Below are 56,204 nucleotides of genomic sequence, written 5' to 3' on the forward strand. Positions count from 1 at the left end.
AAGCGGTCCTGGCCGGGGGTGCCGAACAGGTACAGGATCAGGTCCTGGTCCAGCGTGATGCGGCCGAAGTCCATGGCCACCGTGGTGGTGGTCTTCCCGCCGGTGTGCGTGAGGTCGTCGATCCCGGCGGAGGCCGCGGTCATCACGGCCTCGGTGCGCAGCGGGTTGATCTCCGAGACGGCACCCACGAACGTGGTCTTGCCCACGCCGAAGCCACCGGCCACCACGATCTTCGCGCTGGTGGTCGATCTGGCCGCGCCGCCGTTAGAGCTTGCGAAGTCCACTGAGCACCCTTTCGAGCAGTGTCACGTCCGGCGTGCCGCCGGCTTCTCCGTTGCCCGGCTGGTGGATGGCCACCATGCCCGCCTCGGCCAGGTCGGCCACGAGGATCCGGGCGACACCGAGCGGCATCGACAGCAGGGCGGACACCTCGGCCACCGACTTGACCTCACGGCACAGGTGGCAGATGCGCTGGTGCTCGGGCAGGAGCGTGGCGAGGTGCGCCGGGTCGGCCGTGGTGCTGACCAGCGCCTCGATGGCGAGCTGGTAGCGCGGCCGGGTCCGGCCGCCGGTCATCGCGTACGGACGGACCAGCGGCTGGTCGCCCTCATGACCGTACGGGTCGTCCAGCGACGAGCCACCGTACGGATCGTGAGAGGCGGGGGGCGGGGTCATGAATCCTCCGGGCGTGACAGCAAGCCTTCTGCCGTCTGATGGGGCCGGTGGGGGGCCGGATGGGGCGGCCGGACGATGAACGGTGCCGGGGGCGGTACGTGTGGGGGGCGTACCGCCCCGTCGAGGGTGGGGGCGGGTGCCGCGGCGCGGGTGGGGACCGCTAGTGCAGCAGGCTGCCCTGGAGCTCCGCGCGGAGATCCGGGGTGAGGACGCTGCCGGCCCGGTCGACCAGCAGCGCCATCTCGTAGCCCACGAGGCCGATGTCGCACTCCGGGTGCGCGAGCACGGCCAGCGAGGAGCCGTCCGAGACCGACATGAGGAAGAGGAAGCCGCGCTCCATCTCCACCACGGTCTGTGCCACGGGACCGCCCTCGAAGATCCGGGAGGCGCCCGCGGTCAGCGAGGTGAGCCCGGACGCGACCGCCGCCAGCTGGTCGGCTCGGTCGCGGGGGAATCCTTCGGACATGGCCAGCAGAAGGCCGTCGGCGGAGACCACCACTGTGTGGGACACCCCGGGGGTGTTGTCCACGAAGTTGGTGATCAACCAGTTCAGGTTCTGCGCCGCCTGGCTCATCGCGCTCAACTATCGCTCCTGCTGGTGGTTCGGACCGAGGTGGAAGCTACCCGTGGTCGAGTTGCCCGCCTGACGGCCCTGCTGGATACCGCGGCGCAGGTTGGTGAGCCGGCCGCGGACGTCGTCGGGTGCACGCGAGACCTGGGGGCCGGCCGTGTGGGCCTGCTCCTGGGCGGTCCCGGGTACGAGGTTGGCCTTCGGCACACGGCGCGGAAGACCGGAGGTGGTGACCCCGCCGGCGGAGGGCTTGCGCGCCCGCTCGGCCTGGCGCACCAGATCGTCGTTGGGCGAGGGCCGCCAGGTGGCCGGCCGTCCGCCGTCGGGAGCCTGGCCGGGGGCCGGGCGCTGTGCCGCCGGAGCGGGCTGCGGGACGACCGGGGTCTGCATGGTCCGGTCGAGCTCGGGAGCCTGCTGCTGCGGGTGCTGCGGCTGGGCCTGCGGGGCGGCCTGGGCCTGCTGCTGCCCCTGCTCCTGCTGGAACCAGTTGGTCTCCAGCGTGTCGTACAGCGGGGTCCGCCCGTCGCCCGCGGCCGGCGCCGGCGGCAGGGCCTCCGGACGACGCGGCCGGCCGAGCTGGGGCTGACCGGGCTGCGGCTGACGCTGCTCGGGCTGCTGCGGGACGGCCTGCTGCGGACCGGTGTGCTGCGGACCGGCCTGCGCGAAGCCCTGCTGCGGGTGGCCCGCCTGCGGGAGGCCGGGCTGCCGGGCGCCGAAGTCGTCGCCGGTGCGCTGCTGCGGGGCCTGCCGGTTCTGCGGGGCCTGGGGGGCCTGCGGCACGTAGGGCTGGCTGCCGTACGGCGGCTGGGCCTGGTACTGCGGGGGCTGGGGAGCCTGCGGGGCCTGCGGCGCCTCGAAGTCCGGACGGGCGAACGCCGAGGTGGACGCCGGGTCCTGGTACTGCGGGGCCTGCGGAGCCGTGGGCGCCTGCGGGGCGTTGAAGTCCGGCCGCGCGAACTGGCCCGTCGAGCCCGGGCCCTGCGGGGCGCCGGGCGCGGCGAACGAGCCCGTGGTCTCCCTGTCGTCGTGGCCGCGCGGGGCGTCCAGCGGCGTCATGTCCTGCTGCGGGCGGCGCGCCGGCTGCTGGGCCGGGTCGGCACCCCAGCTCGCGGCCTGCGGGCGCTGCGGCTGCGGGTTGCCGCCGGGCAGCTCGGCGCGCGGGAAGCCGTTCGGAGCACCCGGCGGGTCCTGCTGCTGGGGCTCCTGAGGGGCTTGCGGAGCCTGCGGGGTTCGCGGGCTGCCGCCCCACACGTCCGTGCGGGACGGGATGGCGCTGGCCGCGCCGCCGATGAGACCCGCGCCCGGGCCGGGCTGCGCCGTCTGGGGGAGCTGCGGCAGCTGACCGGTCTGCTCCAGCTGCGCGTGGGCGGGCTGGGGCTGCTGCGGGGCCTGCGGGGCGCCGTCCCGGGCGGGCAGCGCGGTGCGCGGTCCGCCGGCGGGGCCGACCTGGGGACGCGCGGCACCCGGGCCCGCGCCGAGCCGGCCGGCCGGGGCCGAGGTGCCGCCGAGACCCGGACGTCCGGCGCCGGGGCCGCCGGTGGCGGGACCGCCGAGCGCGCCGGGACCGCCGGCCGCGCCCGGGCCGCCGGGGAGACGGCCGCCGGGGGCGTTGCCGCCCTGCGGGGCCGCGCCCTGGGCGCCGGGGCCCGACTTGGGGGCCGGCTTGCGGCCGCCCTGGGCGACGTCGACCGGGAGCATGACGAGCGCGGTGGTGCCGCCCGAGTCGGACGGGCGCAGCTGGATGCGGATGCCGTGTCGCAGGGACAGGCGGCCGACCACGAAGAGGCCCATGCGGCGGGAGACGGAGACGTCCACGGTGGGCGGCGAGGCGAGCCGCTCGTTGATCGCGGCGAGGTCCTCGGGGGAGAGGCCGATGCCGGTGTCGTGGATCTCGACGAGCACGCGGCCGTCGGGCAGGGCGTGACCGGTGACCCGGACCTTGGTCTGCGGGGAGGAGAACGAGGTGGCGTTCTCCAGCAGCTCGGCGAGGAGGTGCACGAGGTCGTTGACGACCCGGCCGGCGACGTCGGTCGCCGGGACCGCGGCCAGTTCGATGCGCTCGTACTGCTCCACCTCGGAGGCGGCGGCGCGCAGGACGTCGACCAGCGGGACCGGGCGGGTCCAGCGGCGGCCCGGCTCCTCGCCGGCGAGGACGAGGAGGTTCTCGCCGTTCCGGCGCATACGGGTCGCGAGGTGGTCGAGCTTGAACAGCGAGGAGAGCTGGTCCGGGTCGGCCTCGCGGGACTCCAGCTCGGAGATGAGCGAGAGCTGGCGCTGGATGAGGCCCTGCGAACGGCGCGAGAGGTTGGTGAACATCGCGTTGACGTTGCCCCGGAGGAGGGCCTGCTCGGCGGCGAGGCGGACGGCCTCGCGGTGCACGTCGTCGAAGGCCGCGGCCACCTGGCCGATCTCGTCCCGGGAGTGCACGCCGACGGACTCGACGGAGGTGTCGACATCCTGCGGGTCGGACTCGGAGAGCTGCTTGACCAGCTCGGGCAGGCGTTCCTGGGCGACCTTGGTGGCGGTGTCCTGGAGCCGGCGCAGCGAGCGGATCATGGACCGGGCCACGACGAAGGCGCCGATGAGCGAGACGCCGAGGACGAGCAGGATCAGCGCACCGTTGATGATGGCCTCGCGCTGCGACTCCTGGCGCAGCTCACGGGCCATCGCGTCCATGTCGCCGAGGAGCTGCTCCTCGATGCGGCCCATGGCCGCGATCTTCGTCTCGTACTCGTCGGTGAAGTTGAGGTAGCCGCGGCGCACGCCGCCCGGCATCGCGCCGTCGGAGGCCAGCACGCGCTCGGCGTACTTCTCGGCGTCCAGGATCGTGGGGTTGCCGGAGTGCAGCGAGTCGGTGAGGTCGGTGGCGTCGCCGCCGGTCCCCTCGTAGATCGCCGTGAACGTCTTGAAGGCGTTGTTCTCACTCTTGAGCGCGGCCTCGCCGTAGAGGCGGTCACCGGGCTGGATCCGGCCGGCGGTCTTGTCGCTGGCCGGCAGGGCGCCCGCGATGATCGCCTGCTGGATGGAGGCGTACTCCTTGGCGGACGAGAACGCGGCGAGCGCGCGGGTCCGCTTGATCATCTCGGGGTTGCTGGTCGCCTGCGCCATGTCCTGCGAGAGGCTGAGCAGCGAGCGGATGAGGCGGCTGTACGCCTCGACCGTCACCGAGTTCTGGACGCCCTTCTGGTAGGCGTTCGTCCGGATGTTGTGGAGGTCGATGACCTGCGCGGCGATGGTGCCGACGTTGGAGCGGATGCTCTGCAGCGCCTCGTCGTCCTCGCTGTTCGGGATGGCCCGGGTGGCGTCGAGGAAGGCGTCGTAGGCGCGGTCCGTACGGCGTCGCGGGTTGGCGACCTGGTAGTCGCTGACCGGACGGCCGTTGGCGAGCGGGCCCGCGGAGAGGTCGCGCTCGGCCTGGAGGGCCTGCGCGAGGTCGGTCGCCTCACGGGTGAGCTTGGTGAGCAGCTGCATGTGGTCGAGCTGCTGCATGTCCTGGAGCGACTCGCTGATGCGGATGCCGCCGAGGCTGGTGGCCGCGACCACGGGGAGGGTCAGCAGGGCCACGAGGCGGGTGGAGATGCGCCAGTTCCGCAGGGCTATTCGGGGGCCGGCCGCGTTCTCGGGCGTCGCGGGCGCGGCGCCCTTGTCGCCGCGCGCGGCGGCGGTCGCGCCGGCCTGCTCGCCGGACTCGGCGTCCGGCCGTGTCCCCTTGCCCTTGCCCTTGCTCTGGGCCTTGCCCTGGCCGCCCGCTCCGGGCGCCTGCTGGGCGGGGCGCGGGGCCGCGGGACCGCGGTCGGTCCCGGCACGCGGTTCCTGCTCCGACGGAGCCTCCGCGCGGCCCTTGCGGGCCGGGGCAGAGCCCGTGCCATCCCTCTTGAAACGTCCCTGCACTAGCGTCGCAACCTCTGGACCAGGCGTCCTTCCGGGTGGAACCGGAGTGGACGGTGTCGGCGTCGTCGGGACGCGTCGGTGCGCCCCAGGTGGTCGTCGGTGACCGGCGCAGATCCCCCTTCTCCGCCACTCGGCCGGCGCTGCGTTGCGCCCCCTGCGTGCCGGCTTCGAACCCGCGGCGGTGCGTGGAATTCCAGCACAGTGCCGGAACTCCAACAAGGGCTGCGGTCTGTACCGCAGGGGGGATGACCAACCGTACGCGACGAGTCACGGGGCGTAGAAGATGATCGCGGAGGATTCGGACTTATCGGCGCCAAAGGTCCGGCATCCCCGTGTGTCCCAGTCGCGATGATCAGGAGCGGAATAGCTGGTTCAGTGGCGGAATGTCCCTTTCCGTAACCTGACATGCGCGTCCGTAATGCCCGGAAAATTCACCCGTTGGTGAGCAAACTCACACCGGAATCGATGTCTTGGCCATGTATTCGAAGGGAACGCCTTGATTTAGCCTGACGCTCTACATCATTCTCGCGCCCGCACGGGCGCCCGTCCCGGACAAGGTCTGCCAGCGCGATGACTGCACCCACGCCCGCCACCACGGCCAACCCGCGCCGTTCCACCCTCGCCCACCTCGCGGACGCCGCCGCCCTCGGCCGCGGCGCCACCCCCGAGTACGCCGCGGAGCTCCCCGGCGCGACGGCCAACCCGCGCCGCACCGTCCTGATGCGGGCCCCCGAGCCGCACGTGCCGGCCTACCTCGCCGAGGCCTGACCGGGCGCCCCACCCGCCCGCCACCGGCGAAAACCGCCGGGAGGCCGCCCCGCGCCGCGTTAGCCTGGAGCGTCAGACTCCAGCCAGTACCAAGTGAGGGGCGACAGCACTCGTGCGCATCGCCAGATTCTCCATCGACGGCAATGTCGCCTTCGGCGCGGTCGAGGGCGAGGGGACCGTCGAGTCCGGCGGCCTCGTCCTGGACATCATCAAGGGCATCCCGTACACCGACTTCGAGCTCAGCGGCACCAAGGTCCCGCTGAGCAAGGTACGGCTCCTGCCGCCGGTGCTCCCCAACAAGGTCGTTGCCATCGGCCGCAACTACGCGGAGCACGCCAAGGAGCTCGGCAACGAGGTCCCCGAGGTCCCGGTCGCCTTCTTCAAGCCGACCACCTCGGTCATCGGCCCCGGCGACGCCATCGAGTTCCCCTCCTTCTCCAGCGAGCTGCACCACGAGGCCGAACTGGCCGTGGTGATCGGCCGCATGTGCCGCGAGGTGCCCCGGGAGCGCGTCAAGGACGTGATCTTCGGCTACACCTGCGCCAACGACGTGACCGCCCGCGACGTCCAGAAGCGCGAGGCCCAGTGGGCCCGCGCCAAGGGCTTCGACACGAGCTGCCCGCTGGGCCCCTGGGTGGAGACCGACCTCGACCCGAGCGACCTCGCCGTCCAGGCCACGGTCAACGGCGAACAACGCCAGCTCGGTCGGACGAGCGACATGATCCGCTCCATCGAGGACCTGGTCGTCCACATCACCGAGGCCATGACGCTGCTCCCCGGCGACGTCATCCTCACCGGCACCCCCGCCGGGGTCGGCCCCCTCACCGTCGGCGACGAGGTCGCCGTCACCATCGAAGGCATCGGCACTCTCACCAACAGGGTGATCAAGCGTGGCTAACGCGATCCGCGTCCGTTTCTGTCCGTCCCCGACCGGCAACCCCCACGTGGGCCTGGTCCGCACCGCCCTCTTCAACTGGGCCTTCGCCCGGCACCACCAGGGCAGCGGTGCTCAGTTCGTGTTCCGCATCGAGGACACCGACGCGGCCCGCGACTCCGAGGAGTCGTACGAGCAGCTCCTCGACTCGCTGAAGTGGCTCGGCCTCGACTGGGACGAGGGCCCCGAGGTCGGCGGCCCGCACGCCCCGTACCGCCAGTCGCAGCGGATGGACATCTACAAGGACGTCGCCGACAAGCTGCTCGCCGGCGGATACGCGTACCGCTGCTACTGCACCACCACCGAGCTCGACGACCGCCGCGAGGCCGCCCGCGCCGCCGGAAAGCCGTCCGGCTACGACGGCCACTGCCGCGAGCTGTCCGCCGAGCAGGTCGCCGTCTACGAGGCCGAGGGCCGCGAGCCGATCGTCCGCTTCCGGATGCCCGACGAGCCGATCACCTTCACCGACCTGGTCCGCGGCGAGCTCACCTTCACCCCGGAGAACGTGCCGGACTACGGCATCCTCCGGGCCAACGGCGCCCCGCTCTACACCCTGGTCAACCCGGTCGACGACGCCCTGATGGAGATCACCCACGTCCTGCGCGGCGAGGACCTGCTCTCCTCCACCCCCCGCCAGATCGCCCTCTACAAGGCGCTGATCGAGCTGGGCGTCGCCCAGGAGGTCCCCGCCTTCGGCCACCTGCCGTACGTCATGGGCGAGGGCAACAAGAAGCTCTCCAAGCGCGACCCGCAGGCCTCCCTCAACCTCTACCGGGAGCGCGGCTTCCTCCCCGAGGGCCTGCTGAACTACCTGTCCCTCCTCGGCTGGTCCTTCTCCGCCGACCAGGACATCTTCACCATCCCCGAGATGGTCGCGAAGTTCGACATCGCGGACGTCAACGCCAACCCGGCCCGCTTCGACCTCAAGAAGGCCGAGTCCATCAACGCGGACCACATCCGCATGCTGGACGTGAAGGCCTTCGCCGAGGCCTGCGAGCCCTGGCTCCAGGCCCCGCACGCCCCCTGGGCGCCCGAGGACTTCGACCGCACGGCCTGGGAGCGGATCGCCCCGCACGCCCAGACCCGCCTGACCGTCCTCTCCGAGATCACGGCCAACGTCGACTTCCTCTTCCTGGCCGAGCCGGTCTTCGACCAGCCCTCCTGGGACAAGGCGATGAAGGGCGAGCCCGCGGCCCTCCTCACCACCGCCCGCGAGAAGCTGGCGGACGCCGACTGGAACGACCCCGAGTCGCTCAAGGCCGCCGTCCTCGCCGCCGGCGAGGCCCACGGCCTCAAGCTCGGCAAGGCCCAGGCCCCGGTCCGCGTCGCCGTCACCGGCCGCACCGTCGGCCTCCCCCTCTTCGAGTCCCTGGAGATCCTGGGCGAGGAGAAGACCCTGGCCCGCATCGACGCGGCCCTGGCGAAGCTCGCCGCCTAGGCGGGAGACCCGCACCCGACGACGGGGGCGGCGCCCGGAGCACTTCCGGGCGCCGCCCCCGTCGGCGTACCGTCGGGGCATGAGCATCCTGGCCGTCGTCTGGGACGTCGACGACACGATCTTCGACTACGCGCGGGCCGACCGGGCCGGGATGCGGGCCCATCTCGCCGCCGAGAGGCTCGACGGGCTGCACGGCACCGTCGAGGACGCCCTGCGCCGCTGGAAGGAACTCACGGAGCTGTACTGGCGCCGCTACGAGGAGGCACCGGCGGGGAGCTGGCAGGACCAGCGCCGCCACCGCGTCCGCGCCTTCCTGGACCGGCCCGGGATGACCGACGCCGAGGCCGACGCCTGGTTCGGCCGGTACGTCGCCCACTACGAGGCCGCCTGGGAGCTCTTCCCGGACGCCCTGCCCGTCCTCGACCGGCTCGCCGCCGACTACCGGCAGGCCGTCCTGTCGAACTCCAGCATCCACGCCCAGGAGCCCAAGCTGCGCGCCCTCGGCGTCCGCGACCACTTCGAGGCCGTCCTGTGCGCCGCCGAGCTGGGCAGCGCCAAACCGGCCCCCGAGGCCTTCCTCGCCGTCTGTACGGCCCTGGGCCTGCCCCCGCACCAGGTGGCGTACGTGGGGGACCGGCCCGACACCGACGCGCTCGGCGCCCAGGAGGCGGGGCTGCACGGCATCTGGCTGGACCGAGCCGGCACCGGCGACGTGCCCGGTCTGCACCGCATCACGGACCTCCACCAGCTCCCGCCGCTGCTCCGCGGGCATACCCGTTTTGGAGCACCGTCCACCTTCGGGTAATGTTCTTCCTGCGCCGAGGGGAGCAAGCCGAAAGGCAAGAACCCGGAAAGCGCAAGCCGAGCAAGATCCCCCTCACGGGGAAGTTGCCCCGGTGGCCTATGGTGTAATTGGCAGCACGACTGATTCTGGTTCAGTTAGTCTTGGTTCGAGTCCAGGTAGGCCAGCTCGCAGAGCTCATCTGCAAACCAGTGGATTGGCATCCACGAGCCCCCGTTGTGTAGCGGCCTAGCACGCCGCCCTCTCAAGGCGGTAGCGCCGGTTCGAATCCGGTCGGGGGTACAGATCCTTCCCGCGGCATCACCTGGGTAGCTCCCGGTGGCACCGATGCAGGATCGCTAGGGCCCCCGTTGTGTAGCGGCCTAGCACGCCGCCCTCTCAAGGCGGTAGCGCCGGTTCGAATCCGGTCGGGGGTACGACGCTGGTCTAACCACGTATTGGTCTATGGTGTAATTGGCAGCACGACTGATTCTGGTTCAGTTAGTCTAGGTTCGAGTCCTGGTAGACCAGCTCGGGTCTGCGGCGGAAACGCCCGCATGATCCAAAGCCCCCGTTGTGTAGCGGCCTAGCACGCCGCCCTCTCAAGGCGGTAGCGCCGGTTCGAATCCGGTCGGGGGTACGCGATCGAGAAGCCCTTCCCTTCGGGGGAGGGCTTCTTCGCTGTTCCCGGCACTGCGCACGGACAACTCCGGCCCACCGCTGCGGCGTTGGAGCGGTGGGCCGGGGAACGTACAGGTGAACAGAGGAAGATCAGCCGTTGCGGCGGAGCGCCTCGCTGAGACGGGCGGCGGCGTCGATGACCGCCTGGGCGTGCATGCGCCCCGGGTGGCGCGTCAGGCGCTCGATCGGACCCGAGACCGACACGGCGGCCACCACGCGGTTCGACGGGCCCCTGACGGGCGCGGAGACGGACGCGACGCCCGGCTCCCGCTCACCGATCGACTGGGCCCAGCCGCGGCGCCGTACGCCCGACAGGGCCGTCGCCGTGAAACGGGCGCCCTGGAGGCCGCGGTGCAGCCGCTCGGGCTCCTCCCAGGCCATGAGGATCTGCGCCGAGGAGCCGGCCTTCATGGTCAGCGTCGAGCCCACCGGGACGGTGTCCCGCAGGCCGGACAGCCGCTCGGCCGCCGCCACGCAGATCCGCATGTCGCCCTGGCGCCGGTAGAGCTGCGCGCTCTCGCCGGTGACGTCGCGCAGATGCGTGAGCACCGGTCCGGCCGTCGCGAGCAGCCGGTCCTCGCCGGCCGCCGCCGCGAGCTCCGCGAGCCGCGGGCCGAGAATGAAACGGCCCTGCATGTCGCGGGCCACCATCCGGTGGTGTTCCAATGCCACGGCCAGCCGGTGGGCCGTGGGTCGTGCGAGTCCCGTCGCCGCGACCAGTCCTGCGAGGGTGGCCGGACCGGACTCCAGGGCGCTCAGGACAAGGGCTGCCTTGTCGAGAACGCCTACGCCGCTAGAGTTGTCCATGCAACGATATTCGCGTCTCACTCTGTGAAACGCAAGTTCAATTTTCCGAGGAACTTGTCACTCTGGTGAGGCGGCCGCACAACGGACCGCACAACGGTCTCTAGTGGTGCCGGCGCAGCCGCCGGCCGGAGGGAAAGCGATGGGTAGGACACTCGCGGAGAAGGTCTGGGACGACCACGTCGTCCGGCGCGCCGAGGGCGAGCCCGACCTCCTCTTCATCGATCTTCACCTGCTGCACGAGGTGACCAGCCCCCAGGCCTTCGACGGCCTCCGGCAGAACGGCCGGCAGGTGCGGCGCCTCGACCTCACCCTCGCCACCGAGGACCACAACACCCCCACCCTCGACATCGACAAGCCGATCGCCGACCCGGTCTCCCGCGCCCAGCTGGAGACCCTGCGCAAGAACTGCGCCGAGTTCGGCGTGCGCCTCCACCCGCTCGGCGACGTCGAGCAGGGCGTCGTCCACGTGGTGGGGCCGCAGCTGGGCCTCACCCAGCCCGGCATGACCGTGGTCTGCGGCGACTCCCACACCTCCACCCACGGCGCCTTCGGCGGCCTGGCGTTCGGCATCGGCACCAGCCAGGTCGAGCACGTCCTGGCCACCCAGACGCTGCCCATGGCCCGCCCGAAGACCATGGCCATCACGGTCGACGGCGAGCTGCCGGCCGACGTCACCGCCAAGGACCTCATCCTCGCCGTCATCGCGAAGATCGGCACCGGCGGCGGCCAGGGCTACGTCCTGGAGTACCGGGGCTCCGCCATCGAGAAACTCTCGATGGAGGGCCGCATGACCATCTGCAACATGTCCATCGAGGCCGGCGCCCGCGCGGGCATGATCGCCCCCGACGAGACCACCTTCGCCTACCTCAAGGGCCGTCCCCACGCCCCCGAGGGCGAGGACTGGGACGCCGCCGTCGCCTACTGGAAGACCCTGAGGACCGACGAGGACGCCGTCTTCGACGCCGAGGTCGTCATCGAGGCCGCCGAGCTGGCCCCGTTCGTCACCTGGGGCACCAACCCCGGCCAGGGCGCCCCGCTTTCGGCGAACGTCCCCGACCCGGCTTCGTACGAAGACCCCTCGGAGCGCCTCGCCGCCGAAAAGGCCCTGGAGTACATGGGGTTGACCGCCGGGCAGCCGCTGCGCGACATCAAGGTCGACACCGTCTTCGTGGGCTCCTGCACCAACGGCCGCATCGAGGACCTGCGCAACGCGGCCTCCCTCCTGGAGGGCCGCAAGGTCGCCGACGGCGTCCGCATGCTGGTCGTCCCCGGCTCCGTCCGGGTCGCCCTGCAGGCCGTCGAGGAGGGCCTGGACAAGGTCTTCAAGGAGGCCGGCGCCGAATGGCGGCACGCGGGCTGCTCCATGTGTCTGGGCATGAACCCGGACCAGCTGGCCCCCGGCGAGCGCTCCGCGTCCACCTCCAACCGCAACTTCGAGGGCCGGCAGGGCAAGGGCGGCCGCACCCACCTGGTCTCCCCCCAGGTCGCCGCCGCCACCGCCGTCCTCGGCCACCTGGCCTCCCCGGCCGACCTGTCCGACGCCGTCACCACCGCGGGGGTCTGAGAACCATGGAAGCTTTCACCACGCACACCGGCCGCGCCGTCCCGCTGCGCCGCAGCAACGTCGACACCGACCAGATCATCCCGGCGCACTGGCTGAAGAAGGTCACCCGCGACGGCTTCGAGGACGGCCTCTTCGAGGCCTGGCGCAAGGACTCAGAGTTCGTCCTCAACCGCCCCGAGCGGCAGGGCGCCACGGTCCTGGTCGCCGGCCCCGACTTCGGCACCGGCTCCTCCCGCGAGCACGCCGTCTGGGCGCTCCAGAACTACGGCTTCAAGACCGTCATCTCCTCCCGCTTCGCCGACATCTTCCGCGGCAACTCGCTGAAGAACGGTCTGCTCACCGTCGTCCTGCCGCAGGAGACGGTCGACGCCCTCTGGGAGCTGACCGAGGCCGACCCGACCGCCGAGGTCACCGTCGACCTGGAGGCCCGCAAGGTCCTGGCGGCCGGGATCGACGCCGACTTCGAGCTCGACGAGAACGCCCGCTGGCGGCTCCTGAACGGCCTCGACGACATCAGCCTCACCCTTCAGAACGAAGCCGACATCGCGGCCTACGAGACGGCCAGGCCGTCCTTCAAGCCCCGTACAATTACGGCCTGAGCAGCGCTTTTCCAAGACTGCGCCCCCCACCCTCCGGTGGGGGGCGCAGTCGCTTGTTGAGACCCTGTCGGGCGACAACTCGCCCTAGATGGCACAATCGGTGCATGGAACGCGACAACCAACTCAAGCTCTACGAGGAAGTCGCCGACCGATTGAAAGAAGCGCACTCCCGGGTGCGCGCACTGCAAGTCCCGGAGGGCGTAAGGATGGCGCTGTCCCGGAAGCTGCTGGTCGTCACGGCCGCGGCGAAGCACGATCTCGCGGACGCGGCGACGCGTCTGGACCGGTTGATGAAGGACCTCGACGAGGGCCGATTCCCTGAAGACGACTGACACCAGGAACTCCGCAACGGCACTTCCGCGTTGCGGCACTAGGGTGATTAGACCGTTTCGTGTTTGATTTGCGGTATATACATGCCTAACGTGCGAAAAAGCTTGAACAGTTTCGTTCCGGCAAAGTCTCCGAAGGGGAAGACGTGAACAAGGCGCAGCTCGTAGAAGCGATTGCCGACAAGTTGGGCGGTCGCCAGCAGGCCGCCGAAGCCGTCGACCACGTGCTCGACGCCATCGTGCGCGCCGTGGTCTCCGGCGACCGTGTCTCGGTCACGGGCTTCGGTTCGTTCGAGAAGGTCGACCGCCCGGCCCGCTACGCCCGCAACCCGCAGACGGGTGAGCGCGTGCGGGTCAAGAAGACCTCCGTTCCGCGCTTCCGCGCGGGTCAGGGCTTCAAGGACCTGGTCAGCGGGTCGAAGAAGCTCCCCAAGGGCGGCGAGGTCTCCGTCAAGAAGGCCCCCAAGGGCAGCCTGACCGGCGGCGCCTCCGCCACCGTGAAGAAGGCCGCGGCGAAGAAGGCCACCACGGCCAAGAAGGCCGCCGCCAAGAAGGCCACGCCGGCCAAGAAGACCACCACGGCCGCCGCCGCCAAGAAGGCGACCCCGGCGAAGAAGACCACCACGGCGGCGGCGAAGAAGACCTCCGCCGCCACCAAGAAGACGACGGCGGCCGCCAAGAAGACCACCGCCGCCGCCAAGAAGGCCACCCCGGCCGCCCCGGCCAAGAAGGCCACCGCCAAGAAGACCGCCCCGGCCAAGAAGACCGTGGCGAAGAAGGCGCCCGCCAAGAAGACCACGGCGCGCAAGACGGCCACGGCCAAGAAGGCCGCCGCCAAGAAGTAGGACGGTCACCGCACGTCCGCCGGGCCGGGCTCTCCGCACGGGAGCCCGGCCCGCGGCGCGTTCCGGAGCCGTACGCCCGTACGGCGGCGGGGGAGCGCGCGGCGGGTTCAGAAGGTCTGGAGCGTCACCAGCGTGATCCGCGGGGCCGCGCCCGGGGCGCCCGGCTCCGTCTCGATCCGCACCCGCTGCCCCGGACGGAGCAACCGCAGGCCGCCCGCGTCGAAGGCCTCCGCCCCGAACTCCACCGGGGTGCCGTCGTCGAGCAGCACACTGCCGCTGCGGGTCTCGGGGTCGTACGTGTACGCGGTCGCCTGCATGGACCGCAGCCTATCCGGCCGCCGCCGGCCGCCGGGCCGCCGTCCGCGGGCCCAGGCCCAGCGAACCCGCCGCCGCCAGATCCTCGCCGGTGTCCACGTCCCGGCGCACGGAATCCACCCCGGCCAGCGTGATTTCCACCGCACCCGAAGACAAATGCCGAAGCCGCGACGCGCCACCGAATGCCGGTTCCAATTCCACCCCCGGCGCCGCCGAGAGGAATGTCGTACCTATTTCGGCGGCATCCGCGAGAAATGCCCTCGGGAATTGCCGGGCGGCCGCCAGGACCCGCGCCAGCTCCGCCGGACGCAGCGCCGGCAGATCGGCGTTCAGCGCCGCCACGCGCGCGTGCGGCCGCCGCTCCCGTACCGCCCGGGCGCCGTGCGCGAGCGCCGCGTTGAGCCCCGTCGCCGGGACGTCCGGCACCACCAGCGCCCCCAGCGCGGCCAGCGCCCGGCCGGCCGCCGGGTCGTCCGTGACCACCACCACGTCCCGGACCTCCGGGCAGTCCAGGGCCGCCGCCACCGTGTCCTCGGCGAAGGCCAGGGCGAGGCGGGGCCGCAGCAGCTCCCCCGCCGCGGGGGCCAGCCGGCTCTTCGCCAGGGCCAGGGGCTTGAGGGGCACGACCAGAGACCAGCCGTCGTCCGCTTCCGTGTTCATCGCCGCCCATTCTGTCCCGCCCCGGCGGTACGGGCCTGTCCCCGGGGCGTACGGTGTCACTCGACACAGCAGGAGCATGGGGCGACACTTGACCCCCTGCCAGCAAGACCCGGAGAAAGGTGCGCCGAGTGCCCCGCCGCAGAATCGGCTTCTGGTACCGCCTCGCGGCGGTCATCGCCAAACCCCCCCTGGTGGTTCTGTTCAAGCGGGACTGGCGCGGCATGGAGCACATTCCGGCCGACGGCGGCTTCATCACCGCGGTCAACCACAACTCCTACCTGGACCCGCTCTCGTACGCGCACTACCAGTACAACACCGGCCGGGTGCCCCGCTTCCTGGCCAAGGCGGGGCTCTTCAAGGGCGGGTTCGTGGGCACCATGCTCCGCAACACCGGCCAGATCCCCGTCTACCGCGAGACCGCGAACGCCCTGGACGCCTTCCGCGCCGCCGTGGACGCCATCGAGCGGGGCGAGTGCGTCGCCTTCTACCCCGAGGGCACCCTCACCCGGGACCCCGACATGTGGCCCATGCCGGGCAAGACCGGCGCCGCCCGCGTCGCGCTGCTCACCAAGGTGCCCGTCATCCCGGTGGCCCAGTGGGGCGCCAACCTCGCGATGCCGCCGTACGCCAAGAAGGACAAGTTCAGCTTCTTCCCGCGCAAGACGCTGATCGTGCAGGCCGGCCCGCCGGTCGACCTCTCCCGCTTCGACGGCCTGGAGCCCACCCCCGAGGTGCTGCGCGAGGCCACCGAGACGATCATGGCCGCCATCACCGCCCTCCTGGAGGAGGTCCGCGGCGAGAAGGCCCCCGCCGAACCGTACGATCCGCGCCGCGCCCGTCGGGCCCTGCGCCGCAAGGCCGTCGAGGGGGACGCCGCATGACCAAGGCCGCCGTCTTCGGCAACGGGTCCTGGGGCACCGCCTTCGCCATGGTGATGGCCGACGCGGGCTGCGAGGTGAGCCTCTGGGGCCGCCGCCCCGCGCTCGCCGAGACCATCAACACCACCCGCACCAACCCCGACTACCTGCCCGGCGTCGAACTCCCCCGGGGGATCACGGCCACCGCCGACGCGGCCGAGGCCGCCGAGGGAGCCGACTTCGCCGTCCTCGCCGTCCCCTCCCAGACCCTGCGCGAGAACCTCGCCGCCTGGGCGCCGAAGCTCGGCCCCGGCACCGTGTTCGTCTCCCTCATGAAGGGCATCGAACTCGGCACCGCCAAGCGGATGAGCGAGGTCATCAGCGAGGTCGCCGACGTCCCCGCCGAGCGCGTCGCCGTCCTCACCGGCCCCAACCTGGCCCGTGAGATCGCCGCCCGGCAGCCCGCCGCCGCCGTCGCCGCCTGCGTCGACGAGTCGGTCGCCCAGCGGCTCCAGGCCGCCTGCATCACCCCGTACTTCCGCCCGTACACCAACACCGACGTGGTCGGCTGCGAGCTCGGCGGCGCGGTGAAGAACGTCATCGGCCTCGCCGTCGGCATCGCCAACGGCATGGGCCTCGGCGACAACTCCAAGGCCACGCTCATCACCCGCGGCCTCGCCGAGACCACCCGCCTCGGCCTCGCCATGGGCGCCGACCCGCTCACCTTCTCCGGTCTCGCGGGCCTCGGCGACCTCGTCGCCACCTGCTCCTCGCCGCTCTCCCGGAACAACACCTTCGGCACCAACCTCGGCCGCGGGATGACCCTCCAGGAGGCCGTCGCGGCCACCAAGCAGACCGCGGAGGGCGTCAAGTCCTGCGAGTCGGTGCTCGATCTGGGCCGCCGCCACGGCGTCGACATGCCCATCACCGAGACCGTCGTCTCGATCGTCCACGACGGAAAGCCGCCGACGGTCGCCCTGAAGGAGCTCATGTCGCGCAGCGCCAAACCCGAAAGGCGCTGACCCGGGACGCTGAGCCGTCCGCGCGAGGCGGCCAGCGGGGCGCTCAGGAGTTCGGACACCGCAAGGTACGCTCATCGCGATATGAGCGAGAACACCCAGAGCCCCCGCAAGCCGCGCGTGGCCGTCGTCTTCGGCGGACGCAGCTCCGAGCACGCCATCTCCGTCGTCACCGCCGGCGCCGTCCTCAAGGCCATCGACCGGACCAAGTACGACGTGCTGCCCATCGGCATCACCCGGGAGGGGCGCTGGGCCCTGACCGCCGACGCCCCGGAGCGGATGGCGATCGCCGAGCGCTCCCTGCCGGACGTCGCCCAGCTCGCCGAGTCCGCGACCGGCGGTGTGGTCCTCCCGGTCGACCCGGCCAGCCGCGAGGTCGTCCTGCACGAGCCCGGCTCGCTGCCGCAGGCCCTCGGCGAGGTCGACGTCGTCTTCCCCATGCTCCACGGCCCCTACGGTGAGGACGGCACCCTCCAGGGCCTCCTGGAGCTCTCCGGCATCCCGTACGTCGGCGCGGGCGTCCTCGCCTCCGCCGTCGGCCAGGACAAGGAGTACATGAAGCGGGTCTTCGTCTCCTACGGCCTGCCCGTCGGCCCGTACGAGGTCATCCGGCCGCGCGAGTGGGACCGCAACCCGGCCGAGGCCCGCAAGAAGATCGTCGAGTTCGCCGCCGACCACGGCTGGCCGCTCTTCGTGAAGCCGGCCCGCGGCGGCTCCTCCGTCGGCATCACCAAGGTCGACGACCTCTCCGGCCTCGACGAGGCCGTCGAGGAGGCCCGTCGCTACGACCCGAAGATCATCGTGGAGGCGCTGCTGCGCGGCCGCGAGATCGAGTGCGGCGTCCTGGAGTTCGAGGACGGCCCGCGCGCCAGCGTGCCCGCCGAGATCCCGCCGGTCACCGACCACGACTTCTACGACTTCGAGGCCAAGTACATCGACTCGGCCTCCGGTCTTGTGCCCGCCCCGATCGGCGACGAGGCCACCGCCGAGGTCCAGCGCCTGGCCGTCGCCGCCTACGAGGCGGTCTCCTGCGAGGGCCTGGTCCGCGCCGACTTCTTCCTCACCGAGGACGGCGACTTCGTCATCAACGAGATCAACACCATGCCCGGCTTCACCCCGATCTCCATGTACCCGCGCATGTGGCAGGAGAGCGGCGTGAGCTACCCCGAGCTGGTCGACCGGCTGATCCAGGCCGCGCTGACCCGCTCCACGGGCCTGCGCTGACCCCCGCGGGGCGCCGGCCGGTCCCGGCCCGGCCGGCGCCTAGGCCGTCTCTTCCGGATCACGCCGGGCGTCGTGAGCCCGGCGTGATCCGGAAGAGACGGCCTAACGGCACTCGGGTTCCAGGGCGCAGGGCACCGTCCGGTCCACCGGTCCCGCCAGGTCCACCAGGGGGCCGACGTCGTGGGCGTACCGCTCGTCCAGGGCGACCTCGACGTAGGTCTTCCGGTACACCGAGGTGAAGCGGGGGCCGCCCTGCTCGGGCTGCTCCAGCATCCAGCGCACGCCCTCGGCGGAGACGCCCTGCGCCTGCGGATCGCTCATCTTTTCGGGCCGGTCGACCCCGCAGCGCAGTACGATCGCTCCGTCCCCCCACCCGGCGGTCAGCTCGGAGTCGGGAGACGGATCGCTCCGCTCCTGCCCCGCGACGGTGTCCGGGAGCTCCTCCGCCAGCGCACGGCAGAGCGCCGCCTCCGCCGCGGGCGGAGTCGGCACCGGCACGGACGCCTGGGCGCCGGAGGAGCAGCCGGTCACGGCCAGCAGCAGGACGGCGGCCGCGGCGGGCAGGCCGAGGGGCCGGTGGGAAGAGGTCACCGGCCAAGGGTAGACGGGGGCTACAGATGGACGACCGGGCAGGTCAGGGTGCGCGTGATGCCGTCCACTTGCTGGACCTTCGCGACCACCATGCGGCCGAGGTCGTCGACCGTGTCGGCCTGCGCCCGCACGATCACGTCGTACGGTCCGGTCACGTCCTCTGCCTGGATCACCCCCGGGATCTTGGAGATGGTGTCGGCGACGCTCGACGCCTTGCCCACCTCGGTCTGAATCAGGATGTACGCCTGTACCACGGAACCTCCAGGGCGGCCACGAGGATCTTGTGGGAGAAAGAGACGCCACGGTACCGCGTCGCCGGAAGCCGCGGGGAGACCCGCGCCTTCCGGAGCGCTCGGGGCGTGGCGTACACAGGACGGAAGTTGACGGTCAACTTGACGGTACCCAGCACGGTGACGGCCCGCGACCCGCGGCGCGAGCGGACGCTCCGCCGACGGCCGGCCGGCACGACGACACGAGGTGAGACGCGGTGAAGGGCACAGTCGGAGAACTGGGCGAGTTCGGGCTCATCAGGGAGCTCACGTCCCGGCTCACCTCCACCCCGGCGGTACGGATCGGGCCGGGCGACGACGCCGCCGTGGTCTCCGCCCCGGACCGGCGCGTGGTGGCCAGCACGGACATCCTGCTCGAAGGACGGCACTTCCGCCGCGACTGGTCGACGGCGTACGACGTCGGCCGCAAGGCCGCCGCGCAGAACCTCGCCGACATCGCCGCCATGGGCGCGGTCCCCACCGCCCTCCTCCTCGGCCTCGTCGTCCCCGCGGAACTCCCCGTCACCTGGCCCACGGAACTCATGGACGGGCTGCGCGACGAGTGTCAGGTCGCGGGCGCGGCGGTGGTCGGCGGCGACGTCGTCCGCGGCGACACGATCATGGTCTCCATCACCGCCCTCGGCGACCTCCGCAACGCCGACCCGGTCACCCGGGGCGGCGCGCAGCCCGGCGACGTCGTCGCCTACACCGGCTGGCTCGGCTGGTCCGCCGCCGGCTACGCGGTCCTCTCCCGGGGCTTCCGCTCGCCGCGCGCCTTCGTCGAGGCCCACCGCCGCCCCGAGCCGCCGTACCACGCGGGTCCGGCCGCCGCCGGGCTCGGCGCCACCGCCATGTGCGACGTCAGCGACGGCCTCATCGCCGACCTCGGCCACATCGCCGAGGCCAGCAACGTCCGCATCGACCTGCGCTCCGGACTCATCGACATCCCCGGCCAGATGCACGACATCGGCCAGGCCGTCGGCGTCGACCCGCTCCAGTGGGTCCTCACCGGCGGCGAGGACCACGCGATCGTCGCCACCTTCCCGCCGGACGTGAAGCTGCCCGCCCGCTGGAAGGTGATCGGCGAGGTCATCGCCCCCTCCGCGCTGCCCCAGGTGACCGTCGACGGCGCTCCCTGGCACAGCGCCGGCGGCTGGGACCACTTCGGGGAGACCGAGTGAACGCCCGGCCGCCGCTGGTCCTCACCGTCGCCGGATCCGACTCCGGCGGCGGCGCCGGCATCCAGGCCGACCTCAAGACCATGCTCGCCCTCGGCGTCCACGGGATGAGCGTCGTCACCGCCGTCACCGCGCAGAACTCGCGCGGGGTCCACGGGGTCTGGGAACTCCCCGAGGAGGCCGTCCGCGCCCAGTACCGGGCCGTCGTCGACGACATCGGCGTCCACGCGGTCAAGACCGGCATGCTCGCCACCGCCCCGCTCGTCGAGACCGTCGCCGAGCTCCTCGCCGGGACGGACGCGCCGGTGGTCGTCGACCCCGTGGGCGTCTCCAAGCACGGCGATCCGCTGCTCGCCGCCACCGCCCTGGAATCCGTACGGACGCGGCTGCTCCCGGCCGCGACCGTCGCCACGCCCAACCTGGACGAGGTGACGCAGCTCACGGGAATCGTCGTCGAGGACGAGGACGGAATGCGCCGGGCCGCCGACGCGGTCCTCGGGTACGGACCGCGCTGGGCGCTCATCAAGGGCGGCCACCTGCCCGGGGACGCCGCCGAGGTCGTGGACCTCCTCACCGACGGCACCGACGAGCACTGGCTGTACGCCCCCCGGCACGACAACCGGCACACCCACGGCACGGGCTGCACGCTCGCCTCGGCGGTCGCGTCCGGCCTCGCCAAGGGACTGCCCGTGCCGAAGGCCGTACGGGAGGCGAAGGCGTACGTGACCGGGGCCCTCGCCGCCGGCTTCGCCCTGGGGGAGGGCATCGGGCCCGTGGACCACGGGTGGGAACGGCGCCGCTGAGCACGACGAAGGGCGGGCCCGGCCCCCGAGGCCGGACCCGCCCTTCGCGTCATGCGGGCACGGTGTGTGTCGCGGAAAAGGCGGAAGGCCGGTCCACCGAGGTGGACCGGCCCTCCCAGGCAACCGCAGGGGCTGCGCTACGACACGGAAACGTCGCGATTAGCGCGAGACCTTGCCGGCCTTGATGCACGAGGTGCAGACGTTGAGCCGCTTCGGCGTCCGACCGACCACGGCACGCACACGCTGGATGTTCGGGTTCCAGCGACGAGACGTACGGCGGTGCGAGTGCGAAATGTTGTTGCCGAAGCCCGGCCCCTTGCCGCAGACGTCGCAGTTGGCAGCCACGGGTCACTCCAAAGACTTCAGATTTACAGTGAGATCCGGCGCACCGGAATCAGGAGTCTGAAGTGGCTTGCCGGGGATGGCCCGGCGAGTGCCGGGCAACCGAAGCAGCATACAACGACTGCTCCGGTGGAACGAAACTACCACGGTCCGGTCCGACGCCGTCCCGGCCCCCGCACCCGGAAGCCCCCGGTCTACCCTGCGGTGGACTTCACCGCCGAAGGAGGACCCCCGTTGTCGCGAGCCCCCCAGCCCTCCGACCCCGCCGCCCGCGGTGACGAGCGTCTCGTCCTCGACGCCGAGGCGGTCCGGGCCTGGAGCGCGCGGACGGCCGAGGCCCTCGGCCGGGAGCGGGCCGCGATCGACGCCATCAACGTCTTCCCGGTCGCCGACGGCGACACCGGCACCAACCTCTACCTGACCGCCGACGCCGGCCACCGCGCCGTCGAGGCCGTCTTCACCGCCCCCGGGGCCGCCGGGGCCTCCGCGCCCGGCACCGCCGACGCCGTACGGGCCCTGGCCCACGGCGCGCTCCTCGGCGCCCGCGGCAACTCCGGCACCATCCTGTCCCAGCTGCTGCGCGGCATGGCCGCCGTCCTCGCCGACGGCGGCGACGGCGACCACCTCGCCCGCGCCCTCGGCACCGCCGCCGCCTCCGCCCGCGCCGCCGTCGCCCACCCCGAGGAGGGCACCATCCTCACCGTCGCCTCCGCCGCCGCGGCCGGCTGCGCCGACGGCGGCACCCTCCCGGAGGTGGCCAGGAAGGCCTACGACGGGGCCAGGACGGCCCTGGAGGCCACCCCCGGCCAGCTGGCCGTGCTCGGCCGCGCCGGAGTCGTGGACGCCGGGGGACAGGGCCTGGTGACGGTCCTCGGCGCGCTCGTGGAGACGGTGACCGGGCGGGCCCCGGAACCGCTGCCGCCGTCCCCGGCGGTACGCGCCCTGCCCGAGCGGCCGGGGGAGGGCTGCGGCCACGACGGCGAGCAGGGCCCCGGCTACGAGGTCCTCTACCTCCTGGAGGCCGAGGACGCCGCCGTCGAACTCCTCAAGGCCCGGCTCGACGCCCTCGGCGACTCCCTCGTCGTCGTCGGCGGCGACGGACTCTGGAACGTGCACGTCCACGTCGACGACGCCGGCGCCGCCGTCGAGGCCGGGATCGAGGCCGGCCGGCCGCACCGGATCCGCGTCACCCACTTCGCCGCCGCCCCCGCGCCCGCCCGCGCCGACCGGGAACCCGCCGACGCGCGCGGGGAGCGGGCCCACCGGGCCGTCGTCGCCGTCCTCCCCGGCGAGGGCCTCGCCGGACTCTGCGCCGAGGCCGGTGCCACCACCCTCCAGGCCAGGCCCGGCGAACCGCCCACCGGCGACGCACTCCTCGACGCCGTACGCCGCGCCCACGCGCGCGAGGTGGTCCTCCTGCCCAACGACACCGACTTGCGGACCGCCGCCGCCTCCGCCGCCGAACGGGCCCGCGCCGAGGGCATCCGGGTGGCCCTCATCCCCACCCGGGCCGCCGTCCAGGGCATCGCCGCCCTCGCCGTCCACGAACCCGGGCGCAGCTTCGACGAGGACGTCGTCGCCATGACCGCCGCCGCCGGCGCCACCCGCTACGCCGAACTCGCCGTCGCCGCCCGCCAGTCCTTCACCAGCGCCGGCGTCTGCCAGGCCGGCGACGTCCTCGGCCTCATCGAGGGCGACGTCGCCGTCATCGGCCAGGACCTCACCGCCACCGCCCTCACCGTCCTCGACCGGATGCTCCAGGCCGGCGGCGAACTCGTCACCCTCGTCGTCGCCGACAGCGCCCCGCCCGGTCTCGCCGACACCCTCGAAGCCCACGTCCGCCGCGGCTACCTGGCCGTCGACACCGTCACCTACCACGCGGGCGAAGGCGCCCCGCCGCTGCTCGTCGGCGTCGAGTAGCCGGACCCCGCCCGGCGGGTTGTCCCCGGGCCTCGCCCCGGCTGTCGGTCCGGTGGTGTGCAATGGAACGCGTGCCCGCGCTCGACGAACCCCTCAAGAAGTCCCTCGGCCCCGCCACCGCCAAGGTCATGGCCGAGGCCCTCGACCTGCACACGGTCGGCGACCTCCTCCACCACTACCCCCGGCGGTACGCGGAGCGGGGCGAGCTGACCACGCTCTCCGACCTGCCCCTCGACGAGCACGTCACGGTCGTCGCCCAGGTCGCCGACGCCCGCGTGCACACCTTCAACGGCGCCAAGGGCCGCGGTCAGCGCCTCGAAGTCAGCATCACCGACGGCTCCGGCCGGCTCCAGCTGGTCTTCTTCGGCAAGGGCGTCCACAAGCCCCACCACGACCTGCTGCCCGGCACCCGCGCGATGTTCTCCGGCAAGGTCTCGCTCTTCAACCGCCGCCTCCAGCTCGCCCACCCCGCCTACGAACTCCTGCGCGGCGACGGCGACGTGGCCGTGGACGCCTGGGCGAGCGCGCTCATCCCGATCTACCCGGCCACCACCAAGCTGGAGTCCTGGAAGATCGCCAAGGCCGTCGACGCCGTGCTGCCGAGCGCCGCCGACGCCGTCGACCCGCTCCCCTCCGCCCTGCGCGAGGGCCGAGGCCTCGCCGAACTGCCCGACGCCCTGCGCCTGATCCACCGCCCCCGCACCAAGGCCGACGTCGCCGCCGCCCGCGAACGGCTCAAGTGGGACGAGGCCTTCGTCCTCCAGGTCGCCCTCGCCCGCCGCCGGCACGCCGACACCCAGCTCCCCGCCGTCCCCCGCCGCCCCGCCGCCGACGGCATCCTCACCGCCTTCGACGCCAAGCTCCCCTTCACCCTCACCGACGGCCAGACCAAGGTCTCGACGGAGATCTTCGACGACCTCGCCACCGACCACCCCATGCACCGCCTCCTCCAGGGCGAGGTCGGCTCCGGGAAGACCATGGTCGCCCTGCGGGCCATGCTCGCCGTCGTCGACGCCGGGGGACAGGCGGCGATGCTCGCGCCCACCGAGGTCCTCGCCCAGCAGCACCACCGGTCGGTCACCGAGATGATGGGCGAGCTCGCCGAGGGGGGCATGCTCGGCGGCGCCGACAGGGCCACCAAGGTCGTGCTGCTCACCGGGTCCATGGGGGCCGCCGCCCGCCGGCAGGCCCTGCTCGACCTGGTCACCGGCGAGGCGGGGATCGTCATCGGCACGCACGCCCTCATCGAGGACAAGGTCAAGTTCCACGACCTGGGCCTGGTCGTCGTCGACGAGCAGCACCGCTTCGGCGTCGAGCAGCGCGACGCCCTGCGCGGCAAGGGCAAGCAGCCCCCGCACCTCCTCGTCATGACGGCCACCCCGATCCCGCGGACCGTCGCCATGACCGTCTTCGGCGACCTGGAGACCTCCGTCCTCGACCAGCTGCCCGCCGGACGCTCCCCGATCGCCAGCCACGTCGTCCCCGCCGCCGACAAGCCGCACTTCCTCGCCCGCGCCTGGGAGCGGGTCCGCGAGGAGGTCGAGAACGGCCACCAGGCGTACGTGGTCTGCCCCCGCATCGGTGACGAGGAGGACGAGAAGAAGGCCGCCAAGCGCAAGCCCTCCACCGGGGACGAGGCCGAGAAGCGGCCCCCGCTCGCCGTCCTCGACGTCGCCGAGAAGCTCGCCGAGGGCCCCCTCGCCGGGCTGCGGATCGCCGTCCTGCACGGGCGCATGCACCCCGACGACAAGGACGACGTGATGCGCCGCTTCGCCGCCGGCGAGCTCGACGTCCTCGTCGCCACCACCGTCATCGAGGTCGGCGTCAACGTGCCCAACGCCACCGCCATGGTGATCATGGACGCCGACCGCTTCGGCGTCTCCCAGCTCCACCAGCTCCGCGGCCGCGTCGGCCGCGGTTCCGCCCCCGGCCTCTGCCTCCTCGTCACCGAGATGCCCGAGGCGAGCCCCGCCCGCCAGCGCCTCGGCGCCGTCGCCTCCACCCTCGACGGCTTCGAGCTCTCCCGGATCGACCTCGAACAGCGCCGCGAGGGCGACGTCCTCGGCCAGGCCCAGTCCGGCGTCCGCTCCTCCCTGCGGGTCCTCGCCGTCATCGACGACGAGGAGGTCATCGCCGCCGCCCGCGAGGAGGCCACCGCCCTCGTCCTCGCCGACCCCGACCTGGAGGCCCACCCGGGGCTGCGCACCGCCCTGGACGCCCTGCTGAGCGAGGAGCGGGAGGAGTACCTGGAGAAGGGCTGAAGGAGAGAGCCGCCCTAAGCTGGTTCCCTGTTGCGTGCGCAACGGACAACCAGCAGCCGAGGACGACGAGGAAACCGATGACCCGCGTGATCGCCGGCACCGCCGGCGGGCGGCGCCTGGCCGTGCCTCCGGGCAACGGCACCCGCCCCACCTCCGACCGGGCGCGCGAGGGCCTCTTCTCCACCTGGGAGGCGCTCCACGGCATCGAGGGCAGCCGGGTCGCCGACCTGTACGCCGGCTCCGGCGCCGTCGGCCTGGAGGCGCTCTCCCGCGGCGCGGTCCACGCCCTGCTCGTCGAAGCCGACGCCCGCGCCGCCCGCACCGTCCGGGAGAACGTGGCCGCGCTCGGCCTGCCCGGCGCCGAGGCCCGCACCGGCAGGGCCGAGCAGATCGTCACGGGACCGGCCCCGGCCGAGCCCTACGACCTCGTCTTCCTCGACCCGCCCTACGCGGTCGCGGACGAGGAGCTGCGGGAGATCCTCCTCACACTGCGCTCGGGGGGCTGGCTGAGCGAGGATGCGGTCGTGACCGTGGAACGCAGCACCCGAGGCGGCTCCTTCGGCTGGCCGGACGGCTTCGAACCACTGCGGTCCCGCCGCTACGGCGAGGGAACGTTTTGGTACGGTCGCGCCGCCTCTACGTGCGAAGACGCACGATGACCGGACCGGAGAGCGAGGGAACCAAGGTGCGCCGCGCCGTCTGCCCGGGGTCGTTCGACCCCATCACCAACGGACATCTCGACATCATCGCCCGCGCCTCCAAGCTGTACGACGTCGTGCACGTCGCGGTGATGATCAACCAGTCCAAGAAGGGCCTGTTCGCGGTCGAGGAGCGGATAGAGCTGATCCGCGAGGTCACCGCCGACTTCGGCAACGTCGAGGTGGAGTCCTTCCACGGCCTGCTCGTCGACTTCTGCAAGCAGCGGGACATCCCCGCCATCGTCAAGGGCCTGCGCGCGGTCAGCGACTTCGACTACGAGCTCCAGATGGCCCAGATGAACAACGGCCTGTCGGGCGTCGAGACGCTCTTCGTGCCCACCAACCCCACCTACAGCTTCCTGTCGTCCTCCCTGGTCAAGGAGGTCGCGGCCTGGGGCGGCGACGTCTCCCACCTGGTGCCTCCGGCGGTCCTCGGCCGGCTCACCGAACGACTCGCGCAGAAGTGACGCGCGGCCACCGCCGCTGACGCTCCGTCACCTGGTGTCGGACGGGCCGCGACTGCCCTTACAGTCGTCCCGTCCGTCTCCATCCAGCTGTAGAGAGTGGCGAGCACCCGGTGGACGTGCAGAAGAAGCTCGACGAGATCGTCGCGACCGTACAGAACGCCCGCTCGATGCCCATGTCGGCCTCCTGCGTGGTGAACCGCGCCGATCTCCTCGCCCTCCTCGAAGAGGTGCGGGACGCCCTGCCGAACTCCCTCGCCCAGGCCCAGGAGCTGATCGGCGGGCGCGAGCAGATGGTCGAGCAGGCCCGCCAGGAGGCCGAGCGGATCATCGAGGCCGCCCACGCCGAGCGCGGCACCATCGTCTCCGACACCCAGATCGCCCGGCAGTCCCAGGAGGAGGCCGACCGGATCCTCGCCGAGGCCCGGCGCGAGGCCGAGGAGGTCCGGGCCGAGGCCGACGAGTACGTCGACTCCAAGCTCGCCAACTTCGAGGTCGTCCTCAACAAGACCATCGGCTCCGTCGACCGCGGCCGCGAGAAGCTCCTCGGCCGCGGCCCGGGCCTGGACGAGCGGGGCTACGCCGACGAGGACGCCCCCGAGTACAGCGCGGACCCGGGGACCCTGATCGCCCGCGCCGACGAGTACGTGGACGCCAAGCTGGGCGCCTTCGAGGCGGTCCTCTCCAAGACCCTGGAGGCCGTCGGCCGCGGCCGGCAGAAGCTGCACGGCCGGATCGCCACCGACGCCCTCGGCGAGCACATGGCCGCCCAGGAGGGCCTCGGCCCCTCGGTGCACACCAGCGACGCCGACTACCTCGCCGGCCTCGCGGAGCTCGCCGACCCGGAGCCCGTCGCCCCCGTGGCCGCCCCCGCCCCGGTCGCCGCGCAGATCCCCGCCCAGCAGGACCCCTACGGCTACCAGCAGCAGCCCCAGCAGGCCGACCCGTACGGCTACCAGCAGCAGGACCCCTACGCGTACCAGCAGCAGGACCCGTACGCGTACCAGCAGCAGCCCCAGCAGGCCGACCCGTACGGCTACCAGGAGCAGCCCCGGGCGGCCGCGCTCGACGAGACCAGCTTCTTCGACACGAGCATGATCGATCTGGAGCAGCTGCGCCGCTACGAGCAGGGGCAGTAGCCGGAGCGGGGGCCGATTGGGCCCAGGGCGAAGCGTCCAGTATCCTGGCTCTTCGGTCGCGTGTATTCCCGCGATCCCTGCTGTCCGCAAGCGGCAGCCGTCAAGACTTTGCGACGCGAACGATCCGAAAGCAGGAAGAACCCTGAGCACGCGCCTCGACCACCGCAACCCCCTCGTGTTCGACACGCACGAGCTGGGGCGGCGTCCCGGTGCCCTCCAGCGGATCTCCCGCACGGTCGACGCGCCCGCCGATCTCGGTGTCGCCGGGGTCGTCGGAGTGCCCGAGGGCGCTCCGGTGGAGATCGAACTCCGACTCGAGTCCGTCATGGAAGGGGTGCTTGTCACAGGCACCGCCCGTGCATCGGCCGAGGGGGAGTGCGTAAGGTGTCTGGAGCCCGTCGAGCTGGAGCTCGACGCGGACTTCCAGGAGATGTTCTCGTACCCGGAATCCGACGACCGGGGCCGTGTCAAAGCGGCCGCGGACGACGAGGACGATGAAGACGAGAGCATGATCCCCCTCGAGGACGGCATGTTCGACCTCGAACCCGTGCTGCGTGACGCAGTGGTACTCGCGCTGCCCATGCAGCCGGTGTGCCGGGAGGACTGTGCGGGTCTGTGTTCCGAGTGCGGAATCAACCTGAACGACCACCCCGACCACCACCACGACGCCACCGACATCCGTTGGGCGGCACTGCAGGAACTCGCCGGTTCGCTGGGAGCCGACGAGAAGGACAACATGAGCGACGCCGCTACCGGTGTCGACGAGAAGCAGGAGAAGTAGCCGTGGCTGTTCCGAAGCGGAAGATGTCGCGCAGCAACACGCGCCACCGCCGGTCGCAGTGGAAGGCTGCGGTCCCCACCCTGGTTTCGTGTGAGCGTTGCCAGGAGCCGAAGCTGCAGCACATCGCGTGCCCGAGCTGCGGCACCTACAACAAGCGCCAGGTCCTCTCGGTCTGAGCGGGCTGGTGAGAGGCACGATGTCTGACAACATCAACAGCGCCTCGTCCCACACGCTTCTGGAAGGGCGGCTCGGGTATCACCTCGAGTCCGCCCTTCTGGTGCGTGCGCTGACCCACCGCTCGTACGCGTACGAGAACGGCGGTCTGCCCACCAACGAGCGCCTGGAGTTCCTCGGGGACTCCGTGCTCGGCCTGGTGGTCACCGACACCCTCTACCGCACCCACCCCGATCTTCCGGAGGGCCAGCTGGCCAAGCTCCGGGCCGCGGTGGTCAACTCGCGTGCGCTGGCGGACGTCGGGCGCGGCCTCGACCTGGGCTCCTTCATCCGGCTCGGCCGGGGCGAAGAGGGCACGGGCGGCCGGGACAAGGCATCCATCCTCGCCGACACCCTCGAAGCGGTGATCGGCGCGGTCTATCTCGACCAGGGCCTCGACGCGGCGTCCGAGCTGGTGCACCGGCTCTTCGACCCGCTGATCGAGAAGTCCTCGAACCTCGGTGCCGGCCTGGACTGGAAGACCAGCCTCCAGGAGCTCACCGCGGCCGAGGGGCTCGGCGTTCCGGAGTACCTCGTCTCCGAGGAGGGCCCGGACCACGAGAAGACCTTCACTGCTGCCGCCCGCGTCGGTGGTGTCTCGTACGGCACCGGCACCGGCCGCAGCAAGAAGGAGGCGGAGCAGCAGGCCGCCGAGTCCGCGTGGCGCGCCATTCGCGCGGCCGCGGACGAGCGGGCGGCGGTGGCCAAGGCCGCGGCCGGGGCCGGTGCGACCGGCGAGCAGGACCGGACGGACGGGGCCACCCCGGCCACCGCCTGAACGTCTGCACGCCCGACGCCCGCGGCCTGAGGCCCGAGCCTGATCGCTCGCGCGACCACGCCGACCTCGCGTGAGCGCAGCCGCGTCCTTCAGCGGAGTTCTTCCCGCCCGCCCCCCACCAGGGGCGGGCGGAGCCGTTTCCGGGAGAAGCCCCCGGGGCGACCCCGGGGCGACCCCGGGACTCTCCCCGGGCCCTTGCCGGCGACCCCGAGGGAGACGCCGGGGCTCCCCGCGGGTCCTTGCCGGGGCGACCCCGAGGGAGACGCCGGGGCTTCCTGCGGGTCCTCGTCGGGGCGACCCCGGAGGAGGCGCGGGGCCTTTCCTGAGCCCTTCCCGGGGCGTTCCCCGGGTCCTTCGCGGGGCGCCCCCGGGTTCTTCGTGGGGCGTCCCCAGGTTCTTCGCGGGGCGTTCCCCGGGTCCTTCGTGGGGCGTCCCCGGGTTCTTCGTGGGGCGTCCCCAGGTTCTTCGCGGGGCGTTCCCCGTGCCCTTCCCGGGGCGTTCCCCGGGTCCTTCGTGGGGCGTCCCCGGGCCCTCCGCGGGGTGCTTCCCGGGGCGCTCATGGGGGCGTTCTCCGGGGGAGTCCGGGCTTTCGCGGCGGATTCCGGGGCCTTTCCCGGGGTGCCCGGGCGGTAGGCTGCGAGGACCACCACCCCGTACCCCTTCCGGAGGAGTCCCGTGCCCGAGCTGCCCGAGGTCGAGGTCGTCCGGCGCGGGCTGGAGCGCTGGGTCGCCGGCCGGACCGTGGCCGGGGTGGAGGTCCTCCACCCCCGGGCCGTCCGGCGCCACCCCGCGGGCGGCGCGGACTTCGCGGCCCGGCTGACCGGACAGCGCTTCGAGCCGGCCCGCCGCCGCGGCAAGTACCTGTGGCTGCCGCTCGCCGGCACCGGCACCTCCGTCCTCGGCCACCTCGGGATGAGCGGGCAGCTCCTGGTGCAGCCGGAGGGCGCTCCCGACGAGAAGCACCTGCGGATCCGGATACGCTTCGACGACCGGGCCGGTACGGAGCTCCGCTTCGTCGACCAGCGCACCTTCGGCGGGCTCTCGCTGCACGACATGGCCCCCGACAGCGCCGACGGGCTGCCGGACGTCATCGGGCACATCGCCCGCGACCCGCTCGACCCGGCCTTCGACGACGCCGTCTTCCAGGCCGCGCTCCGGCTGCGCCGCACCACGATCAAGCGGGCACTCCTCGACCAGTCGCTGATCAGCGGCGTCGGCAACATCTACGCCGACGAGGCGTTGTGGCGGGCCAGGCTGCACTACGACCGGCCGACCGCCACCCTCACCCGCCCGCGCTCGGCCGAGCTCCTCGGCCACGTCCGCGACGTGATGAACGCGGCCCTCGCCGCCGGCGGCACCAGCTTCGACAGCCTCTACGTGAACGTGAACGGCGAGTCCGGCTACTTCGACCGCTCGCTCGACGCCTACGGGCGCGAGGACGAGCCCTGCCGCCGCTGCGGCACCCCGATGCGTCGCCGCGCCTGGATGAACCGCTCCAGCTACTTCTGCCCGCGCTGCCAGCGCCCGCCGCGCGTCAGCCCGTGACGGCGGCGCGCTCGGAGTCGTACGCCTCCCGGGCCGCGACGACCTCCGGCATCCGCCCCTCGACCAGTGCGATCAGCCCGACGAGGCGCTCGGCGACGTCCCGCCCCAGCGGCGTCAGCCGGTAGTCGACCCGGGGCGGACTGACCGGCCGCGCCTCCCGGTGCACCAGGCCGTCCCGCTCCAGGGCGTGCAGCGTCTGCGCCAGCATCTTCTCGCTGACGCCGTCGACCCGCCGCCGCAGCTCGTTGAAGCGGAAGGAGCCCTCGTACAGGGCGGAGAGGGTGAGGCCGCCCCACCGTCCGGTGATGTGCTCCAGCGTCACCCGCGAGGCACACCCGCGCGCGAACACGTCGAAGGCCGGATCGTCGCTCATGCCCCCACGGTAACCGCGGGGCGGCGGGTTCAGTAGCCGAAGTCCTGGGTCCACCACGGGCCGCCGTCGGCGAAGTGGACGCCGACGCCGAGGCGGGTGAGGTCGCAGTTCAGGATGTTGGCGCGGTGGCCGTCGCTGTTCATCCAGGAGACCATCACGGCGGTCGCGTCGACCTGGCCGCGGGCTATGTTCTCGGCGCCGAGGCCGCTGATGCCGGCGGCCTCGGCGCGGGACCAGGGGGTGGCGCCGTCGGGGTCGGTGTGGTCGAAGAAGTTCCGGGCGGCCATGTCGGCGCTGAAGGCGCCGGCGAGCCGGGCCAGGCCGGCGGAGGGCTGGACGGGGGAGCAGCCGACCTTCGCGCGCTCGGCGTTCACCAGGCGCAGCACCTCGGCCTCGGCCGCGTCCGCGCGGTCGGCGGTGGAACCGGCCGGCTCGGCCGTCTCCTCGGCCGTCTTCTCGGCGGGGGCCCGGGTCGTGGTGGTGGGTGCCGGGGCGGCCTGGGTGGTGGCCGGGGCCTTCGTCGTCCGTGACGGCTCCGGCTCGGCCGGGGTGGTGGTGGGCGCGGGGGCCGCGGCGCGCGTCCTCGACGGCGTGGGGGAGGGGGTCGCGGTCTTCGTGGGGGTGGGCGTGGCCTTGGTGGTGGCCGGGGCGGCGGACTTCTTCGCGCTCCGGGAGCCGTCCGCGGCGCCGGTGGTCGTCGAGGCCTCGGCCGGAGTGCGGGTGGCCCCGCCCTGGGTGGTCAGCTCGGGGGTCTGCCGGGTCTCCGTGGCGGTGGGGCGGCTGCTGCCGGCGCCGCCCGCGGTGAGGTCGTCGCCGCCGGGGAGGATTCCCGGTGCGGCGACCGCGACGGCGGCGGCGCCGACGACGACGGCCGCCGAGGCGCCGATCAGTCCGGTGCGGACGGAGCGGCGCCGCTTGCGGCGGGCACCCCCGTGACCGAGGTCGGTGCCGGTCGCGTAATCTGCCTCGGCGGGCGCGGCGCCGGAGCGACGGTGGCGTCCCATCTGCCCTGCCTCCCTGAGCTGGCTGTGCGGGATCCCGACGGATCTTCGCTACTGGATCTTTGCGGCCTTTGCTTTCGGCATGGAGTTCCGCTGAGCGTGACGCTCCGTGCGGACGGCCGAGCGGTGCGCACCCGTGCGGGTGAGGCGCATTCCGTGGGACTGTACGCCATGAAAAGCCGCCGCGACGTGCCCTTCGAGCAATTCGCCCGCTAGCGTGCAGCCATGAGTGACGATGTACGGATGACCGCCTGGGTGCGCGGACGGGTACAGGGAGTGGGCTTCCGCTGGTTCACCAGGGCAAACGCTCTGGAGATCGGCGGCCTCACCGGCTTCGCCCTGAACCTCGACGACGGCCGGGTGCAGGTGGTGGCCGAGGGGCCGAGTGACCATTGCCACCGTCTCCTGGAGTGGCTGCGGACCGGGGACACGCCCGGCCGCGTGGACGGTGTCACCGAGATATGGGGCACACCCCGCGGCGGGTACGAGGGCTTCGCCATCCGCTGACCCCCCCGCCCGGACCGCCTTCGCAGGCCCCCTCCGGACGCCCTCGACGGGCCCCGGGGCGGGGCCCGGTTTCGCACCGGTGAACGCGGGTGAACGGGCGTCCTGCCTGGTGGTTGCCAAGTTTCGGCACTCGTGCAAGGCTTCCCGGGTAAGGATCATCACCACGCCCCGGAGCACACGGGTCGAGAGGCGCCGCCGCCTGCGTCGCGGCTGCGAACTCCCCGTCCGCCGCACCCGTCGGGGCGTGATCGTGTTGACCGTCAAACTTTTTGGTGAGACTCTGGAAGCCCCGCGCACCTTAGCTGTGTGGCAGTAGAACACCGGCACGACTCAGGTACTGCCGAGCACCGCGGGTGCGAATCCATCCCTCACGACCCACACCGCAATCGGTCGGTCACTCAGTGTGGAGGACCACTCATCATGGCAAAGGCGCTTCTCGGTTACGTCGGCGGCTCCGACCCGCGACTCCTCGCCGAGATGCGACGGCTTCAGCAGCGCGTCCAGGATCTGGAATCCGAGCTCGTTCGGATCCAGACCGAGAACGACGCGCTCAACGCTGCCGCCGCTCAGCAGGGCGAGTCGCTGCTCGACCGCATCGACCTCGACGTACCCCAGGCAGAGCCTGCGCTCACCTGACACCCAGGCCCGACGGGCTCAGGTGGGAACAGCTGAATAGGCAAGGGACGCTTCGGCGTCCCTTCTTTTCTGGCCCTCGTGTCCCTGGCGGCCCCCGTCCCCCGTGCGTCGCCCCGGTCCACTGTCGTCACGGCGCTTCTCACCGGAGGGTCTGCCCTGCGCGATCACGGGCGAAACGCGACACCCCGGGTAGAGTCCCGTGGGTGCACCTCAAGGCCTTGACGCTCCGCGGATTCAAGTCGTTCGCCTCCGCCACCACGCTGAGGTTCGAACCGGGAATCACCTGCGTCGTCGGTCCCAACGGCTCCGGCAAGTCCAACGTCGTCGACGCCCTCTCCTGGGTCATGGGCGAACAGGGCGCCAAGTCGCTGCGCGGCGGCAAGATGGAGGACGTCATCTTCGCCGGCACCACCGGGCGCCCGCCGCTCGGCCGCGCCGAGGTCTCGCTCACCATCGACAACTCCGACGGCGCCCTGCCGATCGACTACGCCGAGGTGACGATCACCCGGATCATGTTCCGGGGCGGCAGCAGCGAGTACCAGATCAACGGCGACACCTGCCGGCTCCTCGACATCCAGGACCTCCTCTCCGACTCCGGCATCGGCCGCGAGATGCACGTCATCGTCGGCCAGGGACAGCTCGACTCGGTGCTGCACGCCGACCCCATGGGCCGGCGCGCCTTCATCGAGGAGGCCGCCGGAGTCCTCAAGCACCGCAAGCGCAAGGAGAAGGCGCTGCGGAAGCTCGACGCGATGCGCGCCAACCTCGCGCGCGTGCAGGACCTCACCGACGAACTGCGCCGGCAGCTCAAACCGCTCGGCCGGCAGGCCGCCGTCGCCCGCCGCGCCGTCGTCATCCAGGCCGACCTCCGCGACGCCCGGCTCCGCCTCCTCGCCGACGACCTCGTCCGCCACCGGCGCGCCCTGGACGCCGAACTCGCCGACGAGGCCGCCCTCCTGGCCCGCAAGGAGGCCACCGAGGAGGAGCTGCGCGCCGCCCTCGCCCACGAGGCCGCCCTGGAGGCCGAGGTCCGCGCCCTCGCCCCGCGCCTGGAGCGCGCCCAGCAGAACTGGTACGCCCTCTCCCAGCTCGCCGAACGCGTCCGCGGCACGATCTCCCTCGCCGACGCGCGCGTGAAGAGCGCCACCGACGCCCCCGCCGAGGAGCGGCGCGGCCGCGACCCCGAGGATCTGGAGCGCGAGGCCGCCCGCGTCCGCGAACAGGAGGCCGAGCTGGAGGCCGCCCTGGAGGCCGCCGAGCGGGCCCTGGAGGACACCGTCGAGCACCGGGCCGAACTGGAACGGGCCCTCGCCGCCGAGGAGCGCCGCCTCAAGGACGCCGCCCGCGCCCTCGCCGACCGCCGCGAGGGCCTCGCCCGGCTGCACGGCCAGGTCAACGCCGCCCGCTCCCGCGCCGCCTCCGCCCAGGCCGAGATCGACCGGCTCGCCGCCGCCCGTGACGAGGCCGCCGACCGGGCCGTCACCGCCCAGGAGGAGTACGAGCGGCTCAAGGCCGAGGTCGACGGCCTCGACGCCGCCGACACCGCCCACGGCGAGCGGTACGAGGAGGCCCGTCGCGCCCTCGCCGACGCGGAGACCGCGCTGAGCGCCGCCCGCGAGGCCGGCGCCGACGCCGAGAGCCGCCGGGCCGCCACCCGCGCCCGGCACGACACCCTCGCCCTCGGCCTGCGCCGCAAGGACGGCACCGGTGCCCTGCTCTCCGCGGGACTCGCCGGGATCCTCGGCCCCGCCGCCGAACTCCTCACCGTCACCCCCGGTTACGAGATCCCCGTCGCCGCCGCGCTCGGCGCCGCCGCCGACGCCGTCGCCGCCGACGGGCCCGCCGCCGCCGCCGAGGCCCTCCGCCTGCTCCGCAAACAGGACGCCGGCCGCGCCACCCTGCTCCTGGCCGCCGCGGAGGAGGACGACCCGGCGCCCCTGCCCCCGGGCGCCGTGGCCGCCGCCGGACTCGTCACCGGGCCCGCCGGGCTCGTCGCCGCCGCACGCCGGCTGCTCGACGGCACCGTCGTCGTCGACGGCCTCGACGAGGCCCTGGAACTCGTCCGCGCCCACCCCCGCCTCACCGCCGTCACCGCCGAGGGCGACCTGCTCGGCGCCCACCACGCCCAGGGCGGCTCCGCCGGAGCCCCCAGCCTCCTCGAAGTCCGGGCCCAGGTCGACGAGGCCGCCGCCGAGCTCGCCGGACTCGCCCTCCGCTGCGAGGAAGCGGCCCGCGCCACGGAGGAGGCCGCCGAACACCGCCGGGCCGCCGCCGCCCGCGTCGACGAGCTCGACGCCCTCCGGCGCACCGCCGAGAAGGAGAGGGCGACCGTCGCCCAGGCCCTCGGCCGGCTCGCCGGCCAGGCCAGGGGAGCGGCCGGCGAGGCCGAACGGACCGCCGCCGCCGTCGCCCGCGCCCGGGAGGCCCTGGAACGCGCCGGCGCCGAGGCCGAGGAACTCGCCGAACGGCTCCTCGTCGCCGAGGAGACCCCCGCCGAGGAGGAGCCCGACACCTCCGTCCGCGACCGGCTCGCCATCGACGGCTCCAACGCCCGCCAGACCGAGATGGAGGCCCGCCTCCAGGTCCGCACCCACGAGGAACGGGTCAAGGGCCTGGCCGGCCGCGCCGACTCCCTCGACCGGGCCGCCCGCGCCGAACGGGAGGCACGCGCGCGTGCCGAGCAGCGCCGCGCCCGCCTCCGCCACGAGGCCCGCGTCGCCCGCGCCGTCGCCGGCGGAGCCCGTACCCTCCTCGCCCACGCCGAGGTCTCCCTGGAGCGCGCCGAGCGCGAGCGCGCCGCGGCCGCCGCCGCCCGCGCCGACCGCGAGCAGGGCCTCGCCGCCGCCCGCACCCGCGGCCGCGAGCTCAAGACCGAGCTGGACAAGCTCACCGACTCCGTCCACCGCGGCGAGGTCCTGGGCGCCGAGAAGCGGCTGCGGATCGAACAGCTGGAGACGAAGGCGCTGGAGGAGTTCGGCGTCGAGCCGGGCGCGCTCACCGCCGAGTACGGCCCCGACCAACCCGTTCCGCCGTCACCGCCCGCCGAGGGCGAGACCCTCCCCGAGGACCCGGCCGACCCCCGCAACCAGCCCCGCCCGTTCATCCGTTCGGAGCAGGAGAAGCGACTGAAGGCGGCCGAGCGCGCCTTCCAGCAGCTCGGCAAGGTCAACCCGCTGGCCCTGGAGGAGTTCGCCGCCCTGGAGGACCGCCACCGCTTCCTCTCCGAACAGCTGGAGGACCTGAAGAAGACCCGCGCCGACCTGCTCCAGGTCGTCAAGGAGGTCGACCAGCGGGTCGAGCAGGTCTTCACCGAGGCGTACCACGACACCGCCCGCGAGTTCGAGGGCGTCTTCTCCCGCCTCTTCCCCGGCGGCGAGGGCCGGCTCGTGCTCACCGACCCCGACAACATGCTCACCACCGGCGTCGAGGTCGAGGCCCGGCCGCCCGGCAAGAAGGTCAAGCGGCTCTCGCTGCTCTCCGGCGGCGAGCGCTCGCTGACCGCCGTGGCCCTCCTCGTCTCCATCTTCAAGGCCCGCCCCAGCCCCTTCTACGTCATGGACGAGGTCGAGGCGGCCCTCGACGACACCAACCTCCAGCGGCTCATCCGGATCATGCGGGAGCTCCAGGAGTCCTCGCAGCTCATCGTGATCACCCACCAGAAGCGGACGATGGAGGTCGCCGACGCCCTGTACGGCGTCTCCATGCAGGGCGACGGCGTCTCGAAGGTCATCAGCCAGCGGCTCCACTGAAGTGGTGGCGGGACGCAAGGTGTGCGCCACTGGAAATCCTGGGTAACCGGTCCTCTTCCCGGAGACCCGGGAAGAGGACCGAAGGACCGCACCCCGAGGAGTCCACGTGACCAGCACCGAGCAGGCTCCGCCGCCCCCGTCCGAAGGCCGGGCGGCGCACCCGGACCACCTCGGCCACGTCATCTTCATCACCGCCTCCGCCGCCATGGGCGGATTCCTCTTCGGCTACGACAGCTCCGTCATCAACGGCGCCGTCGAAGCCATCCGCGACCGGTACGACATCGGCTCCGCGACCCTCGCCCAGGTCATCGCCATCGCCCTGATCGGCTGTGCCATCGGCGCCGCGACCGCGGGACGGATCGCCGACCGCATCGGCCGCATCCGCTGCATGCAGATCTCCGCCGTCCTCTTCACCGTCAGCGCCATCGGCTCCGCCCTCCCCTTCGCCCTCTGGGACCTGGCCTTCTGGCGGATCGTCGGCGGCTTCGCCATCGGCATGGCCTCCGTCATCGGCCCCGCCTACATCGCCGAGGTCGCCCCCGCCGCCTACCGCGGCCGCCTCGGCTCCTTCCAGCAGGCCGCCATCGTCATCGGCATCGCCATCTCCCAGCTCGTCAACTACGGCATCCTCCAGCTCGCCGACGGCGACCAGCGCGGCGAGATCGGCGGCCTGGAGGCCTGGCAGTGGATGCTCGGCGTGATGGTCGTCCCCGCCCTCCTCTACGGACTGCTCTCCTTCGCCATCCCCGAGTCCCCCCGCTTCCTCATCTCCGTAGGGAAGACCGACCGGGCCAAGGAGGTCCTCGCCGAGGTCGAGGGCAAGGGCGTCGACCTCGACCACCGGGTCGCCGAGATCGAGCTGGCCATGCGCCGCGAGCACAAGTCCACCTTCAGGGACCTGTTCGCCCCCGGCAGCCGCTTCCGCCTGCTGCCGATCGTCTGGGTCGGCATCGGCCTCTCCGTCTTCCAGCAGCTCGTCGGCATCAACGTCGCCTTCTACTACTCCGCGACGCTCTGGCAGTCCGTCGGCATCGACCCGTCGAGCTCGTTCTTCTACTCCTTCACCACGTCGATCATCAACATCATCGGCACCGTGATCGCGATGGTCCTGGTCGACCGGGTCGGCCGCAAGCCGCTCGCCCTCGTCGGCTCCATCGGCATGGCGGTCGCGCTGGCCTTCGAGGCCTGGGCCTTCTCCGCCGACCTCGTCGACGGCAAGCTCCCGGAGACCCAGGGCGTCGTGGCGCTGGTCGCCGCCCACGTCTTCGTGCTCTTCTTCGCCCTCTCCTGGGGCGTGGTCGTCTGGGTCTTCCTCGGCGAGATGTTCCCCAACCGGATCCGCGCCGCCGCCCTCGGCGTCGCCGCCTCCGCCCAGTGGATCGCCAACTGGGCCATCACCGCCAGCTTCCCGTCCCTCTCCGACTGGAACCTCTCCGGCACCTACGTCATCTACACGGTCTTCGCCGTCCTCTCGATCCCCTTCGTGCTCAGGTACGTCAAGGAGACCAAGGGCAAGGCCCTGGAGGAGATGGGCTGACGGCCGCCGGGCCCGTCAGGCGCCCGGGCGGGGCGGCACCCCGTCGCAGAACAGGCGCAGGCTCCGCCACCCCTCCTCCACCGGCATCCCTCCGCACGGAGGATGCAGCACCAGGCTCTCCAGGCCGAGCCCGGCACACTCCCCGGGCGTCACCACCCGGTACGCCCCCTCCGCCCGCAGCTCCGCCGCGCTCGTCGCCGTCGACCGCACGGCCGAGCGGATGTCCTTCGACTGCCAGGAGGCGTAGCTGCGCGCCTCGTGCAGGAAGCGCTCCCCGTACTCCGCCCAGGTCCGGTCCGGGTCCTCCGCCACGTTCAGCAGCGGGGTGACCGGACCCGGCGTCATCGTCCGGCCCTCGGTGCCGTACTCCGCGCACCGCGCCCGGTGGTACGCCTCCAGCGCGGTGGGCTGCCGGCGAGGAGCGACCTCGACTGACGGGTCGTCAGTCGAGAACGGCCCCGGCGCGCCGGGAACCCGCGACCCACGCTGCGTGCGTACGGCGTCACCGGGCGGGTCGTGTCCGATACTGGACGGGTTATGGAACTCATCCTTGCTGTAGTCATCGCTCTGGTCGTCGCGGTCGCCGTGACCAGCGGGCTCGTGATCAGCGGTCGCAAGAAGAAGCAGCTGCCGCCGGCCGAACCGCCGTCCACCACGCCGACCATCACCGCTCCGCCCGCCGAGCCGCACGTCGGCGACGAGGCGGAGACACCGCGGGAAGAACCACGCCGCACCGTCGAGGAGGTCGGCCTCCCGACCGCCGAGGAGGCGGTCGAGACCCCCGCCGCCGTCGAGGACCCGGTCGTCGCCGAGGCGCCCCCCGCGCCCGAGATCGAGGTGCCCGAGCCCACCGCCGGACGCCTCGTCCGCCTCCGGGCCCGGCTCGCCCGCTCCCAGAACTCGCTGGGCAAGGGCCTGCTGACCCTGCTCTCCCGCGAGCACCTCGACGAGGACACCTGGGAGGAGATCGAGGAGACCCTCCTGACCGCCGACGTCGGCGTCGCCCCCACCCAGGAACTGGTCGAGCGGCTCCGCGAGCGCGTCCGGGTGCTCGGCACCCGCACCCCCGAGGAGCTGCGCGGCCTGCTCCGCGAGGAGCTGATCGCCCTCCTCGGCGAGTACGACCGCACCGTCCACACCGAGAGCCCCGAGGACGTCCCCGGCGTCGTCATGGTCGTCGGCGTCAACGGCACCGGCAAGACCACCACCACCGGCAAGCTCGCCCGCGTGCTGGTCGCGGACGGCAAGTCCGTCGTCCTCGGCGCCGCCGACACCTTCCGCGCCGCCGCCGCCGACCAGCTCCAGACCTGGGGCGACCGGGTCGGCGCCCGCACCATCCGCGGCCCCGAGGCCGGCGACCCCGCCTCGATCGCCTACGACGCGGTCAAGGAGGGCATCGCCGAGAAGGCCGACGTCGTCCTGATCGACACCGCCGGCCGCCTGCACACCAAGACCGGCCTCATGGACGAGCTCGGCAAGGTCAAGCGGGTCGTCGAGAAGCACGGCCCGCTCGACGAGATCCTCCTCGTCCTCGACGCCACCACCGGCCAGAACGGCCTCATCCAGGCCCGCGTCTTCGCCGAGGTCGTCGACATCACCGGCATCGTCCTGACCAAGCTCGACGGCACCGCCAAGGGAGGCATCGTCGTCGCCGTCCAGCGCGAACTGGGCGTCCCGGTCAAGCTCGTCGGCCTCGGCGAGGGCCCCGACGACCTGGCCCCCTTCGAGCCGGCCGCCTTCGTCGACGCCCTCATCGGCGACTGACCCGCACCGGCCCCCGCGGAAGGGCCCCCGCTCCGTCCCGGAGCGGGGGCCCTCGTCACGCCCCGCCGGACCACGTCCGGCCGCGCGTCGTGCCCGTCCGGCACGGCTAGCCGTGCGTGCGATGGCACATGTACGCCAAGGTGCCGAGCAGCAGCCGGGCCTGCGGCGGCGCACCCGCCGTGTCCAGCGTCGGCGGCCGCAGCCAGCGCACCGGACCGAGCCCGCCCAGCTGCGACGGGGGAGCGGTGATGTGGCTGCCGGGACCCAGGCAGTGCAGGTCCAGGTCCGCGTCGTCCCAGCCCATCCGGTACAGCAGCCGCGGCAGCTCCTCCGCCGCGCCCGGCGCGACGAAGAACTGCGCCCGCCCGGTCGGCGTCGCGCAGACCGGGCCCAGCGGCAGCCCCATCCGCTCCATCCGGACCAGCGCCCGCCGGCCCGCCGCCTCGGCCACGTCGATCACGTCGAAGGCGCGGCCCACCGGCAGCAGCAGCGCCGCCCCGGGGTACTCCGACCACGCCTTGGTCGCGTCGTCGAGCCCCGCGCCCGCCGGGACGGGCGGCGCGAAGGAGAGGGGATGCGCGCCCGGGGCCGTGCAGGCCCGGTCGCCGCAGGAGCACCGGCCGCCGGCGGCCAGTGCCCCGGGCTGGACGTCCCAGCCCCAGAGTCCGGTGTACTCGGCCACCGCTGTGCACTCGGTGGTGCGTGCGCGGCGACGTGAGCCGGACCGCATCTCACGAATGCCGCCGATCGTGAAGCCCATGCCCCCTCCAACGGGTCGGACGCGCCGGTGGTTACGAGCCGGAACGCACCCGTGACGCTCCGTGACGCCACGCCCGGGGCTCGTCGCCCAGGGTGGCGCACGGACGTGGACGGGGTGGTGCGCACGGTGGCGCGCGCCTCTTCGCGCTTCCGTCCGCCGACTCCGGTTCGTCGCATGTCAAGTGAATCGTGCGGAGCCCCCGGCGAGTTCATTCGAAGGGGTGGCGAATGGTGGCGTTTCTTGTGACGCCCTCACGGCAGGGGTGATCGTAGGATTACTTTCGGTACCCGAAGCCCCGGAGGGGCTTGCACGGTGGGGTATGCCGGAGGCAAGCCGGTTTCCCGTTCGAAGGAGTCGGAACACCGAGCGGGGAGCCGCGGGACGCGGCATTCTGATAGGGGTTCGCACGACAGGCAATCAGGTGGATGGGGGCGTTCCAGTGGGCGGCAACGGCACAGACGGTACGACTGCCGGCAAGCGCCCCAACGAGCGGCTCGGCTCGTGGTTCGTGCGCAGCGGCTGGTCCAAGGGGGAGCTGGCCCGCCAGGTCAACCGCAGGGCCCGCCAGATGGGCGCCCACCACATCTCCACCGACACCTCCCGCGTCCGCCGCTGGCTCGACGGCGAACAGCCCCGCGAACCCATCCCGCGCATCCTCTCCGAGCTGTTCTCCGAGCGCTTCGGCTCCGTCGTCGCCATCGAGGACCTCGGACTGCGCACCGCCCACCAGACGCCCTCCGTCTCCGGGGTCGACCTGCCCTGGGCCGGGCCGCAGACCGTCTCCCTGCTCAGCGAGTTCTCCCGCAGCGACCTCATGCTCGCCCGGCGCGGCTTCCTCGGCTCCTCGCTCCAGCTCGCCGCGGGACCCGCCCTCATCGAGCCCATGCAGCGCTGGCTGGTCCCCACCCCCACCGGCGAACCGGCCCCCGCCGAGCAGGCGCCCGGCGGCCGCCCCCGCCGGCTCTCCGACATCGAGCTCGACCTCCTCGAATCCACCACCGCCATGTTCCGCAAGTGGGACGCCCAGTGCGGCGGCGGACTGCGCCGCAAGGCCGTCGTCGGCCAGCTCCACGAGGTCACCGACCTCCTCCAGGAGCCCCAGCCGGCCGCCACCGCCAAGCGCCTCTTCACCGTCGCCGCCGAACTCGCCGAACTCGCCGGGTGGATGAGCTATGACGTGGGCCTCCAGCCCACCGCCCAGAAGTACTTCGTCCTCGCCCTGCACGCCGCCAAGGAGGCCGGCGACAAGCCGCTCGGCTCGTACATCCTCTCCTCCATGAGCCGGCAGATGATCCACCTCGGCCGCCCCGACGACGCCCTCGAACTCATCCATCTGGCCCAGTACGGCAGCCGGGACTGCGCCACCCCCCGCACCCAGGCCATGCTGTATGCGATGGAGGCCCGCGCCTACGCCAACATGGGCCAGCCCTCCAAGTGCAAGCGGGCCGTCCGGATGGCCGAGGACACCTTCGCCGACGCCACCTTCGAAGGCGGCCCCGAGCCCGACTGGATCCGCTTCTTCACCGAGGCCGAGCTCAACGGCGAGAACTCCCACTCCTACCGCGACCTCGCCTACGTCGCCGGACGCTCCCCGAGCTACGCCTCGCTGGCCGAGCCCGTCATGGAGCGGGCCGTCGAACTCTTCGAGAAGGACCCGGACCACCAGCGCTCGTACGCCCTCAACCTCATCGGCATGGCCACCGTCCACCTGCTCAAGCGCGAACCCGAGCAGTCCGTCGTCCTCGCCGAGAAGGCCCTCGGAGTCGCCCGCTCCATCCGCTCCGAGCGGGTCAACAACCGGCTCCGCAAGACCGTCGACACCGCCGCCCGCGACTTCGGCGACGTCGCCGAAGTCGTCGACCTCACCGACCGGCTCACCCTGCTCCTGCCCGAGTCCGCCGAGGCCGTCTGACCGCACCGCCCGCTCCCGAGAGCCCCACGACCCCGGCCGCGCCGGACGTCCCGTACTGCCCGACTCGGCTCCCCCGCCGCACAGGACACACGGACGCCGACGCGGCCGGTCCGCGTCCCGGCCCCGGACCGCTCCCCGCCCGCCCGGCCGGGAGGGTACCCCGTTACCTCCCCGTGACCCGCGTGTTCACGGTCACGTAACACACTCCCGTCCTTCGTCACTGCCCCGAAACACCGAGCGGCATCGTCGGAAACCGCGCTACGCGAATCTCTGGCGCATAACCGGCCACCCCTCAGGCCGCCGCTCACCGCCGGCCCCGCCCCGCACAGGCCGCACCGACGACGAGGAGACGCCGATGGCACCAGCCATCACGACCCTGGCAGCAGACGCCCCCGCGCTGTCCGCCGCCAACACCGGGTTCATGCTCATCTGCTCCGCCCTGGTCATGCTGATGACCCCGGCACTCGCCTTCTTCTACGGAGGCATGGTCCGCGTCAAGTCCACCCTGAACATGCTGATGATGAGCTTCATCAGCCTCGGGATCGTCACGGTCCTGTGGGTGCTCTTCGGCTTCAGCGTCGCCTTCGGCACCGACTCCGGCGGCCTCGTCGGCTGGTCCTCCGACTACCTCGGCCTCAGCGGCATCGGCGTCACCGAACTCTGGGACGGCTACACCATCCCGGTGTACGTCTTCGCCGTCTTCCAGCTCATGTTCGCCGTCCTCACCCCGGCCCTGATCAGCGGCGCCCTCGCCGACCGGGTCAAGTTCACCGCCTGGGCCCTCTTCGTCACCCTCTGGGCCACCGTCGTCTACTTCCCCGTCGCCCACTGGGTGTGGGGCGCCGGCGGCTGGCTCTTCGAGATGGGCGTCATCGACTTCGCCGGCGGCACGGCGGTCCACATCAACGCCGGCGCCGCCGCCCTCGGCGTCATCCTCGTCATCGGCAAGCGCGTCGGCTTCAAGAAGGACCCGATGCGCCCGCACAGCCTCCCGCTGGTCATGCTCGGCGCCGGCCTCCTCTGGTTCGGCTGGTTCGGCTTCAACGCCGGCTCGTGGCTCGGCAACGACGACGGCGTCGGCGCCGTCATGTTCGTCAACACCCAGGTCGCCACCGCCGCCGCCATGCTCGCCTGGCTCGCCTACGAGAAGCTCCGCCACGGCTCCTTCACCACCCTCGGCGCCGCCTCCGGCGCCGTCGCCGGCCTCGTCGCCATCACCCCCGCCGGCGGCTCCTGCTCCCCGCTCGGCGCCATCGCCATCGGCGCCATCGCCGGTCTCGTCTGCGCCATGGCCGTCGGCCTGAAGTACAAGTTCGGCTACGACGACTCCCTCGACGTCGTCGGCGTCCACCTCGTCGGCGGTGTCCTCGGCTCCCTCCTCGTCGGCTTCTTCGCCACCGGCGGCGTCCAGTCCGACGCCAAGGGCCTCTTCTACGGCGGCGGCCTGGAGCAGCTCGGCAAGCAGGCCGTCGGCGTCTTCGCCGTCCTCGCCTACTCTCTGGTCGTCTCCGCGATCCTCGCCCTGGTCATCGACAAGACCATGGGCATGCGGGTCAGCGAGGACGACGAGGTCTCCGGCATCGACCAGGTCGAGCACGCCGAGACCGCCTACGACTTCAGCGGAGCCGGCGGCGGCGCCTCCGGGCGCTCCACCGCCGTCGCCGCGCCGGTTGTCACGGAGAACAAGAAGGTGGACGCATGAAGCTCATCACCGCGGTCGTGAAGCCGCACCGGCTCGACGAGATCAAGGAGGCCCTCCAGGCCTTCGGGGTCCACGGCCTCACCGTCACCGAGGCCAGCGGATACGGACGCCAGCGCGGCCACACCGAGGTCTACCGCGGCGCCGAGTACACCGTCGACCTCGTCCCCAAGATCCGCATCGAGGTCCTGGTCGAGGACGAGGACGCCGAACAGCTCATCGACGTCGTCGTGAAGGCGGCCCGCACCGGCAAGATCGGTGACGGAAAGGTGTGGAGCGTCCCCGTCGAGACCGCCGTCCGTGTCCGCACGGGCGAGCGCGGACCGGACGCGCTCTAGGGCCCGCCTGACCGTCCCCGCCGGGTCCGGCCCGCCCGGCACGCACGCTCGCCGCACGGCAGAGTGGTCCGAGCAGCTCCTTCCCCGAGCTCTCGGTTTCGCTCGAGCAGGGGAGGGCCCACCGAGGGCGCCCCTGCCGCACGCCGATCGCACGCACCGAACGACCCGGCCCGATCCGACGCCCATGGTCGGACAGGCCCTGGCCGCACGGCCCGGCGGACCCACCGGTCCGCCGGGCCGTTCCCGCAGCCCCATCCGCGCAGAAGGAGCCGCCGGTGACCACCCCCGAACCGCAGGACGCGACCGAAGGGCAGGGGTGGGGGTCCCCCCTGGACGAACGAAGCCTCGAGCGCGGGGGAGGCTACGCGGCGGCCCGGCTGCGGCTCCTCCAGGAAAAGGCGCCGGCCGGCCCCGAGCGCCGTACCGCCCTCGCCCGCCTCACCGACGACTGGCTCGCCGGCCTCTTCGCCGCCGCCGCACCGCCCAAGGGGGTCGCCCTCGTCGCCGTCGGCGGCTACGGCCGCGCCGAACTCTCCCCGCGCAGCGACCTCGACCTCCTCCTGCTCCACGACGGCACCGCCCCCGGCGAGGCGATCGCCGCCCTCGCCGACCGCCTCTGGTACCCCGTCTGGGACCTCGGCCTCGCCCTCGACCACTCCGTCCGCACCCCCGCCCAGGCCCGCGCCACCGCCACCGAGGACCTCAAGGTCCACCTCGGCCTCCTCGACGCCCGTCCCCTCGCCGGCGACACCGCCCTCGCCTCCGCGCTGCGCTCCACCGTCCTCGCCGACTGGCGCAACCAGGCCGTCCGCCGCCTCCCCGAACTCGCCGAACTCTGCCGCGACCGCGCCGAACGCTCCGGCGAACTCCGCTTCCTCCTCGAACCCGACCTCAAGGAGGCCCGCGGCGGCCTCCGCGACGCCCAGGCGCTGCGCGCGGTCGCCGCCTCCTGGCTCGCGGACGCCCCCCGCGACGGCCTCGACACCGCCCGCCGCCGCCTCCTCGACGCCCGCGACGCCCTCCACCTCGCCACCGGCCGCGCCACCGACCGCCTCGCCCTCCAGGAACAGGACGCCGTCGCCGAGGAACTCGGCCTCCTCGACGCCGACACCCTGCTCCGCGGCGTGTACGAGGCCGCCGGCACCGTCACGTACGCCTCCGACGTCACCTGGCGCGAGGTCGGCCGCGTCCTCAAGGCCCGCTCGGCCCGCCCCCGGCTCCGCGGACTCCTCGGCGGCGGCCGGTCCGGCGCCGGAAAACAGCCGGTGGAACGCAGCCCGCTCGCCGAGGGCGTCGTCGAGATGGACGGCGAGGCCGTCCTCGCCCTCTCCGCCCGGCCCGAGCGCGACCCCGCCCTCCCGCTGCGCGCCGCCGCCGCGGCCGCCCAGCACGGCCTGCCGCTGTCCCCGCACGCCGTCCGCCGGCTCGCCGCCACCGCCAAGCCGCTGCCCGTGCCCTGGCCCGCCGAGGCCCGCGAGGCCCTCGTCACCCTTCTCGGCGCCGGCGCCCCCGCCGTCCCCGTCTGGGAGGCCCTGGAGGCCGAAGGACTCGTCACCCGCCTCCTGCCCGACTGGGAACGCGTCCGCCACCGCCCCCAGCGCAACCCCGTCCACACCTGGACCGTCGACCGCCACCTCGTCGAGACCGCCGTCCGCGCCGCCTCCCTCACCCGCCGCGTGGGCCGCCCCGACCTCCTCCTCGTCGCCGCCCTCCTCCACGACATCGGCAAGGGCTGGCCCGGCGACCACTCCGTCGCCGGCGAGACCATCGCCCGCGACCTCGCCGCCCGCGTCGGCTTCGACCGCACCGACACCGCCACCGTCGCCACCCTCGTCCGCCACCACCTCCTCCTCGTCGAGACCGCCACCCGCCGCGATCTCGACGACCCCGCCACCGTCCAGGCCGTCGCCACCGCCGTCGGCACCGTCGGCACCCTCGAACTCCTCCACGCCCTCACCGAGGCCGATGCCCTCGCCACCGGACCCGCCGCCTGGTCCGCCTGGCGCGCCTCCCTCGTCGCCGACCTCGTCAAACGGGTCTCCGGCGTCCTCGCCGGCGAGCCGCTGCCCGACCCCGAGGCCGCAGCCCCCAGCGCCGAGCAGGAACGGCTCGCCGTCGAGGCCCTGCGCACCGGCGAGCCCGCCCTCACCCTCCACACCCAGGGCGAGCAGCCCCTCGACCCCGACGAACCCGAACCCGTCGGCGTGGAACTCGTCATCGCCCTCCCCGACCAGCCCGGCGTCCTGCCCGCCGTCGCCGGCGTCCTCGCCCTCCACCGGCTCACCGTCCGCGCCGCCGACCTGCGCGCCGTGGACCTCCCCGCCGAACTCGGCACGGGCCCCGGCTCCGTCCTCGTCCTGAACTGGCGGGTCGCCGCCGAGTACGGCTCCCTGCCCCAGGGCCACCGGCTCCGCGCCGACCTGCTGCGCGCCCTCGACGGTTCCCTCGACATCCCCGCCCGGCTCGCCGAGCGCGAGGCCGCCTACCCGCGCCGCCGCGGCGTCCAGGCCCCGCCGCCCCGCGTCACCGTCGCCCCCGCCGAGTCCCGCCTCGCCACCGTCCTGGAGGTCCGCGCCCAGGATGCCCCCGGCCTGCTCCACCGGATCGGCCGCGCCCTGGAGGGAGCGGCGGTACGGGTCCGCAGCGCCCACGTCTCCACGCTCGGCGCCAACGCCGTCGACACCCTGTACGTGACCCGCCCCGACGGCTCCCTCCTCCCGGACGAGGAGGCGGTCGACCTGGCGCGGGCGCTGGAGGGGGCGCTGGGGTGACGAGGGCCTCGCCCGCCCAATCCGACCGGCAAGGCCAGGGGCGTCCCGGAGCCGGATACCCTGGGTGGCGACCATCCGCCCCGACCCGAGGATCGCGACCACCGTGTTCGATACGCTTTCCGACCGCCTCAGCGCGACTTTCAAGTCCCTCCGGGGCAAAGGCCGCCTCTCCGAGCAGGACATCGACAGCGCGGCCCGGGAAATCCGTATCGCCCTTCTCGAGGCCGACGTCGCCCTTCCGGTCGTCCGCGCGTTCATCAAGAACGTCAAGGAGCGGGCCCTCGGCGCCGAGGTCTCCAAGGCGCTGAACCCCAGCCAGCAGGTCATCAAGATCGTCAACGACGAGCTGGTCTCGATCCTCGGCGGCGAGACCCGCCGGCTGCGGTTCGCCAAGACCGCGCCCACGGTGATCATGCTCGCCGGTCTCCAGGGCGCCGGTAAGACCACCCTCGCCGGAAAGCTCGGCCTCTGGCTGAAGGGGCAGGGCCACTCGCCGCTGCTCGTCGCCTGCGACCTCCAGCGGCCCAACGCCGTCAACCAGCTCTCCGTCGTCGCCGACCGCGCGGGCGTCGCCTTCTACGGCCCGCAGCCCGGCAACGGCGTCGGTGACCCGGTCCAGGTCGCCAAGGACTCGATCGAATACGCGCGCACCAAGCTGTACGACGTCGTCATCGTCGACACCGCCGGCCGCCTCGGCATCGACCAGGAGCTGATGCAGCAGGCCGCGGACATCCGCGACGCCGTCAGCCCCGACGAGATCCTCTTCGTCGTCGACGCCATGATCGGTCAGGACGCGGTCAACACCGCCGAGGCGTTCCGCGACGGCGTCGGCTTCGACGGCGTCGTGCTCTCCAAGCTCGACGGCGACGCCCGCGGTGGCGCCGCGCTCTCGATCGCGCACGTCACCGGCAAGCAGATCATGTTCGCCTCCAACGGCGAGAAGCTGGACGACTTCGACGCGTTCCACCCGGACCGCATGGCGTCCCGCATCCTCGGCATGGGCGACATGCTGTCGCTCATCGAGAAGGCCCAGCAGACCTTCGACGAGGAAGAGGCCGCCAAGATGGCCTCGAAGCTCGCGTCGAAGAAGGGCCAGGACTTCACCCTGGACGACTTCCTCGCCCAGATGGAGCAGGTCCGCAAGATGGGCTCCATCAGCAAGCTCCTCGGCATGCTGCCCGGCATGGGCCAGATGAAGGAGCAGATCGCCAACATCGACGAGCGGGACGTGGACCGCACCGCGGCCATCATCAAGTCGATGACCCCGGCGGAGCGCCAGGACCCGACCATCATCAACGGTTCCCGTCGCGCCCGCATCGCCAAGGGCTCCGGCGTCGAGGTCAGCGCCGTGAAGGGCCTGGTCGAGCGGTTCTTCGAGGCCCGCAAGATGATGTCCCGCATGGCCCAGGGCGGCGGCCTGCCCGGTATGCCCGGCATGCCGGGCATGGGTGGCGGCCCCGGCCGGCAGAAGAAGCAGGTCAAGCAGGCCAAGGGCAAGCGCAAGAGCGGCAACCCGATGAAGCGGAAGGCCGAGGAGCAGGCCGCCCAGGAGAAGCGGGAGCAGGCCCAGCAGGGCGGCGCCTTCGGGCTGCCGGGCGCCGGCCAGGGTCCGCAGGACTTCGAGCTGCCCGACGAGTTCAAGAAGTTCATGGGCTGACCCCGCGCCGGCCGGAGGGGCCCGGGACGGTTTCGATGGCACGAAACCGTCCCGGGCCCCTTCTCGTCCGCCCGGACCATCCGGAATGCCACCTTGATCCCGTTCTCCGATACTGGGGCCACTGCCGCCCCGAGGAGAGCCCAGTGGCCAACCCCGTACCGCCGCGCGACCGGACCGACCAGCCCTGGCGCTCGGAGGGTGCGCCGCCGCCCCCGTCGCCGAAGAAGCGGATGCCGGGCGGCTGGGGGAGCCTCGTCCTCACCGCCCTCGCCGTGTACCTGATCACCAACATCGTGCTGTCGTTCTTCAACGAGGGCGACGGGCCCACGATCTCGTACACGGAGTTCGACAAGCAGGTCGCCGCCGGGAACGTCACCAAGATCTACTCCAAGGGCGACGCCATCCAGGGGCAGCTGAAGGAGAAGCGGCCCGTGCCCGACGGCAAGGGCGACTACACCAAGTTCCAGACCCAGCGGCCCGCCTTCGCCGACGACGACCTGTGGGCGCAGCTGACCGAGCAGAAGGTCACCGTCACCGCCGAGCCCGTGGTGCAGGAACGATCCTTCCTCGCCAACCTCCTCCTCTCCCTCGCCCCGATGCTCCTCCTCGTCCTCCTCTGGGTCTTCATCGCCCGCCGGATGAGCGCCGGCATGGGCGGAGCCGGCGGGATGCTCGGCCGCAAGCAGCCGCCGAAACCGGTCGAGGTGGAGGGCGGCAAGCGCACCACCTTCGCCGACGTCGCCGGCATCGACGAGGTCGAGGGCGAGCTCAACGACGTCGTCGACTTCCTGAAGAACCCGCAGGCCTACCGCGCGATGGGCGCCAAGATGCCCCGCGGGGTCCTCCTCGCCGGCCCGCCCGGCACCGGCAAGACCCTCCTCGCGCGGGCCGTCGCCGGCGAGGCCGGGGTGCCGTTCTTCTCCGCCTCCGCCTCCGAGTTCATCGAGATGATCGTCGGCGTCGGCGCCTCCCGCGTCCGCGAACTCTTCGCCGAGGCCCGCAAGGTCGCCCCCGCGATCATCTTCATCGACGAGATCGACACCATCGGCCGGGCCCGCGGCGGCGGCTCCGGCATGGGCGGCCACGACGAGCGCGAACAGACCCTCAACCAGATCCTCACCGAGATGGACGGCTTCACCGGCTCCGAAGGCGTCATCGTCCTCGCCGCCACCAACCGCGCCGACGTCCTCGACCCCGCCCTCACCCGCCCAGGCCGCTTCGACCGGATCGTCCACGTCAACCCGCCCGACCGCGGCGGCCGCGAGGCCATCCTCCGGATCCACACCCGGCAGATCCCGCTCGCCAAGGACGTCGACCTGGAACAGGTCGCCCGCACCACCCCCGGCATGACCGGCGCCGAACTCGCCAACCTCGCCAACGAGGCCGCCCTCCTCGCCGTCAAGCGCGAACAGGGGGCCGTCACCCAGTCCGACCTCTCCGACGCCCTGGAGAAGGTCCAGCTCGGCGCCGAACGCCCCCTCGTCATGCCCGAGGAGGAACGCCGCCGCACCGCCTACCACGAGAGCGGCCACGCCCTCCTCGGCATGCTCCAGCCCGGCGCCGACCCCGTCCGCAAGATCACCATCGTGCCGCGCGGCCGCGCCCTCGGCGTCACGTTGTCCACACCCGACGCCGATAAATACGCTTATACGGAGGAGTATTTGCGGGGCCGGATCATCGGCGCCCTCGGCGGCATGGCGGCCGAGCAGGTCGTCTTCGGCGTCGTCACCACCGGCGCCGAGAGCGACCTCGAACAGGTCACCAGCATCGCCCGGGGCATGGTCGGCCGCTGGGGCATGAGCGAGGCCGTCGGCCGGCTCACCGCCATCCCGAGCGACGCCCAGCAGGCGTACGGCCTCTCCGCCGCCCCCTCGACCCTCGACACCGTCGACGCCGAGATGCGCCGGATCGTCGACGAGTGCTACGAGGACGCCGTCCGCCTCCTGGGCGAACACCGCGACAAGCTCGACGCCCTCTCCGCCGCCCTGCTCGCCGACGAGACCCTGGAGGAGGAGGCCGCCTACCGCGCCGCCGGCATCGAACGCCCGGACCCGAACGCCCCCGAGCCCGGCGTCGGCCCCAACCCCGAGCGCCCGCCCGCCTGAACCGCACCGCTCACGGACGACGGCTACGGCACGCGCGCGATGACGTACCGGAAGACGTTCGGCATCCACACCGTGCCGTCGGACCGCCGGTACGGAGCCAGGGCCTCCCCGATCTCCTTCTCCACCCGGGAGGGGTCGGAGGCCCGCACCGCCGCGTCGAAGACCCCGGTGGAGAGCAGCCCGCGCACCGCGCTGCCCTCGTCCGCGTACCCGAAGGGGCAGGCGACCCGGCCGTCGCCCACCGGCCGCAGCCCGGCTCCGACCGCGAGCGCGCCCAGGTCGGCACGGGGGGAGGGGCGCCGGTCCGCCAGCCGGTCCGCGAGCCGCAGCAGCGGCTCCGTCGCACACCGCTCCGGCGGCCCCCAGCCGGCCAGCACCACCGCCGTGCCCCGCTGCGCCGCCCGGGTGAGCCCGTCCGGCCCGAAGGCGGTCCGGTCGGCCGCGTGGAAGGCGGTGATCACGTCGTACGGGCCGTCCTCCGGCACTCCGGAAGCGACCGTCACGGAGTCGGGCAGACGGGTTCTGGCCAGTTCCACGCGCGCGTGGTCCGCCTCCGCCCCGGCGACCCGGGCGCCCCTGGCCGCCGCCATCAGGAGCGCCAGGCCGGTCCCGCAGTCCAGCCCGAGCAGGCGGGTGCCGGGACCCACGCCGAGGCGTTCGTGGACCGCCTCGTAGAGCGGGACGAGCATCCTTTCCTGGATCTCGGCCCAATCGCGCGCGGGGTGGTGCGGGACGAGCGTAGGTGTCATGGATCAGGCCCCAATCCGTGCCGGACGACAGCCCCCCGTAGTCAGGGAACTGCGCTTCGGGCCCGGCGTCCAGTGCTCGGGCCGGACGACCGGGGGCGAGTTCGGGCCACGCCCCCGGGAAAGGCGGCGACGAAGCGGGGGGCGGTGCCCGAAGTCGGGCACCGGCCCGGTAAGGTCCCCTCCCGCGAGGGCCGAGCGCGCGCGGGACGACCGCGCGCCGGGGCGTATGCGCCCTGTGCACCAGCTGTGGACGCCTGCGTACCGACTGACGGGTACGTGCAAAATATTTGAGTTGCCCCGGAATGGAACCCGGAGGGGATCCAGCTCGTTGTACCCGACGTGAGCACGACACCACCTGTCCTCGCCGCAGAGCTGGCACAGGCGTGGGCCGACATTCAGCGGCACCACCCCGAGCTGCCGGACCTCGCCGCGCCCGAGTCCCTGATCGGAGAGTCCTCGTCCGCCTGCGGCGCCGAGCTCTCCTTCGAGCGACTGCTCCACGAGGCAGTCCACGGCATCGCCGCCGCCCGGGGTGTCCGCGACACCTCCCGCGCCGGCCGCTACCACAACCGCAGATTCCTCGCGATCGCCGAGGAGATGGGCCTCGACCATCCCGAGGAGCCGCACGCCAGCAGCGGCTTCTCCCTGGTCACGCTCAACCCCGAGGCGAAGCGGCGGTACCGGCCCACCATCGAGCGGCTCCAGCGCGCCCTCAAGGCCCACACCGTCGCCACCGCCGCCGACACCAAGCGCTCCTTCCGCGGACCGGCCGCCCGGCACGGCTCCTCGGGCGGCGGCGTCCGCGTCAAGGCCGTCTGCGACTGCGGGCGCAACGTGCGCGTGGTGCCCTCGGTGCTCGCCCAGGCCCCGATCGTCTGCGGAGGCTGCGGCAAGCCGTTCCGGATCCCCGAGACGGTGGGCGCCGCCGGCTGACCTGGCGGCGAGCGGCACGGCGGCGTGTGGCACAATGGACAGCTGTACTCGACAGTCGCACAGGACCCCTCTCTCCTCCGGCTGACGCGTCCATCGGGCACCCGAGTACCGCAACCCCACGTGGCATCTCAAGTGCCCCACCACGTCAAGACCAGGAGACACCACTCCAGTGGCAGTCAAGATCAAGCTCAAGCGCCTCGGCAAGATTCGCCAGCCGCACTACCGCATCGTCGTCGCCGACTCGCGCACCCGCCGTGACGGCCGCGCGATCGAGGAGATCGGCCTCTACCACCCGACGTACAACCCGTCGCGCATCGAGGTCGACTCCGAGCGCGCGCAGTACTGGCTCTCCGTCGGCGCCCAGCCGACCGAGCCCGTCCTCGCCATCCTGAAGCTCACCGGCGACTGGCAGAAGCACAAGGGCCTCCCCGCCCCGGAGAAGCCGCTGCTCGCCCCGGCGACCAAGGAAGAGAAGCGCGCTTCCTTCGACGAGTTCGCCAAGGCCCTCGAGGGCGCTGAGGACAAGGGCGAGGCCATCACCCCGAAGGCCAAGAAGGCGAAGGCGGACGAGGCCGAGGCCGAGTCCACCACCGAGGCCTGATCATGCTCGAGGAGGCTCTCGAGCACCTCGTGAAGGGCATCGTCGACAACCCCGACGACGTGCAGGTCGCCTCGCGCAACCTGCGTCGCGGCCGCGTGCTGGAGGTCCGGGTCCACCCCGACGACCTCGGCAAGGTGATCGGCCGCAACGGCCGCACCGCGCGTGCGCTGCGGACCGTCGTGGGCGCCATCGGCGGTCGTGGCATCCGCGTCGACCTCGTCGACGTGGACCAGGTCCGCTGAAAGTTTGACACCGGCACGGGCCGGGGAGGGCAGACCGCCCACCCCGGCCCGTTGCCGTACGACAGGAAGAGTTCACCAGTGCAGTTGGTAGTCGCGCGGATCGGCCGCGCCCACGGGATCAGGGGCGACGTCACCGTGGAGGTGCGGACCGACGAGCCCGAACTGCGGCTCGCCCCCGGCGCCGTCCTGCTCACCGACCCGGCCTCCGCCGGTCCGCTGACCATCGAGTCCGGCAAGGTGCACAGCGGCCGGCTGCTGCTCCGCTTCGAGGGCGTCCGCGACCGCAACGCCGCCGAGGCGCTCCGCAACACCCTCCTCATCGCCGAGGTCGACCCGGCGGAACTCCCCGAGGAGGAGGACGAGTACTACGACCACCAGCTCGTCGACCTCGACGTGGTCCTCGCCGACGGCACCGTCATCGGCGCCATCACCGAGATCTCCCACCTGCCCTCGCAGGACCTGTTCATCGTCGAGCGGCCCGACGGCACCGAGCTGATGATCCCCTTCGTCGAGCAGATCGTCACCGAGATCGACCTGGAGAACCAGCGGGCCGTCATCGACCCGCCGCCCGGCCTCATCGACGACCGCGCCGAGATCGCCTCCGCCCGCGACGCCGAGCCCTCCGAGTCCGCCGACGACTCCGCCGAGAAGAGCGAAGAGGACGACCAGGCATGAGGCTCGACGTCGTCACGATCTTCCCCGAGTACCTCGAACCGCTGAACGTCTCCCTCGTCGGCAAGGCACGCGCGCGTGGACAGCTCGACGTCCACGTCCACGACCTGCGGCAGTGGACCTACGACCGGCACAACACCGTCGACGACACCCCGTACGGCGGCGGCCCCGGCATGGTCATGAAGACCGAGCCCTGGGGCGAGGCCCTCGACCAGACCCTCGCCGACGGCTACGACGCCGGAGCCCAAGGCCCCGTCCTCGTCGTCCCCACCCCCAGCGGCCGCCCCTTCACCCAGGAACTCGCCGTCGAACTCTCCGAGCGGCCCTGGCTGATCTTCACCCCGGCCCGCTACGAGGGCATCGACCGCCGCGTCATGGACGAGTACGCCACCCGCATGCCCGTCTACGAGGTCTCCATCGGCGACTACGTGCTCGCCGGCGGCGAGGCCGCCGTCCTGGTGATCACCGAGGCCGTCGCCCGGCTGCTCCCCGGCGTCCTCGGCAACGCCGAGTCGCACCGCGACGACTCCTTCGCCCCCGGCGCCATGGCCAACCTCCTCGAAGGCCCCGTCTACACCAAGCCCCCGGTGTGGCGCGGTCACGCCATCCCCGAGGTGCTGGTCAGCGGCCACCACGGCAAGATCGCCCGCTGGCGCCGCGACGAGGCCTTCCGGCGCACCGCCGCCAACCGGCCCGACCTCATCGAGCGCTGCGACCCCGCGGCCTTCGACAAGAAGGACCGCGAGACCCTCTCGATCCTCGGCTGGGCCCCCGAGCCCGGCGGCCGATTTTGGCGCAGGGTCGAGGGCGTGGAAGAATAGGCGACTGCCGTCCGTCCGGCGCGCGCCCCTGCCACAGGGGGAGCCGCCCGCCATCAACCGGACGGCATCCCCATGATTCGTACGTCACCGCCGATGACCTGTGGCATCGGCGAGGAAAGAGACCTCCATGGCCTCCCTGCTCGACCAGGTGAACGCGGCTTCGCTCCGCTCCGACCTGCCCGCCTTCCGTCCCGGCGACACCGTGAACGTCCACGTGCGCGTCATCGAGGGCAACCGCTCCCGTATCCAGCAGTTCAAGGGCGTCGTCATCCGCCGCCAGGGCTCCGGCGTCTCCGAGACCTTCACCGTCCGCAAGGTCTCCTTCTCCGTCGGCGTCGAGCGCACCTTCCCGGTGAACAGCCCGATCTTCGAGAAGATCGAGCTCGTCACCCGCGGTGACGTCCGTCGCGCCAAGCTCTACTACCTCCGTGAGCTGC

At 72.7% G+C, this 56,204-nt stretch carries 53 protein-coding genes, 5 tRNA genes and 1 pseudogene (1 of these 59 running past the window's edge); 44 read left to right on the top strand and 15 right to left on the bottom strand.

Annotated elements, in window-relative coordinates; all coding sequences use genetic code 11:
• From IE245_RS20560 to IE245_RS20575, 4 genes are all read right to left on the bottom strand, one after another.
• On the bottom strand, positions 1-284 hold a 284-nt coding region (locus tag IE245_RS20560), incomplete at its 3' end, for an ATP/GTP-binding protein (protein WP_189949702.1).
• A complete protein-coding gene (locus IE245_RS20565) occupies positions 265-675 on the bottom strand; it encodes a DUF742 domain-containing protein (RefSeq protein WP_031013914.1) in 411 nt (136 codons plus the stop codon). The genes IE245_RS20560 and IE245_RS20565, both read right to left, overlap by 20 nt.
• Positions 676-835: 160 nt before the next feature.
• Positions 836-1,249 carry a roadblock/LC7 domain-containing protein gene (locus IE245_RS20570; RefSeq protein ID WP_030496942.1) on the bottom strand — a complete coding sequence of 138 codons (414 nt, stop codon included), beginning with the start codon at positions 1,247-1,249 and terminating at the stop codon, positions 836-838.
• A 9-nt stretch (positions 1,250-1,258) separates the two neighbouring features.
• The gene (locus tag IE245_RS20575; protein ID WP_189949705.1) at positions 1,259-5,137 is read right to left on the bottom strand and encodes a sensor histidine kinase; all 3,879 of its coding nucleotides are present in this window, start codon (positions 5,135-5,137) and stop codon (positions 1,259-1,261) included.
• A 570-nt stretch (positions 5,138-5,707) separates the two neighbouring features.
• Between IE245_RS20575 and IE245_RS20580 the strand changes: the two genes are divergently transcribed.
• The 9 genes from IE245_RS20580 to IE245_RS20620 all read left to right on the top strand — a co-directional run bounded on the left by IE245_RS20580 (position 5,708) and on the right by IE245_RS20620 (position 9,698).
• Positions 5,708-5,905, top strand: coding sequence for a hypothetical protein (locus IE245_RS20580; RefSeq protein ID WP_189949707.1), 198 nt, complete (start codon positions 5,708-5,710; stop codon positions 5,903-5,905).
• A 112-nt stretch (positions 5,906-6,017) separates the two neighbouring features.
• Complete coding sequence (locus tag IE245_RS20585; protein WP_030496945.1) at positions 6,018-6,803, top strand: fumarylacetoacetate hydrolase family protein; 786 nt, start codon at positions 6,018-6,020, stop codon at positions 6,801-6,803.
• A complete protein-coding gene (gltX, locus tag IE245_RS20590; protein ID WP_189949709.1) occupies positions 6,796-8,277 on the top strand; it encodes a glutamate--tRNA ligase in 1,482 nt (493 codons plus the stop codon). Before IE245_RS20585 ends, gltX begins: the two co-directional genes overlap by 8 nt.
• 79 nt (positions 8,278-8,356) lie before the next feature.
• Entirely contained in the window at positions 8,357-9,082 is a 726-nt protein-coding gene (locus IE245_RS20595; protein WP_189949710.1) for an HAD family hydrolase, read from the top strand.
• A gap of 92 nt (positions 9,083-9,174) precedes the next feature.
• A tRNA-Gln gene (locus IE245_RS20600) sits at positions 9,175-9,246 on the top strand.
• 42 nt (positions 9,247-9,288) lie between these two features.
• Positions 9,289-9,361, top strand: a tRNA-Glu gene (locus IE245_RS20605).
• Between the two features lie 61 nt (positions 9,362-9,422).
• Positions 9,423-9,495 (top strand) — tRNA-Glu (locus tag IE245_RS20610).
• A gap of 22 nt (positions 9,496-9,517) precedes the next feature.
• Positions 9,518-9,589: transfer RNA gene (locus tag IE245_RS20615), tRNA-Gln, on the top strand.
• A 36-nt stretch (positions 9,590-9,625) separates the two neighbouring features.
• A tRNA-Glu gene (locus tag IE245_RS20620) sits at positions 9,626-9,698 on the top strand.
• A 131-nt stretch (positions 9,699-9,829) separates the two neighbouring features.
• On the opposite strand, the gene ndgR is transcribed toward IE245_RS20620, so the two are convergent.
• Positions 9,830-10,546: an IclR family transcriptional regulator NdgR gene (gene ndgR, locus IE245_RS20625; protein ID WP_005311436.1), complete on the bottom strand. Its 717-nt coding sequence runs from the start codon at positions 10,544-10,546 to the stop codon at positions 9,830-9,832.
• Positions 10,547-10,685: 139 nt separating this feature from the next.
• Between ndgR and leuC the strand changes: the two genes are divergently transcribed.
• The 4 genes from leuC (at position 10,686) to IE245_RS20645 (ending at position 13,883) form a co-directional block, all read left to right on the top strand.
• Entirely contained in the window at positions 10,686-12,110 is a 1,425-nt protein-coding gene (gene leuC, locus IE245_RS20630; protein WP_189949712.1) for a 3-isopropylmalate dehydratase large subunit, read from the top strand.
• A gap of 5 nt (positions 12,111-12,115) precedes the next feature.
• Complete coding sequence (leuD, locus tag IE245_RS20635) at positions 12,116-12,709, top strand: 3-isopropylmalate dehydratase small subunit (RefSeq protein WP_189949714.1); 594 nt, start codon at positions 12,116-12,118, stop codon at positions 12,707-12,709.
• A gap of 104 nt (positions 12,710-12,813) precedes the next feature.
• The gene (locus IE245_RS20640; RefSeq protein ID WP_030750706.1) at positions 12,814-13,041 is read left to right on the top strand and encodes an SCO5555 family protein; all 228 of its coding nucleotides are present in this window, start codon (positions 12,814-12,816) and stop codon (positions 13,039-13,041) included.
• A 143-nt stretch (positions 13,042-13,184) separates the two neighbouring features.
• Positions 13,185-13,883 (top strand): HU family DNA-binding protein, encoded by a 699-nt coding sequence (locus tag IE245_RS20645; protein ID WP_189949717.1) that lies wholly within the window; start codon positions 13,185-13,187, stop codon positions 13,881-13,883.
• A gap of 107 nt (positions 13,884-13,990) precedes the next feature.
• Here the strand turns inward: IE245_RS20645 and IE245_RS20650 are convergent, their stop codons facing one another.
• On the bottom strand, positions 13,991-14,200 hold the full coding sequence (locus tag IE245_RS20650; RefSeq protein ID WP_169086469.1) for a hypothetical protein: 210 nt from the start codon (positions 14,198-14,200) through the stop codon (positions 13,991-13,993).
• Between the two features lie 10 nt (positions 14,201-14,210).
• The gene (cofC, locus tag IE245_RS20655; RefSeq protein WP_189949719.1) at positions 14,211-14,858 is read right to left on the bottom strand and encodes a 2-phospho-L-lactate guanylyltransferase; all 648 of its coding nucleotides are present in this window, start codon (positions 14,856-14,858) and stop codon (positions 14,211-14,213) included.
• Positions 14,859-14,986: 128 nt separating this feature from the next.
• On the opposite strand from cofC, the gene IE245_RS20660 reads away from it, so the two are divergent.
• The 3 genes from IE245_RS20660 (at position 14,987) to IE245_RS20670 (ending at position 17,958) form a co-directional block, all read left to right on the top strand.
• Positions 14,987-15,739 (top strand): lysophospholipid acyltransferase family protein, encoded by a 753-nt coding sequence (locus IE245_RS20660; protein WP_189949721.1) that lies wholly within the window; start codon positions 14,987-14,989, stop codon positions 15,737-15,739.
• Complete coding sequence (locus IE245_RS20665) at positions 15,736-16,737, top strand: NAD(P)H-dependent glycerol-3-phosphate dehydrogenase (protein ID WP_189949723.1); 1,002 nt, start codon at positions 15,736-15,738, stop codon at positions 16,735-16,737. The genes IE245_RS20660 and IE245_RS20665 overlap by 4 nt, the downstream gene beginning before the upstream one ends.
• A gap of 81 nt (positions 16,738-16,818) precedes the next feature.
• Positions 16,819-17,958 carry a D-alanine--D-alanine ligase family protein gene (locus IE245_RS20670; RefSeq protein WP_189949726.1) on the top strand — a complete coding sequence of 380 codons (1,140 nt, stop codon included), beginning with the start codon at positions 16,819-16,821 and terminating at the stop codon, positions 17,956-17,958.
• Positions 17,959-18,060: 102 nt separating this feature from the next.
• Here the strand turns inward: IE245_RS20670 and IE245_RS20675 are convergent, their stop codons facing one another.
• Both IE245_RS20675 and IE245_RS20680 read right to left on the bottom strand, forming a co-directional pair.
• Positions 18,061-18,549, bottom strand: coding sequence for a DUF3515 domain-containing protein (locus tag IE245_RS20675; protein ID WP_189949728.1), 489 nt, complete (start codon positions 18,547-18,549; stop codon positions 18,061-18,063).
• A 20-nt stretch (positions 18,550-18,569) separates the two neighbouring features.
• The gene (locus IE245_RS20680; RefSeq protein ID WP_189949729.1) at positions 18,570-18,803 is read right to left on the bottom strand and encodes an Lrp/AsnC family transcriptional regulator; all 234 of its coding nucleotides are present in this window, start codon (positions 18,801-18,803) and stop codon (positions 18,570-18,572) included.
• 233 nt (positions 18,804-19,036) lie between these two features.
• Between IE245_RS20680 and IE245_RS20685 the strand changes: the two genes are divergently transcribed.
• Positions 19,037-19,999, top strand: coding sequence for a thiamine-phosphate kinase (locus IE245_RS20685; RefSeq protein ID WP_189949731.1), 963 nt, complete (start codon positions 19,037-19,039; stop codon positions 19,997-19,999).
• On the top strand, positions 19,996-20,799 hold the full coding sequence (gene thiD / locus IE245_RS20690; protein ID WP_189949733.1) for a bifunctional hydroxymethylpyrimidine kinase/phosphomethylpyrimidine kinase: 804 nt from the start codon (positions 19,996-19,998) through the stop codon (positions 20,797-20,799). Before IE245_RS20685 ends, thiD begins: the two co-directional genes overlap by 4 nt.
• A 159-nt stretch (positions 20,800-20,958) precedes the next feature.
• Here thiD and rpmB read toward each other — a convergent pair whose 3' ends face one another.
• Positions 20,959-21,144: a 50S ribosomal protein L28 gene (rpmB, locus tag IE245_RS20695; RefSeq protein WP_003957616.1), complete on the bottom strand. Its 186-nt coding sequence runs from the start codon at positions 21,142-21,144 to the stop codon at positions 20,959-20,961.
• A 231-nt stretch (positions 21,145-21,375) separates the two neighbouring features.
• Between rpmB and fakA the strand changes: the two genes are divergently transcribed.
• The 9 genes from fakA to mutM all read left to right on the top strand — a co-directional run bounded on the left by fakA (position 21,376) and on the right by mutM (position 30,940).
• On the top strand, positions 21,376-23,061 hold the full coding sequence (gene fakA / locus IE245_RS20700; RefSeq protein ID WP_189949735.1) for a DAK2 domain-containing protein: 1,686 nt from the start codon (positions 21,376-21,378) through the stop codon (positions 23,059-23,061).
• Positions 23,062-23,123: 62 nt separating this feature from the next.
• On the top strand, positions 23,124-25,322 hold the full coding sequence (gene recG / locus IE245_RS20705) for an ATP-dependent DNA helicase RecG (protein ID WP_189949737.1): 2,199 nt from the start codon (positions 23,124-23,126) through the stop codon (positions 25,320-25,322).
• Positions 25,323-25,399: 77 nt separating this feature from the next.
• Positions 25,400-25,981, top strand: coding sequence for a 16S rRNA (guanine(966)-N(2))-methyltransferase RsmD (gene rsmD / locus IE245_RS20710; RefSeq protein ID WP_189949739.1), 582 nt, complete (start codon positions 25,400-25,402; stop codon positions 25,979-25,981).
• 26 nt (positions 25,982-26,007) lie between these two features.
• Positions 26,008-26,487 carry a pantetheine-phosphate adenylyltransferase gene (coaD, locus tag IE245_RS20715; RefSeq protein ID WP_189949970.1) on the top strand — a complete coding sequence of 160 codons (480 nt, stop codon included), beginning with the start codon at positions 26,008-26,010 and terminating at the stop codon, positions 26,485-26,487.
• Positions 26,488-26,597: 110 nt separating this feature from the next.
• Complete coding sequence (locus IE245_RS20720; protein WP_189949741.1) at positions 26,598-27,623, top strand: F0F1 ATP synthase subunit B; 1,026 nt, start codon at positions 26,598-26,600, stop codon at positions 27,621-27,623.
• Between the two features lie 142 nt (positions 27,624-27,765).
• Positions 27,766-28,404, top strand: coding sequence for a YceD family protein (locus tag IE245_RS20725; protein WP_229851425.1), 639 nt, complete (start codon positions 27,766-27,768; stop codon positions 28,402-28,404).
• A gap of 2 nt (positions 28,405-28,406) precedes the next feature.
• The gene (gene rpmF, locus IE245_RS20730) at positions 28,407-28,580 is read left to right on the top strand and encodes a 50S ribosomal protein L32 (protein ID WP_015036448.1); all 174 of its coding nucleotides are present in this window, start codon (positions 28,407-28,409) and stop codon (positions 28,578-28,580) included.
• Between the two features lie 20 nt (positions 28,581-28,600).
• Positions 28,601-29,395 (top strand): ribonuclease III, encoded by a 795-nt coding sequence (gene rnc, locus IE245_RS20735; protein WP_189949743.1) that lies wholly within the window; start codon positions 28,601-28,603, stop codon positions 29,393-29,395.
• 675 nt (positions 29,396-30,070) lie between these two features.
• Positions 30,071-30,940: a bifunctional DNA-formamidopyrimidine glycosylase/DNA-(apurinic or apyrimidinic site) lyase gene (mutM, locus tag IE245_RS20740; protein ID WP_189949745.1), complete on the top strand. Its 870-nt coding sequence runs from the start codon at positions 30,071-30,073 to the stop codon at positions 30,938-30,940.
• Here the strand turns inward: mutM and IE245_RS20745 are convergent.
• Both IE245_RS20745 and IE245_RS20750 read right to left on the bottom strand, forming a co-directional pair.
• Positions 30,930-31,313, bottom strand: coding sequence for a winged helix-turn-helix transcriptional regulator (locus IE245_RS20745; RefSeq protein WP_189949747.1), 384 nt, complete (start codon positions 31,311-31,313; stop codon positions 30,930-30,932). The two genes, mutM and IE245_RS20745, sit on opposite strands and share 11 nt — an antisense overlap.
• Positions 31,314-31,342: 29 nt before the next feature.
• Positions 31,343-32,317 carry a CAP domain-containing protein gene (locus tag IE245_RS20750; RefSeq protein ID WP_189949749.1) on the bottom strand — a complete coding sequence of 325 codons (975 nt, stop codon included), beginning with the start codon at positions 32,315-32,317 and terminating at the stop codon, positions 31,343-31,345.
• Between the two features lie 222 nt (positions 32,318-32,539).
• Here IE245_RS20750 and IE245_RS20755 point away from each other — a divergent pair, with 222 nt between their 5' ends.
• From IE245_RS20755 to IE245_RS20770, 4 genes are all read left to right on the top strand, one after another.
• On the top strand, positions 32,540-32,821 hold the full coding sequence (locus IE245_RS20755) for an acylphosphatase (protein ID WP_189949751.1): 282 nt from the start codon (positions 32,540-32,542) through the stop codon (positions 32,819-32,821).
• Positions 32,822-33,241: 420 nt separating this feature from the next.
• The gene (locus tag IE245_RS20760) at positions 33,242-33,457 is read left to right on the top strand and encodes a hypothetical protein (RefSeq protein ID WP_169086434.1); all 216 of its coding nucleotides are present in this window, start codon (positions 33,242-33,244) and stop codon (positions 33,455-33,457) included.
• Between the two features lie 203 nt (positions 33,458-33,660).
• The gene (gene smc / locus IE245_RS20765; protein ID WP_189949753.1) at positions 33,661-37,206 is read left to right on the top strand and encodes a chromosome segregation protein SMC; all 3,546 of its coding nucleotides are present in this window, start codon (positions 33,661-33,663) and stop codon (positions 37,204-37,206) included.
• Positions 37,207-37,312: 106 nt separating this feature from the next.
• A complete protein-coding gene (locus IE245_RS20770) occupies positions 37,313-38,743 on the top strand; it encodes a sugar porter family MFS transporter (protein ID WP_189949755.1) in 1,431 nt (476 codons plus the stop codon).
• Between the two features lie 15 nt (positions 38,744-38,758).
• On the opposite strand, the pseudogene IE245_RS20775 reads toward IE245_RS20770, so the two are convergent.
• A pseudogene (locus tag IE245_RS20775) lies at positions 38,759-39,229 on the bottom strand (LLM class flavin-dependent oxidoreductase); the annotation flags it as partial.
• Between the two features lie 51 nt (positions 39,230-39,280).
• Here IE245_RS20775 and ftsY point away from each other — a divergent pair.
• Positions 39,281-40,507, top strand: a complete 1,227-nt coding sequence (gene ftsY / locus IE245_RS20780) for a signal recognition particle-docking protein FtsY (protein WP_189949757.1) — start codon at positions 39,281-39,283, stop codon at positions 40,505-40,507.
• A gap of 106 nt (positions 40,508-40,613) precedes the next feature.
• On the opposite strand, the gene IE245_RS20785 is transcribed toward ftsY, so the two are convergent.
• Positions 40,614-41,267 carry a bifunctional DNA primase/polymerase gene (locus tag IE245_RS20785; protein WP_189949759.1) on the bottom strand — a complete coding sequence of 218 codons (654 nt, stop codon included), beginning with the start codon at positions 41,265-41,267 and terminating at the stop codon, positions 40,614-40,616.
• Positions 41,268-41,706: 439 nt separating this feature from the next.
• Between IE245_RS20785 and nsdA the strand changes: the two genes are divergently transcribed.
• The 6 genes from nsdA to ftsH all read left to right on the top strand — a co-directional run bounded on the left by nsdA (position 41,707) and on the right by ftsH (position 51,749).
• Complete coding sequence (gene nsdA, locus IE245_RS20790; protein WP_189949762.1) at positions 41,707-43,179, top strand: transcriptional repressor NsdA; 1,473 nt, start codon at positions 41,707-41,709, stop codon at positions 43,177-43,179.
• Positions 43,180-43,534: 355 nt separating this feature from the next.
• Positions 43,535-44,881, top strand: a complete 1,347-nt coding sequence (locus tag IE245_RS20795) for an ammonium transporter (protein WP_189949764.1) — start codon at positions 43,535-43,537, stop codon at positions 44,879-44,881.
• Positions 44,878-45,216, top strand: a complete 339-nt coding sequence (locus IE245_RS20800) for a P-II family nitrogen regulator (RefSeq protein WP_015036464.1) — start codon at positions 44,878-44,880, stop codon at positions 45,214-45,216. The genes IE245_RS20795 and IE245_RS20800 overlap by 4 nt, the downstream gene beginning before the upstream one ends.
• Positions 45,217-45,545: 329 nt before the next feature.
• Complete coding sequence (locus IE245_RS20805) at positions 45,546-47,987, top strand: [protein-PII] uridylyltransferase (protein WP_189949972.1); 2,442 nt, start codon at positions 45,546-45,548, stop codon at positions 47,985-47,987.
• 103 nt (positions 47,988-48,090) lie between these two features.
• Positions 48,091-49,644: a signal recognition particle protein gene (gene ffh, locus IE245_RS20810; protein WP_189949766.1), complete on the top strand. Its 1,554-nt coding sequence runs from the start codon at positions 48,091-48,093 to the stop codon at positions 49,642-49,644.
• 143 nt (positions 49,645-49,787) lie between these two features.
• Entirely contained in the window at positions 49,788-51,749 is a 1,962-nt protein-coding gene (gene ftsH / locus IE245_RS20815) for an ATP-dependent zinc metalloprotease FtsH (RefSeq protein WP_189949768.1), read from the top strand.
• 23 nt (positions 51,750-51,772) lie between these two features.
• On the opposite strand, the gene IE245_RS20820 is transcribed toward ftsH, so the two are convergent.
• On the bottom strand, positions 51,773-52,498 hold the full coding sequence (locus IE245_RS20820) for a class I SAM-dependent methyltransferase (RefSeq protein WP_189949771.1): 726 nt from the start codon (positions 52,496-52,498) through the stop codon (positions 51,773-51,775).
• A 339-nt stretch (positions 52,499-52,837) separates the two neighbouring features.
• Between IE245_RS20820 and IE245_RS20825 the strand changes: the two genes are divergently transcribed.
• From IE245_RS20825 to rplS, 6 genes are all read left to right on the top strand, one after another.
• A complete protein-coding gene (locus tag IE245_RS20825; protein ID WP_031013958.1) occupies positions 52,838-53,431 on the top strand; it encodes a hypothetical protein in 594 nt (197 codons plus the stop codon).
• Between the two features lie 169 nt (positions 53,432-53,600).
• Positions 53,601-54,032: a 30S ribosomal protein S16 gene (gene rpsP, locus IE245_RS20830; RefSeq protein ID WP_030496986.1), complete on the top strand. Its 432-nt coding sequence runs from the start codon at positions 53,601-53,603 to the stop codon at positions 54,030-54,032.
• 2 nt (positions 54,033-54,034) lie between these two features.
• On the top strand, positions 54,035-54,274 hold the full coding sequence (locus tag IE245_RS20835; RefSeq protein WP_005311361.1) for an RNA-binding protein: 240 nt from the start codon (positions 54,035-54,037) through the stop codon (positions 54,272-54,274).
• Between the two features lie 78 nt (positions 54,275-54,352).
• Complete coding sequence (rimM, locus tag IE245_RS20840) at positions 54,353-54,949, top strand: ribosome maturation factor RimM (RefSeq protein ID WP_189949773.1); 597 nt, start codon at positions 54,353-54,355, stop codon at positions 54,947-54,949.
• Positions 54,946-55,767 carry a tRNA (guanosine(37)-N1)-methyltransferase TrmD gene (trmD, locus tag IE245_RS20845; protein ID WP_189949775.1) on the top strand — a complete coding sequence of 274 codons (822 nt, stop codon included), beginning with the start codon at positions 54,946-54,948 and terminating at the stop codon, positions 55,765-55,767. The genes rimM and trmD overlap by 4 nt, the downstream gene beginning before the upstream one ends.
• A gap of 127 nt (positions 55,768-55,894) precedes the next feature.
• Positions 55,895-56,204: the 5' portion of a 50S ribosomal protein L19 gene (rplS, locus tag IE245_RS20850; RefSeq protein WP_030496989.1), read on the top strand. It continues 41 nt past the right edge of the window; the window shows 310 of its 351 coding nt (coding positions 1-310); it begins with the start codon at positions 55,895-55,897; its stop codon lies beyond the right edge, outside the window.

This window comes from Streptomyces roseolus, assembly GCF_014649855.1.
In the GTDB taxonomy this organism is placed as follows: domain Bacteria; phylum Actinomycetota; class Actinomycetes; order Streptomycetales; family Streptomycetaceae; genus Streptomyces; species Streptomyces roseolus.

What these genes read in the sequence shown, in the direction of transcription:
- IE245_RS20565 (WP_031013914.1), bottom strand. Translation starts at nt 675, where the DNA reads ATGACCCCGCCCCCCGCCTCTCACGATCCGTACGGTGGCTCGTCGCTG.
- IE245_RS20570 (WP_030496942.1), bottom strand. Translation starts at nt 1,249, where the DNA reads ATGAGCCAGGCGGCGCAGAACCTGAACTGGTTGATCACCAACTTCGTG.
- IE245_RS20580 (WP_189949707.1), top strand. Translation starts at nt 5,708, where the DNA reads ATGACTGCACCCACGCCCGCCACCACGGCCAACCCGCGCCGTTCCACC.
- IE245_RS20595 (WP_189949710.1), top strand. Translation starts at nt 8,357, where the DNA reads ATGAGCATCCTGGCCGTCGTCTGGGACGTCGACGACACGATCTTCGAC.
- ndgR (WP_005311436.1), bottom strand. Translation starts at nt 10,546, where the DNA reads ATGGACAACTCTAGCGGCGTAGGCGTTCTCGACAAGGCAGCCCTTGTC.
- leuC (WP_189949712.1), top strand. Translation starts at nt 10,686, where the DNA reads ATGGGTAGGACACTCGCGGAGAAGGTCTGGGACGACCACGTCGTCCGG.
- leuD (WP_189949714.1), top strand. Translation starts at nt 12,116, where the DNA reads ATGGAAGCTTTCACCACGCACACCGGCCGCGCCGTCCCGCTGCGCCGC.
- IE245_RS20640 (WP_030750706.1), top strand. Translation starts at nt 12,814, where the DNA reads ATGGAACGCGACAACCAACTCAAGCTCTACGAGGAAGTCGCCGACCGA.
- IE245_RS20650 (WP_169086469.1), bottom strand. Translation starts at nt 14,200, where the DNA reads ATGCAGGCGACCGCGTACACGTACGACCCCGAGACCCGCAGCGGCAGT.
- cofC (WP_189949719.1), bottom strand. Translation starts at nt 14,858, where the DNA reads ATGAACACGGAAGCGGACGACGGCTGGTCTCTGGTCGTGCCCCTCAAG.
- IE245_RS20665 (WP_189949723.1), top strand. Translation starts at nt 15,736, where the DNA reads ATGACCAAGGCCGCCGTCTTCGGCAACGGGTCCTGGGGCACCGCCTTC.
- IE245_RS20670 (WP_189949726.1), top strand. Translation starts at nt 16,819, where the DNA reads ATGAGCGAGAACACCCAGAGCCCCCGCAAGCCGCGCGTGGCCGTCGTC.
- recG (WP_189949737.1), top strand. Translation starts at nt 23,124, where the DNA reads ATGGAACGCGTGCCCGCGCTCGACGAACCCCTCAAGAAGTCCCTCGGC.
- rsmD (WP_189949739.1), top strand. Translation starts at nt 25,400, where the DNA reads ATGACCCGCGTGATCGCCGGCACCGCCGGCGGGCGGCGCCTGGCCGTG.
- rnc (WP_189949743.1), top strand. Translation starts at nt 28,601, where the DNA reads ATGTCTGACAACATCAACAGCGCCTCGTCCCACACGCTTCTGGAAGGG.
- IE245_RS20745 (WP_189949747.1), bottom strand. Translation starts at nt 31,313, where the DNA reads ATGAGCGACGATCCGGCCTTCGACGTGTTCGCGCGCGGGTGTGCCTCG.
- IE245_RS20750 (WP_189949749.1), bottom strand. Translation starts at nt 32,317, where the DNA reads ATGGGACGCCACCGTCGCTCCGGCGCCGCGCCCGCCGAGGCAGATTAC.
- IE245_RS20755 (WP_189949751.1), top strand. Translation starts at nt 32,540, where the DNA reads ATGAGTGACGATGTACGGATGACCGCCTGGGTGCGCGGACGGGTACAG.
- IE245_RS20760 (WP_169086434.1), top strand. Translation starts at nt 33,242, where the DNA reads ATGGCAAAGGCGCTTCTCGGTTACGTCGGCGGCTCCGACCCGCGACTC.
- ftsY (WP_189949757.1), top strand. Translation starts at nt 39,281, where the DNA reads ATGGAACTCATCCTTGCTGTAGTCATCGCTCTGGTCGTCGCGGTCGCC.
- IE245_RS20785 (WP_189949759.1), bottom strand. Translation starts at nt 41,267, where the DNA reads ATGGGCTTCACGATCGGCGGCATTCGTGAGATGCGGTCCGGCTCACGT.
- IE245_RS20795 (WP_189949764.1), top strand. Translation starts at nt 43,535, where the DNA reads ATGGCACCAGCCATCACGACCCTGGCAGCAGACGCCCCCGCGCTGTCC.
- IE245_RS20800 (WP_015036464.1), top strand. Translation starts at nt 44,878, where the DNA reads ATGAAGCTCATCACCGCGGTCGTGAAGCCGCACCGGCTCGACGAGATC.
- IE245_RS20820 (WP_189949771.1), bottom strand. Translation starts at nt 52,498, where the DNA reads ATGACACCTACGCTCGTCCCGCACCACCCCGCGCGCGATTGGGCCGAG.
- IE245_RS20835 (WP_005311361.1), top strand. Translation starts at nt 54,035, where the DNA reads ATGCTCGAGGAGGCTCTCGAGCACCTCGTGAAGGGCATCGTCGACAAC.
- trmD (WP_189949775.1), top strand. Translation starts at nt 54,946, where the DNA reads ATGAGGCTCGACGTCGTCACGATCTTCCCCGAGTACCTCGAACCGCTG.